General features: G+C 53.6%; 56 protein-coding genes and 1 pseudogene (1 of these 57 running past the window's edge). 39 read left to right on the forward strand and 18 right to left on the reverse strand.

Going from position 1 to position 57,671, the window contains the following annotated elements; all coding sequences use genetic code 11:
• Positions 1-156: 156 nt before the first annotated feature.
• Positions 157-1,350, reverse strand: a complete 1,194-nt coding sequence (locus tag KW828_RS04955; protein WP_072569875.1) for a zinc-dependent alcohol dehydrogenase — start codon at positions 1,348-1,350, stop codon at positions 157-159.
• Between the two features lie 59 nt (positions 1,351-1,409).
• Positions 1,410-2,315 (reverse strand): SDR family oxidoreductase, encoded by a 906-nt coding sequence (locus KW828_RS04960; RefSeq protein WP_218335376.1) that lies wholly within the window; start codon positions 2,313-2,315, stop codon positions 1,410-1,412.
• Positions 2,316-2,581: 266 nt separating this feature from the next.
• Between KW828_RS04960 and KW828_RS04965 the strand changes: the two genes are divergently transcribed.
• From KW828_RS04965 to KW828_RS04975, 3 genes are all read left to right on the forward strand, one after another.
• Complete coding sequence (locus KW828_RS04965) at positions 2,582-2,815, forward strand: hypothetical protein (protein ID WP_218335377.1); 234 nt, start codon at positions 2,582-2,584, stop codon at positions 2,813-2,815.
• A gap of 102 nt (positions 2,816-2,917) precedes the next feature.
• On the forward strand, positions 2,918-3,205 hold the full coding sequence (locus tag KW828_RS04970; protein WP_218335378.1) for a biofilm development regulator YmgB/AriR family protein: 288 nt from the start codon (positions 2,918-2,920) through the stop codon (positions 3,203-3,205).
• A 137-nt stretch (positions 3,206-3,342) separates the two neighbouring features.
• Positions 3,343-3,561, forward strand: a complete 219-nt coding sequence (locus KW828_RS04975; protein WP_218335379.1) for a hypothetical protein — start codon at positions 3,343-3,345, stop codon at positions 3,559-3,561.
• Between the two features lie 72 nt (positions 3,562-3,633).
• Here KW828_RS04975 and KW828_RS04980 read toward each other — a convergent pair whose 3' ends face one another.
• The 3 genes and pseudogenes from KW828_RS04980 to KW828_RS04990 all read right to left on the reverse strand — a co-directional run.
• Positions 3,634-3,882 (reverse strand): biofilm development regulator YmgB/AriR family protein, encoded by a 249-nt coding sequence (locus KW828_RS04980; RefSeq protein ID WP_088221392.1) that lies wholly within the window; start codon positions 3,880-3,882, stop codon positions 3,634-3,636.
• A 155-nt stretch (positions 3,883-4,037) separates the two neighbouring features.
• Entirely contained in the window at positions 4,038-5,186 is a 1,149-nt protein-coding gene (locus KW828_RS04985; RefSeq protein ID WP_218335380.1) for a PLP-dependent aspartate aminotransferase family protein, read from the reverse strand.
• Between the two features lie 20 nt (positions 5,187-5,206).
• Positions 5,207-6,172, reverse strand: a pseudogene (locus tag KW828_RS04990) (PLP-dependent cysteine synthase family protein); the annotation flags it as partial.
• A 397-nt stretch (positions 6,173-6,569) separates the two neighbouring features.
• Between KW828_RS04990 and KW828_RS04995 the strand changes: the two are divergent.
• The 5 genes from KW828_RS04995 (at position 6,570) to KW828_RS05015 (ending at position 11,882) form a co-directional block, all read left to right on the forward strand.
• On the forward strand, positions 6,570-7,592 hold the full coding sequence (locus tag KW828_RS04995; RefSeq protein ID WP_218335381.1) for a methionine ABC transporter ATP-binding protein: 1,023 nt from the start codon (positions 6,570-6,572) through the stop codon (positions 7,590-7,592).
• Positions 7,585-8,253 carry a methionine ABC transporter permease gene (locus KW828_RS05000; protein WP_218335382.1) on the forward strand — a complete coding sequence of 223 codons (669 nt, stop codon included), beginning with the start codon at positions 7,585-7,587 and terminating at the stop codon, positions 8,251-8,253. The genes KW828_RS04995 and KW828_RS05000 overlap by 8 nt, the downstream gene beginning before the upstream one ends.
• Positions 8,254-8,426: 173 nt before the next feature.
• On the forward strand, positions 8,427-9,239 hold the full coding sequence (locus KW828_RS05005) for a MetQ/NlpA family ABC transporter substrate-binding protein (RefSeq protein ID WP_088221396.1): 813 nt from the start codon (positions 8,427-8,429) through the stop codon (positions 9,237-9,239).
• A gap of 157 nt (positions 9,240-9,396) precedes the next feature.
• The gene (locus KW828_RS05010) at positions 9,397-10,575 is read left to right on the forward strand and encodes an acetyl-CoA C-acetyltransferase (protein WP_218335383.1); all 1,179 of its coding nucleotides are present in this window, start codon (positions 9,397-9,399) and stop codon (positions 10,573-10,575) included.
• A 626-nt stretch (positions 10,576-11,201) separates the two neighbouring features.
• Positions 11,202-11,882 carry an oligogalacturonate-specific porin KdgM family protein gene (locus KW828_RS05015; protein ID WP_218335384.1) on the forward strand — a complete coding sequence of 227 codons (681 nt, stop codon included), beginning with the start codon at positions 11,202-11,204 and terminating at the stop codon, positions 11,880-11,882.
• Between the two features lie 183 nt (positions 11,883-12,065).
• Here KW828_RS05015 and KW828_RS05020 read toward each other — a convergent pair whose 3' ends face one another.
• Complete coding sequence (locus KW828_RS05020) at positions 12,066-13,241, reverse strand: oligogalacturonate lyase family protein (protein WP_218335385.1); 1,176 nt, start codon at positions 13,239-13,241, stop codon at positions 12,066-12,068.
• Between the two features lie 482 nt (positions 13,242-13,723).
• Between KW828_RS05020 and kduI the strand changes: the two genes are divergently transcribed.
• From kduI to KW828_RS05090, 14 genes are all read left to right on the forward strand, one after another.
• Entirely contained in the window at positions 13,724-14,560 is an 837-nt protein-coding gene (kduI, locus tag KW828_RS05025) for a 5-dehydro-4-deoxy-D-glucuronate isomerase (RefSeq protein WP_218335386.1), read from the forward strand.
• Positions 14,561-14,622: 62 nt separating this feature from the next.
• Positions 14,623-15,384: a 2-dehydro-3-deoxy-D-gluconate 5-dehydrogenase KduD gene (kduD, locus tag KW828_RS05030; protein WP_218335387.1), complete on the forward strand. Its 762-nt coding sequence runs from the start codon at positions 14,623-14,625 to the stop codon at positions 15,382-15,384.
• Positions 15,385-15,813: 429 nt separating this feature from the next.
• On the forward strand, positions 15,814-16,557 hold the full coding sequence (locus tag KW828_RS05035) for a type IV pilus major pilin (RefSeq protein WP_218335388.1): 744 nt from the start codon (positions 15,814-15,816) through the stop codon (positions 16,555-16,557).
• Positions 16,558-16,644: 87 nt separating this feature from the next.
• Complete coding sequence (locus KW828_RS05040; RefSeq protein ID WP_218335389.1) at positions 16,645-18,879, forward strand: type II secretion system protein; 2,235 nt, start codon at positions 16,645-16,647, stop codon at positions 18,877-18,879.
• A 15-nt stretch (positions 18,880-18,894) separates the two neighbouring features.
• Positions 18,895-19,332, forward strand: a complete 438-nt coding sequence (locus tag KW828_RS05045) for a TcpQ domain-containing protein (RefSeq protein ID WP_218335390.1) — start codon at positions 18,895-18,897, stop codon at positions 19,330-19,332.
• 21 nt (positions 19,333-19,353) lie between these two features.
• The gene (locus KW828_RS05050; protein ID WP_218335391.1) at positions 19,354-20,793 is read left to right on the forward strand and encodes a type II and III secretion system protein; all 1,440 of its coding nucleotides are present in this window, start codon (positions 19,354-19,356) and stop codon (positions 20,791-20,793) included.
• Positions 20,759-21,346, forward strand: a complete 588-nt coding sequence (locus tag KW828_RS05055; protein WP_256350014.1) for a hypothetical protein — start codon at positions 20,759-20,761, stop codon at positions 21,344-21,346. Before KW828_RS05050 ends, KW828_RS05055 begins: the two co-directional genes overlap by 35 nt.
• A gap of 4 nt (positions 21,347-21,350) precedes the next feature.
• Positions 21,351-22,205, forward strand: coding sequence for a type II secretion system protein M (locus tag KW828_RS05060; RefSeq protein WP_218335392.1), 855 nt, complete (start codon positions 21,351-21,353; stop codon positions 22,203-22,205).
• The gene (locus KW828_RS05065) at positions 22,187-22,726 is read left to right on the forward strand and encodes a hypothetical protein (RefSeq protein WP_218335393.1); all 540 of its coding nucleotides are present in this window, start codon (positions 22,187-22,189) and stop codon (positions 22,724-22,726) included. Before KW828_RS05060 ends, KW828_RS05065 begins: the two co-directional genes overlap by 19 nt.
• A gap of 188 nt (positions 22,727-22,914) precedes the next feature.
• Entirely contained in the window at positions 22,915-24,252 is a 1,338-nt protein-coding gene (locus KW828_RS05070) for an ATPase, T2SS/T4P/T4SS family (RefSeq protein ID WP_371316088.1), read from the forward strand.
• Positions 24,236-25,273 (forward strand): type II secretion system F family protein, encoded by a 1,038-nt coding sequence (locus KW828_RS05075; protein WP_218335395.1) that lies wholly within the window; start codon positions 24,236-24,238, stop codon positions 25,271-25,273. The genes KW828_RS05070 and KW828_RS05075 overlap by 17 nt, the downstream gene beginning before the upstream one ends.
• Before the next feature lie 22 nt (positions 25,274-25,295).
• Positions 25,296-26,093 carry an A24 family peptidase gene (locus KW828_RS05080; protein ID WP_218335396.1) on the forward strand — a complete coding sequence of 266 codons (798 nt, stop codon included), beginning with the start codon at positions 25,296-25,298 and terminating at the stop codon, positions 26,091-26,093.
• Between the two features lie 3 nt (positions 26,094-26,096).
• Positions 26,097-26,861, forward strand: coding sequence for a M23 family metallopeptidase (locus tag KW828_RS05085; RefSeq protein ID WP_218335397.1), 765 nt, complete (start codon positions 26,097-26,099; stop codon positions 26,859-26,861).
• A gap of 14 nt (positions 26,862-26,875) precedes the next feature.
• On the forward strand, positions 26,876-28,066 hold the full coding sequence (locus tag KW828_RS05090) for a hypothetical protein (protein WP_218335398.1): 1,191 nt from the start codon (positions 26,876-26,878) through the stop codon (positions 28,064-28,066).
• 53 nt (positions 28,067-28,119) lie between these two features.
• Here the strand turns inward: KW828_RS05090 and KW828_RS05095 are convergent, their stop codons facing one another.
• The 5 genes from KW828_RS05095 to KW828_RS05115 form a co-directional block, all read right to left on the reverse strand.
• Complete coding sequence (locus KW828_RS05095) at positions 28,120-29,409, reverse strand: ABC transporter substrate-binding protein (protein WP_218335399.1); 1,290 nt, start codon at positions 29,407-29,409, stop codon at positions 28,120-28,122.
• Between the two features lie 14 nt (positions 29,410-29,423).
• Positions 29,424-30,551 carry an ABC transporter ATP-binding protein gene (locus tag KW828_RS05100; RefSeq protein ID WP_218335400.1) on the reverse strand — a complete coding sequence of 376 codons (1,128 nt, stop codon included), beginning with the start codon at positions 30,549-30,551 and terminating at the stop codon, positions 29,424-29,426.
• 12 nt (positions 30,552-30,563) lie between these two features.
• Positions 30,564-31,466 carry a carbohydrate ABC transporter permease gene (locus tag KW828_RS05105; protein WP_218335401.1) on the reverse strand — a complete coding sequence of 301 codons (903 nt, stop codon included), beginning with the start codon at positions 31,464-31,466 and terminating at the stop codon, positions 30,564-30,566.
• Positions 31,459-32,349 (reverse strand): carbohydrate ABC transporter permease, encoded by an 891-nt coding sequence (locus tag KW828_RS05110; RefSeq protein ID WP_218335402.1) that lies wholly within the window; start codon positions 32,347-32,349, stop codon positions 31,459-31,461. The genes KW828_RS05105 and KW828_RS05110 overlap by 8 nt, the downstream gene beginning before the upstream one ends.
• Positions 32,350-32,749: 400 nt before the next feature.
• Positions 32,750-33,076: a cupin domain-containing protein gene (locus KW828_RS05115; protein WP_088221403.1), complete on the reverse strand. Its 327-nt coding sequence runs from the start codon at positions 33,074-33,076 to the stop codon at positions 32,750-32,752.
• A 157-nt stretch (positions 33,077-33,233) separates the two neighbouring features.
• On the opposite strand from KW828_RS05115, the gene KW828_RS05120 reads away from it, so the two are divergent.
• The gene (locus tag KW828_RS05120) at positions 33,234-33,926 is read left to right on the forward strand and encodes an aspartate/glutamate racemase (RefSeq protein WP_218335403.1); all 693 of its coding nucleotides are present in this window, start codon (positions 33,234-33,236) and stop codon (positions 33,924-33,926) included.
• Here KW828_RS05120 and KW828_RS05125 read toward each other — a convergent pair.
• Positions 33,923-34,849, reverse strand: coding sequence for a LysR family transcriptional regulator (locus KW828_RS05125; RefSeq protein WP_218335404.1), 927 nt, complete (start codon positions 34,847-34,849; stop codon positions 33,923-33,925). The two genes, KW828_RS05120 and KW828_RS05125, sit on opposite strands and share 4 nt — an antisense overlap.
• Before the next feature lie 120 nt (positions 34,850-34,969).
• On the opposite strand from KW828_RS05125, the gene lysA reads away from it, so the two are divergent.
• On the forward strand, positions 34,970-36,232 hold the full coding sequence (gene lysA / locus KW828_RS05130; protein ID WP_218335405.1) for a diaminopimelate decarboxylase: 1,263 nt from the start codon (positions 34,970-34,972) through the stop codon (positions 36,230-36,232).
• Here the strand turns inward: lysA and KW828_RS05135 are convergent.
• Complete coding sequence (locus KW828_RS05135) at positions 36,224-37,243, reverse strand: LacI family DNA-binding transcriptional regulator (protein ID WP_218335406.1); 1,020 nt, start codon at positions 37,241-37,243, stop codon at positions 36,224-36,226. The two genes, lysA and KW828_RS05135, sit on opposite strands and share 9 nt — an antisense overlap.
• Positions 37,244-37,492: 249 nt before the next feature.
• Here KW828_RS05135 and KW828_RS05140 point away from each other — a divergent pair, with 249 nt between their 5' ends.
• Genes KW828_RS05140 through KW828_RS05155 form a run of 4 tightly spaced genes read left to right on the forward strand, consistent with a single transcriptional unit; the run spans position 37,493 to position 41,496 of the window.
• Positions 37,493-38,830, forward strand: coding sequence for a PTS sugar transporter subunit IIC (locus KW828_RS05140; RefSeq protein ID WP_218335407.1), 1,338 nt, complete (start codon positions 37,493-37,495; stop codon positions 38,828-38,830).
• A 7-nt stretch (positions 38,831-38,837) separates the two neighbouring features.
• On the forward strand, positions 38,838-40,265 hold the full coding sequence (locus tag KW828_RS05145; protein ID WP_218335408.1) for a glycoside hydrolase family 1 protein: 1,428 nt from the start codon (positions 38,838-38,840) through the stop codon (positions 40,263-40,265).
• An 11-nt stretch (positions 40,266-40,276) separates the two neighbouring features.
• On the forward strand, positions 40,277-41,050 hold the full coding sequence (locus KW828_RS05150; protein WP_218335640.1) for a GntR family transcriptional regulator: 774 nt from the start codon (positions 40,277-40,279) through the stop codon (positions 41,048-41,050).
• Positions 41,047-41,496, forward strand: a complete 450-nt coding sequence (locus KW828_RS05155) for a GNAT family N-acetyltransferase (protein WP_218335409.1) — start codon at positions 41,047-41,049, stop codon at positions 41,494-41,496. Before KW828_RS05150 ends, KW828_RS05155 begins: the two co-directional genes overlap by 4 nt.
• Here the strand turns inward: KW828_RS05155 and galR are convergent.
• Positions 41,493-42,503 (reverse strand): HTH-type transcriptional regulator GalR, encoded by a 1,011-nt coding sequence (galR, locus tag KW828_RS05160; RefSeq protein WP_218335410.1) that lies wholly within the window; start codon positions 42,501-42,503, stop codon positions 41,493-41,495. The genes KW828_RS05155 and galR overlap by 4 nt on opposite strands.
• Positions 42,504-42,936: 433 nt before the next feature.
• Here galR and aas point away from each other — a divergent pair, with 433 nt between their 5' ends.
• Positions 42,937-45,096, forward strand: a complete 2,160-nt coding sequence (aas, locus tag KW828_RS05165; RefSeq protein WP_218335411.1) for a bifunctional acyl-ACP--phospholipid O-acyltransferase/long-chain-fatty-acid--ACP ligase — start codon at positions 42,937-42,939, stop codon at positions 45,094-45,096.
• Positions 45,089-46,282, forward strand: coding sequence for a lysophospholipid transporter LplT (gene lplT, locus KW828_RS05170; RefSeq protein ID WP_218335412.1), 1,194 nt, complete (start codon positions 45,089-45,091; stop codon positions 46,280-46,282). Before aas ends, lplT begins: the two co-directional genes overlap by 8 nt.
• A gap of 96 nt (positions 46,283-46,378) precedes the next feature.
• Here lplT and KW828_RS05175 read toward each other — a convergent pair whose 3' ends face one another.
• The 4 genes from KW828_RS05175 to mutH form a co-directional block, all read right to left on the reverse strand.
• Positions 46,379-47,419, reverse strand: coding sequence for an NADP(H)-dependent aldo-keto reductase (locus tag KW828_RS05175; protein ID WP_218335413.1), 1,041 nt, complete (start codon positions 47,417-47,419; stop codon positions 46,379-46,381).
• Between the two features lie 124 nt (positions 47,420-47,543).
• Positions 47,544-47,762 carry a YgdI/YgdR family lipoprotein gene (locus KW828_RS05180; protein WP_218335414.1) on the reverse strand — a complete coding sequence of 73 codons (219 nt, stop codon included), beginning with the start codon at positions 47,760-47,762 and terminating at the stop codon, positions 47,544-47,546.
• 130 nt (positions 47,763-47,892) lie between these two features.
• Positions 47,893-48,606: a TerC family protein gene (locus tag KW828_RS05185; protein WP_218335415.1), complete on the reverse strand. Its 714-nt coding sequence runs from the start codon at positions 48,604-48,606 to the stop codon at positions 47,893-47,895.
• 63 nt (positions 48,607-48,669) lie between these two features.
• Positions 48,670-49,365: a DNA mismatch repair endonuclease MutH gene (gene mutH, locus KW828_RS05190; protein WP_218335416.1), complete on the reverse strand. Its 696-nt coding sequence runs from the start codon at positions 49,363-49,365 to the stop codon at positions 48,670-48,672.
• 681 nt (positions 49,366-50,046) lie between these two features.
• Here mutH and rppH point away from each other — a divergent pair.
• The 9 genes from rppH to recC all read left to right on the forward strand — a co-directional run.
• Positions 50,047-50,577 (forward strand): RNA pyrophosphohydrolase, encoded by a 531-nt coding sequence (rppH, locus tag KW828_RS05195; RefSeq protein ID WP_088221417.1) that lies wholly within the window; start codon positions 50,047-50,049, stop codon positions 50,575-50,577.
• Positions 50,578-50,589: 12 nt separating this feature from the next.
• Positions 50,590-52,836 carry a phosphoenolpyruvate--protein phosphotransferase gene (gene ptsP, locus KW828_RS05200; RefSeq protein WP_218335417.1) on the forward strand — a complete coding sequence of 749 codons (2,247 nt, stop codon included), beginning with the start codon at positions 50,590-50,592 and terminating at the stop codon, positions 52,834-52,836.
• A gap of 231 nt (positions 52,837-53,067) precedes the next feature.
• Positions 53,068-53,943 (forward strand): prolipoprotein diacylglyceryl transferase, encoded by an 876-nt coding sequence (gene lgt / locus KW828_RS05205; protein ID WP_218335418.1) that lies wholly within the window; start codon positions 53,068-53,070, stop codon positions 53,941-53,943.
• A gap of 6 nt (positions 53,944-53,949) precedes the next feature.
• The gene (gene thyA / locus KW828_RS05210) at positions 53,950-54,744 is read left to right on the forward strand and encodes a thymidylate synthase (RefSeq protein WP_218335419.1); all 795 of its coding nucleotides are present in this window, start codon (positions 53,950-53,952) and stop codon (positions 54,742-54,744) included.
• Positions 54,745-54,927: 183 nt separating this feature from the next.
• Positions 54,928-55,398, forward strand: a complete 471-nt coding sequence (locus KW828_RS05215; protein ID WP_218335420.1) for a prepilin peptidase-dependent protein — start codon at positions 54,928-54,930, stop codon at positions 55,396-55,398.
• Positions 55,389-55,952, forward strand: coding sequence for a prepilin peptidase-dependent protein (locus KW828_RS05220; RefSeq protein WP_218335421.1), 564 nt, complete (start codon positions 55,389-55,391; stop codon positions 55,950-55,952). The genes KW828_RS05215 and KW828_RS05220 overlap by 10 nt, the downstream gene beginning before the upstream one ends.
• A complete protein-coding gene (locus KW828_RS05225; protein ID WP_218335422.1) occupies positions 55,949-56,353 on the forward strand; it encodes a DUF2509 family protein in 405 nt (134 codons plus the stop codon). The genes KW828_RS05220 and KW828_RS05225 overlap by 4 nt, the downstream gene beginning before the upstream one ends.
• Positions 56,338-56,661 carry a prepilin-type N-terminal cleavage/methylation domain-containing protein gene (locus KW828_RS05230; RefSeq protein ID WP_218335423.1) on the forward strand — a complete coding sequence of 108 codons (324 nt, stop codon included), beginning with the start codon at positions 56,338-56,340 and terminating at the stop codon, positions 56,659-56,661. The genes KW828_RS05225 and KW828_RS05230 overlap by 16 nt, the downstream gene beginning before the upstream one ends.
• A gap of 12 nt (positions 56,662-56,673) precedes the next feature.
• Positions 56,674-57,671 carry the start of an exodeoxyribonuclease V subunit gamma gene (gene recC, locus KW828_RS05235; RefSeq protein ID WP_218335424.1) on the forward strand. The gene runs 2,371 nt beyond the window's last position, so only the first 998 of its 3,369 coding nucleotides appear in the window; it begins with the start codon at positions 56,674-56,676; its stop codon lies beyond the right edge, outside the window.

Consider the following 57,671-nt stretch of genomic DNA (forward strand, 5'->3'; position numbering starts at 1 on the left):
GGCAGTCCACTGCATAAATCTACGTCACAGGCTGCAAGCCTGAGGCCGGGTACGGCATGTGGACTGCATGGCAGAAAGAACCGGCCGGTTCTTTGTGCACGGGAAGCATAATACAAGGCCGGGTAAGCGACAGCGCCACCCGGCACAACAGTCACCTCACAAGGTCGCATTTCCGGCATGCATCCCCGGCACCAGGATCACCTTGCGGCACTCCTCCTGGCGTTTTTCGAAGATCTCATAACCGCGCGCGGCATCTTCCAGCGGCATATGGTGGGTGACGATCTCTTCCGGCGTCAGATGGCCTTTTTCAATCAGCGCCAGCAGATCCGGCAGGTACGCATGGACGTGCGTCTGACCCATTTTAAAGGTCAGGCCTTTGTCGAACGCATCGCCGAACATAAAGGCGTGAATGAAACCGGCGTAAACGCCCGGCACGCTGAGCACGCCGCCGCGACGTACCGCCGCGATACCCTGACGCAGCACTTTACCGCTGCTGCCTTCCAGCTTCAGGTTGCTCAGTACCGTTTCGGTCAGGCTGCCTTTCGCTTCAAAGCCCACGGCGTCGATCACTGCATCCACGCCACGATGACCCGCGGTATGCTCAATGATGTAGGCCGCCGGATCGTCGTTGTCGTCGAAGTTGATCGGCACGATACCGTAACGTTGTTTGGCAAACTCCAGCCGGTAGTCGTTATGGTCGATCATAAAGATCAGCTCCGCACCCATCAGGCGGGCGCAGGCCGCGCTCAGTAAACCGACCGGACCCGCGCCGAAGATCGCCACGCTGGAGCCTTGCTTGATATCCGCGTTTTTCACCGCCTGCCAGGCGGTGGGCAGAATATCTGACAGGAACAGCACTTTTTCGTCCGGCAGGGTATCCGGTACTTTGAACGGGCCGACGTTGGCTTTCGGTACGCGCACGTACTCAGCCTGACCGCCGGGAACACCGCCGTAGAGTTTACTGTAGCCAAACAGCGCGGCGGGCGGCGTAATCGACTTCCGGTTTAAGGTCGCGCCGCCGCCACTGTTGGTGTTTTCACACGCGGAATACTGGTGCATATGACAGAAAAAGCAGTCACCGCAGGCGATCACAAAGGGGATCACTACGCGATCGCCTTTCGCGACGGCGTGCACATCTTTCCCCGTCTCGACCACTTCCCCCATAAATTCATGACCGAAAATATCGCCATGATCGGTGCCGGGGATCTTCCCGCGGTAGAGGTGAAGATCCGAGCCGCAGATCGCGGTGGCGGTAACGCGCAGGATAATGTCGTCTGCCGCTTCGATACTCGGATCGGGCATGGTATCGACACTGACTTTATGCGGGCCGTGATAGGTGAGTGCTTTCATTGTGCGTAGCTCCGGTATCGTAATCGCGTGTTAAACAGAAACTCCGTCAGACCTTGCTGTTACAGCGTGCCGGTACCGCCATCGGAGCACCATACCTGACCTGAACTGTAGCTGTTTTCATTGGATGCCAGCGTCACATAGATAGTGGCGATCTCGGCAGGCTGCCCTGGGCGACCCAGTGGCGCAGAGGCACCAAACTGCTCCAGTTTTTCCTGTGGCTGACCGCCGCAGGCTTGCAGAACCGTCCAGTATGGCCCCGGTGCGACCGCGTTCACGCGGATGCCTTCTTCCGCCAGCTGTTGTGCCAGGGATTTAGTAAAGGCGGCAATGGACGCTTTGGTCTGGGCATAGTCCAGCAGCGTCGGGCTTGGCTGGTAAGCCTGTACGGACGAGGTGTTGATGATCGACGCACCGCGCGGCAGATAATCCAGCGCCGCTTTGGTGATCCAGAACATCGCATAGACGTTAGTTTTAAAGGTAGCGTCAAAATCTTCGGTGGACAGCTCGCGGATGTGATTGCGGAACTGCTGACGACCGGCGTTGTTCACCAGAAGATCCAGCCCGCCCAGCTCTTCAGCCGTCTGTTTGACCAGCTGCTGACAGAACGATTCGTCGCGAATATCGCCGGGAATCGCGACCGCTTTGCGGCCTGCGGCGCGAATAAGTTCAATCACCTCGCGGGCATCTTCCTCTTCTGCGGGCAGATAGTTGATAGCAACATCAGCGCCTTCGCGGGCATAGGCAATCGCCACCGCGCGGCCAATACCGGAGTCACCACCGGTGATCAGGGCTTTTCTGCCCTCCAGACGGCCGCTGCCTTTGTAGGAGGTTTCGCCGTGATCGGGGCGGGGATTCATTTTACAGGCCAGGCCAGGGAAGGGTTGATGCTGACGTTCAAACGGGGGTACCGGATAGCTATCTGCTGGGTTGGAGATACCTGCGGTCGTAACGTTTTTATTGCTCATACTTCGCTCCTTCTGTGTGGCTTTGGGTCTATTAAGCATAGAGCATCAGCGGGAAATGCCAGTTTTCTCGGACTTTTGCACATAAAAAGTTGCTTAAAGGGTGTTTACCGCTTCGTTTCGCCACCCTGGAAAAATCTGCAATTGACGTTTTTACCTTGCGGCATGTCGGAAGGTGCCAAATACTTGAAGCATTAACGATCGTTAGCTGTCCCTGTTTGCTGGTGTGCCCGGGCGCATCGACAAGCGATGATATAAGTGAGGATGTAGTGACAGACACTTACAACAATGCTTCTGGCAGCGACACGTCAACACCTGCGCTAACCCTCTCTACCGCAGAGGAGATGCTGGGAACGGTGGTGATGGAAATGCTGCGAACCGGGCAGGAAATCACCAGGCATGGCCTGTGTGTAAAACTGGCCGCAAAGATTGACCTTTCGACCGATCCGGCGCTTGAAGCGCAATTGACTGAATTGATTGGTCTTGTGTTAAAGAAAGGTTAATGGAACGGGGATATATCCTTCAAAACTATATCTTTCCGGCGCAGACATAGCCATACTCACCGGGTTACACCGTGCCTAACGGTAACAATAATGAGAGGCTCAATGAGCAAGAATGATAAGGAAAGACTGGTAGATACCATCATGGGAGAAGCGGTACTGCACCTTCTCGAAAATGATGACAACGTTTCCTTTGATGCGCTTATCGGCCAGTTACAGGAAAATTTACAGAGTGAAACCGACCGGGAGAAGCGGGATGCTTACCGGACTGCCATTAACGGTGTTCACCAGTTCAGGGCGTTGCAGACCAAAACCGTCAGCGCGCCAGGATCGTTAAAACAGAGTTTGCGCACCACGCTGGCGCAAAAAACGACTTCAATGACTAAGCATTAATCTGTCCCTCTGCTTAACCTTCGGGTAAGCAGAGTCGCCCTTCTAATCAGACTTGCTCTGGCATGTTCCATCGATGCTCCTGTGACTTTGATCATGGCCTGTAGGCCATAGAAGAACACATTCCTCAAGTATCGAGAGTGAAATTGAAACAAGATGAACAGATATGTCTTGAAAACATTCAAGAGGCTATCGGCGAGGCTGCGACTCATCTTATGAGTATTGGTCATGCCATCGATGCCGAAAACATCGTCATGGTATTACGTGCGCGCAGTATGATGACATCAGATCCGCACCAAAAGCAGGTTCTTGACGGGGCCTGTAAGATATTGAAGGTTCGTGTAAAAAAATCCGCGTAACCTGTGAATTCACACCGGCCCGCCACGCGCGTTTCGCGGGGGCCGGGTGGATTTCCTGCTGATAACCCAGGCTTATAAATCGTCCGGGGTTTGCTGAACGATCCTTTCCAGCGCACTGCGATAGACATCCAGTTTTACAACATCCTCTTCCGTTTCCAGCAAGCGGATCACCGCCAGAATAAGGTTCTTATTCGTCACCTCAATCTGATTGCTTCTCAGGCTCGCGGAAAGCTCATGGATGAACAGTCTTTCGGCTTCAAACGTCTGTGCGCTCTGGCCGAAATATTCATTCAACTGTTCTTCTGATGTCGCGCTGTGCATAAAAGATCCTCAAAATTCATATCGTTGCCCTCTTAATATGACGAGAGGGAATGTTTAGCCCAATAAAATTAGTCACCAATGTGATTATCCGCAATGTCAGAAATGAAAATTCTTCAAATATATTTACGCGCACATAAACTTTTTTAGGAATGAGCTTATTCCTCTGCCAGCGCCTGTTTTAAATCTGCCAGCAGATCGTTTTCATCTTCAATGCCCACTGACAGGCGGATTAATTGCGGCGTAATGCCGTTAGCGAGGCGCTGTTCCAGCGGGATCGAGGCGTGGGTCATAAAGAAAGGCTGGCTCACCAGGCTTTCGACGCCGCCGAGGCTTTCCGCCAGGGTGAAAAGTGACAGTCGGCTGATGATCTGCGCGGCACGTTGTTCATCACCTTTCACCACAATTGAGATCATCCCGCCCGGTTGCGCCATCTGTCGACGGGCCAGCTGATACTGCGGATGCGATTCCAGCCACGGGAAATAGACCTGTTCAATCTGCGGCTGCTGTTCCAGCCACTGCGCCAGACGCAGGGCGTTGCTGCTGTGTCGCTCAATGCGCAGCGCCAGCGTGCGGATGCCGCGCAGGGTGAGGAAACTGCTGAAAGGATCGAGTACGCCGCCAACGGCATTTTGCAGATAGCCTAATTGTTCGGCCAGCGCAGGACGATCGCCCACCACCGCCAGTCCTGCTACTACGTCTGAGTGACCGTTAAGGTACTTGGTGGCGGAGTGCACCACGATGTCGAAACCCAGCTCAAGCGGACGATGGATCAGCGGCGACGCAAAGGTGTTATCCGCCACGCTAATCACGTTATGACGCTTGGCGATAGCGGCAATGGCTTCCAGATCGGCCAGTTTCAGCAGCGGGTTGGTCGGCGTTTCTACCCAGATCATCCGCGTTTCCGGGCGGATCGCCGCCTCCAGACCCGCCAGGTCATCCGGTTTCACCCAGCTCACCTGCAAGCCGGTGCTGCGGCGACGCACGTTCTCAATCAGGCGGTATGTGCCACCGTAGACATCGTCGATGGCGACAATGTGGCTGTCTTTGTCCAGCAGCTCCAGTACCGTGGAAATGGCGGCAAGGCCAGAGGCAAAGGCGTAGCCCCGCGTACCGCTTTCCAGTTCGGCGATGGCTGTTTCCAGCGCGTGTCGCGTCGGGTTGCCGCTGCGGGAGTATTCGTAGCCGGTATGCTGGCCCGGCGCAGGCTGGGCAAAGGTGGAGGTGGCATAAATTGGCGGCATCACCGCGCCGTGCTGATCGTTAAACGCGCCGCTGTGCACGCTGAGGGTATTTAATGTTTTCATTTTTCTTCCTTATACACATCGTTGATCAGACCCTGCTCGCGCAGCCAGTCGTCGTTAAACATTTTTGAGAGATATTTGTTGCCGCTGTCGCAGGCAAAGGTGACGACGCGTTTCGGCGTGGTCTGGGCGGCGCAGTAGCGCAGCGCCGCGGTCAGCAGCGTGCCGGTAGACGAGCCTGCGAGTACCCCTTCACGCTGTAACAGCAGGCGCGCGGTGGCAAACGCCTCGGCGTCGCTGACGCGGTACGCCTGTCTGACGCCGTCAATAAGCGCCAGCGGCGGGACAAAGTCTTCGCCGATGCCTTCCACCCGCCAGGAGCCTGCCTCGCCATGACGTCCGGTTTCCACCTGATCGGCAAGAATGGAGCCTTCGGGGTCGGCGAGCACAAATTCGGTATGCGGCGAGTGGCGCGCAAACCAGGCCTGCAGGCCGCCGAGGGTGCCGCCGGAACCGACGCCAACGACAATGGCATCCACGCGGCCGTTAAGCTGATCAAAAATTTCTGCGGCGGTGGCGGCGTGGGCCAGCGGATTCGCCGGGTTGTTAAACTGGTCGATGTAATAGGCGCCAGGCATATCCTGCGCCAGACGCAGGGCATAATCCTGGTAATACTCAGGATGGCCTTTGGTGACGTCGGAGAGGGTGAGCACCACTTCAGCGCCGAGCGCGCGCAGGTGGAAAATCTTCTCGCGGCTCATTTTATCTGGCACCACCAGCACCACCTTGTAGCCTTTTTGCGCGGCGATCAGCGCCAGCCCCAGCCCGGTATTACCGGCGGTGGCCTCAATAATGGTGCCGCCCGGCTTGAGTAACCCCTCACGCTCGGCGGCCTCGATCATCGACAGCGCCACGCGATCTTTAATCGACCCGCCTGGGTTCTGGTTTTCCAGTTTCAGGAACAGCTCACACGGCCCGCGTTGCAGCTTATGCAGCTGGAGCAGCGGCGTATGACCAATCAATTCAGTGACAGAATGGGCAACAGACATGGTGGACGATCCGTAGTTAACATAATGTCTGGATAATAGGTCTGGGTTTTTTGGTGATTAAAGAATCTTTCTCTGCAATATAGATCGAAAAGTAATATCACATGCTGTTCAGCCATCAGGAAGTAAATCCCTGTAGACATCCGGACGTGTTGATTGCTATAAAACGGCACTTTTGCCGTAAAAACAGGCAAATGCAGGGCAAACAGGCGATGTTTTATGCTTTTTTCACCTAACCAATGCTGAAAATAGCCAATACGCAGTCAACCCTTTTGCCGCGCTGTTTATAGCGAACCGTTATAAGTAATGATGATTAAGTTATTTCAAATATAATTGCGACAGATTATTATCGTCTGGACATCCATACTGCTAAACCGCCAAAACGGATAAAAACAACAACATGATCGTCCTCAGGAATATTTCAAAGATTTTTGACCACGGAAAGGTGCCCATCACCGCCGTGGATAGCGTTAACCTGACGGTGGAGCAGGGGCAGATTTACGGCATTATCGGCTACAGCGGCGCGGGAAAAAGCACGCTGATCCGCCTGCTGAACGGTCTGGAAAAACCGACTTCCGGCGATGTCACCATCAACGGACAGAATATCTCCCGCGCTGAAGGTGAAGCGCTGCGCCAGGCGCGCCTGAAGATCAGCATGGTCTTCCAGCACTTTAATCTGCTCTGGTCGCGCACCGTCAGCGAGAACATTGCTTTCTCGATGCAAATTGCCGGGGTGCCGAAAGCGAAAATCACTGCCCGCGTGGCGGAGCTGATCGAGCTGGTGGGCCTCACCGGGCGTGAAAAAGCCTACCCGTCGCAGCTCAGCGGCGGCCAGAAGCAGCGCGTCGGCATCGCCCGTGCGCTGGCGAATAATCCGGATGTGCTGCTGTGCGACGAGGCGACCTCCGCGCTCGATCCGCAGACCACCGATCAGATCCTCGATCTGCTGCTGGACATTAACCGCCGTTTTAAGCTGACCATTGTGCTGATCACCCATGAGATGCACGTCGTGCGCAAGATTTGCGATCGCGTGGCAGTAATGGAAAACGGCAAAGTGGTTGAAGAAGGTGATGTGATTAATGTCTTCACCCATCCGCAGCAGCCGATCACCCGTCAGTTTGTGCGCCAGGTAAGCCAGTACGCGGAAGAAGAGGCGTTTAATCCGGCGCTCGCCGCGGGGCTTGACGGCAGCATCATCAAACTGACCTTTACCGGTAATAAAACCTATCAGCCGGTGGTCAGTGAGCTGACGCTGCGCTACGGCCTGTCGTTTAATATTCTGCACGGCAAAATGACGCAAACCGCACATGGCCTGTTCGGGCAGCTGTGGGTGCACGTGGTGGCAAATCAGGAACAACTGAACAATATCCTTGCCGATCTGCAACAGAGTGATATTGAAGGCGAGGTAATTAAGCATGATTGAGAATTTACTGCCCCACCTGAAAGTGGACCAGCTGTGGGCGGCGACGCTCGAAACCTTATATATGACGGCGCTGTCCGGCGTGGCGACCTTTGTGCTCGGCCTGCTGCTGGGGCTGGCGCTGTTCCTGACCGCCAAAGGCGGCCTGTTCCAGAATAAGCCGTTGTACAGCGCGATTTCGGTGGTGGTGAACGTTTTCCGCTCCATCCCGTTCATTATTTTGATTGTGTTACTGATCCCCTTCACCAAGACGATTGTCGGCACCATTCTCGGCGCGGATGCGGCACTGCCGGCGCTGATTGTCGGCGCGGCACCGTTTTATGCCCGCCTGGTGGAAATCGCGCTGCGTGAAGTGGACAAAGGTGTGATTGAAGCGACGCGTTCGATGGGCGCGCGCCTCAGCACTCTCGTATTCCGGGTATTAATCCCTGAATCCTCGCCTGCGCTGGTGTCGGGTATTACCGTCACGCTGATTGCGCTGGTGAGCTATAGCGCCATGGCGGGTGTTATCGGTGCCGGTGGCTTAGGAAATCTTGCATATCTGGAAGGATTCCAGCGTAACCATAACGACGTCACGCTGGTGGCGACAGTGACCATTCTGGTGATTGTCTTCATCATTCAGTTCTGTGGCGACGTGTTGACTTCTCTGTTAGATAAACGCTAAGACTGGCCCATCAGGCTATTTTACTTGCCAGTCCGGACCTGGGCAGTGCTCGAAATCCTCACGTACTTACGTGTACGCTCCGGTTTCTCCGCGCTGTCCGAGTCCAGACTGACTGCGACAATATACGCCTGATGGCCAGTCTATAAACATAACAATTACTGGAAACCAACATCATGAAAAAAACACTCACACTGATTGCCGCCGCCACCCTGAGCGCCCTGAGCTTTGCGTCCTGGGCTGATACCCTGACCGTGGGCGCATCCAACGTGCCGCACGCGGAAATTCTGGAGCAGGCGAAGCCGATCCTCGCGAAAGAAGGTATCGATCTGGAGATCCGTCCGTTCCAGGATTACATCCTGCCGAACACCGCGCTGGCGAGCCGCGACATCGATGCTAACTATTTCCAGCACATCCCTTACCTGAACAGCGTGCTCAAAGATCATGCGGATGACAAAACCTATGATTTCGTCAGCGCTGGCGCGATCCACATTGAGCCGATTGGTATCTACTCTAAAAAATACAAATCGCTGAAAGATCTGCCGGAAGGCGGCAAAGTCATCATGCGTGACGCTGTGGCGGAAGAGGGTCGTATCCTGTCTATCTTCGAAAAAGAGGGCGTGATCAAACTGAAGCCGGGCATCGACAAAGTGACCGCGCGCATCAGCGACATCGTGGAAAACCCGAAAAAGCTGAAGTTCCTGCCGAACGTCGAAGGTTCCCTGCTGCCGCAGATGTATAACAACGACGAAGGTGACGCGGTGGTGATCAACGCCAACTACGCCATCGACGCCGGTCTGGATCCGGTGAAAGATCCGATTGCCGTAGAAAGCGGTGAGAACAACCCATACGCCAACATCATTACCGTGCATCGCGGCGACGAGAAGAAAAAAGACATTGTAGAACTGGTAAAAGTGCTGCATTCGAAAGAAATCCAGGACTGGATCCGCACCAAATATAAAGGCGCGGTGATCCCGGTTAACAACTGATCCTGCCCCCCACACGCGCTGGCCGTTGCTGGCGCGTGTTTCCCTCATCCCCCCGTATGAAATTCCTCTGTGATAGTAGTCACCAATCCTAAACAATTAAGTAAATAATTAATAACAATCCTCTACTATTGCCGGGACAAGCTGAGCAGAGGTTGAGATGAAAGATGTCGTGATCGTAGGGGCCGTGCGCACGCCTATCGGCTGTTTTCAGGGCGCTTTATCTCGTCATTCTGCGGTGGAACTCGGCAGTCTGGTGGTCAAAGCGCTTATCGAACGCAGTGGCGTGATCCCGCAGCATATAGATGAAGTGATCCTCGGACAGGTGTTAACCGCCGGTGCCGGGCAAAACCCTGCCCGCCAGACGGCGATCAAAGGCGGGCTGCCGAATTCGGTTTCTGCCATCACCATTAATGATGTGTGTGGTTCGGGGCTGAAAGCGCTGCATCTGGCGACCCAGGCAATCCAGTGCGGCGAGGCGGATATTGTTATCGCCGGTGGCCAGGAGAACATGAGCCGGGCGCCCCACGTGCTGACCGACAGTCGCACTGGCGCGCCGCTTGGCAACAGCCAGTTGATTGACAGCCTGGTGCATGACGGCCTGTGGGATGCCTTTAATGATTATCATATGGGCGTGACGGCGGAGAACCTGGCGCGGGAGTACGGTATCAGCCGCCAGCGGCAGGATGACTACGCGCTACGCTCTCAGCAAAAAGCCCGCGCGGCCATCGATGCGGGCCGCTTTCGGGATGAGATTGTCCCGGTACTGGTGGATCGCGGCGGTGAGAGGCTACAGGTGGAATGTGACGAGCAGCCGCGCACCGATGCCAGCGCCGAAGGGCTGGCGGGGCTCAGTCCGGTGTTTGAACGCAGTGGGTCGGTGACGGCGGGCAATGCCTCCTCTATTAATGATGGCGCGGCGGCTGTGCTGATGATGAGCGAAAGCAAGGCGCTGGAGCTGAATCTGCCGATCATGGCGCGCATCCGGGCGTTTGCCAGCGTTGGGGTTGATCCGGCATTGATGGGGATCGCGCCGGTGTATGCCACGCGGCGCTGTCTTGAGCGCGCGGGGTGGCAGTTGCAGGACGTTGATCTGATCGAAGCCAACGAAGCCTTTGCCGCGCAGGCGCTGTCGGTGGGGCAAATCCTCGAATGGGACGAACGGCGGGTGAACGTCAACGGCGGGGCCATTGCGCTGGGGCATCCGATTGGCGCGTCCGGCTGCCGTATTCTGGTATCGCTGGTGCATGAGATGGTGAAACGCCGGGCGCACAAGGGTCTGGCGACGTTGTGCATCGGTGGCGGTCAGGGCGTGGCGCTGGCGATCGAGCGCGACTGAGTATGTCATCTTGCCGGGTGGCGCTGCGCTTGCCTGGCCTGCATGCTGGTTCATTGACTGTTCTGCCGGGCGGCGCTCTGCTTGCCCGGTCTACATGCTGGTCATTGACTGTTTTGCCGGGCGGCGCTGCGCTTGCCCGGCCTACGTTTGCTTTTTGTAGGCCCGGCAAGCTTGCGCCGCCGGGCGTGCCAAACCTTTCCTCTCACTTCCCTCCATAATCGCAATTAAGCTAAATCTCACTGTTTTGAATTTTTTGAAATTAAAATTTCTTCTCTCGAATTAAGTCCTCATTCCAAAAAAAATGAATGATTATAAAATTAATGGTGAATAGAAAATAAAATCACGGAGGGTATTATATGTCTGCTAATTCACTATCTTGCTGATATTTATAGTTTTTCATTTTTTATGAAATCTTTGTTGTTAGGACGTTAATAATATATTTATGTGATCTTCGTCTTTAATAAATGGGGTTATCACAAATTAATATTGATGCTCATCACGACTTTAAGCACCGCTTTTCAGTAAGCAAATAATTACGATCCGGATCACTAAAAAAACCTTTTTAAAAAAATAAAATGCAGTCTCATAAAAACGGAACGATATTTTAAATTTTTGAGGGTGTTTTCATGTTTAAAAAGTCTCTGGTCCTTGCGTCTCTCATTGGTGCCTCCTTCGCGGCCCAGGCCGTCACCGTCGATCTGCGCCACGAATATATTGACAGCGGCAGCAATGCCGACCGTGTTGCCGTATCACACCGTTTTGATAATGGCTTTGGTTTCGGCGTGGAAGCGAAGTGGAAATCAGGCGGTGATGATGCAGATAAACCATTAACTGAAATCGTTGGTAATGGTCATGAAGAATCTATTAACTGGCGCTGGAAAGCGACAGATAATTTTGCGCTGACACCAGGCTTTAATATTGAAAGTAAAGACAGCTTCTCTATTTATAAACCGTATCTGCATGCACAGTATACCTTCGACAGCGGTTTCTATGTGGCAGGTCGCTACCGTTATGAGTACACTCGTAACCCTGACTCAAATGTGGTTGATAACAAAGTAAATAAATTCGATGCGTGGGTAGGCTGGGCGATGGGTGACTGGCGTACCGAGCTGAACTACGTTTACGCCAAGAGCACCGAAGACGTGGTACGTGAAAACGGCAAAACGTATTCCAACGAATATAACGCCAAGCTGGCTTATAAATGGGATAAAAACTGGTCACCGTATGTTGAACTGGGTAACGTAGGCGTACGTAATACCGACGAACGCCAGACCCGTTATCGTGTAGGCGTGGCATACTCCTTCTGATATAAACCTTACCCTCATGAGAAGCCCTGGCGCAGTTAGCCGGGGTTTTCTCGTTTCTGATATTTGAAGGAATACACGAGGGAGTAGATAAATACTTTAGCGTAACAACGTCGGCTTATTTACAAATAAAAAAAGGCCCTCCCGAAGGAGGGCAAGGCCAGTTACAGAAAGAAACACACTCAATTACGCTTGCAACATTTCACGCTGCTCAGGAAGCTTCGCAATATAAAGGGCAGGTTTGCCATCTTTATCGGAGCTAAACAGGATCGCACTGTCGTCCGGTGTGAAGGACGGGTGCGGGTGAGTCACCTGACGACTGTTCTCGAAGGTGGCCCAGGAAGTATCGTGACGCGCCACGCGGAAATATCCGCGTTGCGCCACGTCAAAGACGTACAAATAAGGATCGTTATCGATGGTGTAACCGCCGGTATCTTTCACATCTACCGGGGTACCGGAACCGTCGCCGACCAGCAGCGTCCCGTCGAAGTTGCTCATCAGATGCGAACAGGCTGGCATTTGCATAACGTCTTCATTCACGCCGGTGTCCGGATTGAAGCGGGAAATGGTGCGGCCCTGCTGTCCTTTCAGATAGGAGACGTAGACCAGCGCGGAGCCATTCGGTACCCAGAATTCGTGGGTGCAGCTTTCGCCCTCGGCATGATCTTTCACTTTCCGCACATTGCTGCCGTCTTCGTTGACCAGCCACATACGTGCGTCGATCAGATCGTGTGGGCCTTCATGGCAGAATGCCACGGTGTTGTCGTCGAACGGACGGTAGATTGGATGGCCAAGCCAGATCTTCTCATCATGGATCACAGTGCTTTCGCCGGTCTGCAAATCGATACGCATCAGGCGGCAATGTGGGCCTTTATGGAAGAAATCGTGGAACAGTTGCCAGTCGGTCAACGGCGTCCAGTCGCTTTTAGCGATCTCAATGCCTACCAGTTTGGTGCAATCACTGTTGGCAACCCAGGTGCCGTAACCAACCCACTCGTCGGACACGCGGTAGACTTCGCGCTCGGCGTAAGTGGTGAGATCCACTTCGCGCAGGGTGCGATCGTTTTTCACGTAATAAAGGAAGCGATCGTCCGGTGACAGGAAGCCGCCAAATGTGTTGTCGCCACTGCCTTCGGTCAACTGCACCGCTTCGGCTTTTTCAATATTCAGTAAGTAATAATTCCAGTGGCCATCAAATTCACCGGCGAAAAGCAGATGACTGCCATCGTTGAAAAAACACTTCTGATAGAAGTAGTTACGATGACAGGTGACTTCCGGTGGAGTTAAGCGGGTGATTTCCGCGCCCGTGTCGGGGTCACGACTGACGTCATACTGAAGTTTTACCCGCATGCCTTTCGCCATAATGCGCTCCTTTTCCTGGTCCGGTTGTAGGGCGGTGTTCCACAGAGTAATGAGTTTAAAAGCTGGGTGTTAATTTATCAAAACGTCGTTTCAATGTGTGTGACAAGTGGCGCACTTTATGAGGAATGTCTCATTTAATTTACCGCATAAGCAGGGCATGACAACCTGCCTGGCAGGTGATCTTTGTTTTCAAACCGTAAAACGTGCGCCGCCAGACAAAATTCAAAGATTTTTTAACCATCTGTATTTTAACGATTTTATCTATTTTTAAATTAGCGGTAATAATCCTGCACTCTTGTCAACTGCGTATAATCGTGATCCTCTCTGCACTTTTACTATTAAATTACAGAAAAAGTGAAACGTTGTTTTATTTGGAATTGAAAACACGTTTTAGCCGGGATACTATGTGCCCATACTGCAGGCGGAACACTGTTTCAATGCTTCGCTGCATGACATCTCGGTCAGATTTTTTGGAGGTTAATGTGGAAGTCAGACAAAGCATCCACAGCGCGCATGCAAAAACACTGGATACCCAGGGGCTGCGCGATGAGTTTTTAGTTGAAAAAGTGTTCGTCGCGGATGAGTACACCATGGTGTACAGCCACATCGACCGTATTATCGTCGGCGGCATCATGCCGGTGGAAAAAACCGTCTCTGTTGGCGGTGAGGTAGGTAAGCAGCTCGGCGTGAGCTACTTCCTGGAGCGCCGTGAACTGGGCGTGATCAATATTGGCGGCGCGGGCAGCATTACCGTTGACGGCCAGCGGTATGAAATCGGTCATCGCGATGCGCTCTATGTCGGAAAAGGCGCCAAAGAAGTAGTGTTTGCGAGCGTTGATGCCGCGAACCCGGCGAAGTTTTACTACAACTGCGCGCCGGCCCATTCCACTTATCCAACCAAAAAAGTAACGCCAGCGGAGGTGTCGCCGGTGACGCTGGGCGATCCGCTCACCAGCAACCGCCGCACTATCAACAAATATTTCGTCCCTGATGTGCTGGAAACCTGCCAGCTCAGCATGGGTCTGACCGAGCTTGAGCCGGGCAACCTGTGGAATACCATGCCGTGTCATACCCATGAGCGCCGCATGGAAGTCTATTTCTACTTCAACATGGAAGAAGACGCTTGCGTATTCCACATGATGGGGCAGCCGCAGGAAACGCGTCACATCGTGATGCACAACGAGCAAGCGGTGATTTCACCGAGCTGGTCTATTCACTCAGGCGTTGGTACGCGCGCGTATACCTTTATCTGGGGTATGGTCGGCGAAAACCAGGTCTTTGATGATATGGACCACGTCGCCGTTAAGGATCTGCGCTAGTCGCGGACAGCATAAGTTAACTCTGCCTGTTCGTGCAGGCGCTGCAAGATTAAGGAACAAACATGATTCTGGATGCATTTTCTCTTCAAGGTAAAGTGGCCGTTGTCTCTGGCTGTGACACGGGTCTGGGCCAGGGTATGGCGCTGGGTCTGGCGGAAGCAGGCTGTGACATCGTCGGCATTAACATTGTTGAGCCGACAGAAACCATTGAGCGCGTGACCGCGCTGGGCCGTCGTTTTCTGAGCCTGACCGCCGATCTGCGTCAGATTGACGGCATTCCTGCACTGCTGGAACGCGCGGTATCAGAATTCGGCCACATCGATATTCTGGTGAACAACGCCGGTCTTATTCGTCGCGAAGATGCGATTAACTTCAGCGAAAAAGACTGGGACGACGTGATGAACCTGAACATCAAGAGCGTGTTCTTTATGTCTCAGGCGGCGGCGAAACACTTTATAGCACAGGGTAAGGGCGGCAAAATCATTAACATCGCCTCGATGCTCTCGTTCCAGGGTGGCATCCGCGTACCGTCTTACACCGCCTCAAAAAGCGCGGTGATGGGCGTGACCCGTCTGCTGGCGAACGAGTGGGCGCAGCACAACATCAATGTGAACGCGATTGCGCCGGGCTATATGGCGACCAACAACACTCAGCAACTGCGTGCCGATGAAGAGCGCAGCGCTGCGATTCTGGAGCGTATCCCGGCGGGCCGTTGGGGTCTGCCGAGCGATCTGATGGGGCCGGTAGTTTTCCTGGCCTCCAGCGCATCGGATTACATCAATGGCTACACTGTGGCGGTTGATGGCGGCTGGCTGGCGCGTTAATACCTCATTGTATTTATGAGAAAACCCTGCCCCGGCAGGGTTTTTTTTTACCGAATTAAATCGTAAAAATATTAGTGGGGCTAATATTTTTGTTTGATATTTAATTTGTGTGAAACTGCGCAAAGTACGATTCGTAAATAGTGGTTATGTTATTAATTAATTTAATAAACTGCAAAACGTATAAACAATAACCTATTGAGCTTACTCGCTATTTTGATAAATAGTCTTCCCTATGTCGCTGTTTTATTTATCATAATTTTAATTTTTAACATTTTCACTTCTCATCCGACCACCATGTCTTTTTCTTATTGTTATTCCCTCATGAGTGCTAAACTGGCATTTGAAAATTAAATATTCTTATAATGCTCTGCCCGCTTTTCAGGGGGCAGGAATTTTATAAAGGATATTTTTGAGCATAAGGATTAGGAAATGAGAACGTTAATTGACTCATGGAAGAAGAAAACAAATCAGTATCAGGAACTTAAAAAGCAGAAAGGCGTGACCTTACTGGAAATCATCATCGTTCTGGGTATTATCGGTATTATTGCCGCTGGCGTGGTAATTCTGGCGCAGCGTGCGTTTGCTTCACAGGATATGACGGATGTCGTGGATAATACCAACACCATCCGTGTATCAATGACTGAAGTTTACCGTGACGCAAATGGTTATCCGGGAAGTAGTAGCCTTGCTGGCGTAACTAAAGCACAACTGGAAGCAGATAAGGCGAAGTCTACTCCAACCTACTCGGGTCCGATTATGACTATGTTAAAAATGGGTAAATTATCTACCAGTGAAGCCTTTAATAACTTCTCCAGCGAACCATTTGAAATTGGCCCAGCATCAATTAGCGACACTGCTGACAAAGCGAAAGGCTTCTACATTGCCGTCAATGGCCTGAGTCAGGAAGAATGTCGTAACCTGATCTCCCAGACTGGCAGCGAGTGGGATTATGTTGAAACCCAGGTTCTCGCAGCGGGTAAAGACTCAGGTTATCTGGTTCTTCCGGGTGCTCAGGGTGCGGCTGTGACACCAGTACTGATAATGGGCAAGGCTCCTACCGGTTCAATCATTAAAACCCTCACGGCTGATACTATCACACCTGATGTCATTACTGGCGCTGGCGTTTGTACCGGATCTGGTTCTGATAACACGGTATTCTTAGGTAGCCGCTAATTAATTAAGATTAATTAATATTTAAAAAACTAATATTTCATGCCCTCTTTTTCTCGGAGGGCATCATTGTCAGAATGGATGCATGACATGACGAACAGGCAAAATTATAAACCGGGTCGTGCGGATGCGGGCGTCACACTATTAGAAATGATTATAGTGCTTGTCATTATTGGTGTAACCATGATGATGCTGGCCAATTATGCTCGAAAAGAAGCAAAGCAAAACCATCAGCAAGTTGTTGCTGAGATGATTGTACGTGATATTTCCGGCGTGATTAAATTTACGGCTCAGGCCAAACTCAACACGCTTGCCAGCAATGGTAATCCTTCGACAGCAAACAACCCCCTCTACGATCCAAAATATGTGGATTCTGCTGCTTACGATAATCGCGTAAAAAATAAGACATTGCAGGACGAACCTGAATCCGACAATAAACTCTTCTACTTTAGCTGGTCAACACCGATAGGTAGTGCTGGAGCAGTCTCGACTGGTAACGGTTCACGTTATCTTTTTCTTGGTACCGAATGCCAGAAAAATAGTCGCGCAGTGGGTGCTTTAAAATTCAAACTTGCTGATGTCATGCTGCCGTGTCAATTACGCGCTGGTGCTGAAAGCCTCGATCTGATGCTGGAGCGCGTGGATTTTGTTAATAACGATAACAGTGAAAAAGGCAGGGGTATTCAGCGTATTGATTTCTACCTGGTTCATCAGCCTGAAGCCGATAACGAAGGGCTCCATTTCACTGGTTTTATCAAACCCCTTGAAAAAGCGCTGCGTAATGCGGGACTGAACTACGTCCAGGCTGCTGTGGTTGAGGTTAGTCGTAGCGGTAAATTCACCCTGGTCAAAAAGAATTCAGAGGTGGTACTGGTCAGTGATGTTGCCAGCAACATGGATCTGTTCGACGTAGATAAACAGTATGGTATCCGCCTGAGTTTTGATAAAAGCAGCGAATATATTCCCGCCGACGGCTCGGTTCCCGTCGCAAAAATGTGCTGGAATGACGCCAAAGGTGAGGCAGGCCCGTGCATTTCAGCCATTGATTCGGATCGACTGGTCATTAAAACCAGTGATTCTAACAATAATGACGAGCCGGCCATGTGCTGGGACAAAGAGCAAAAACAGAGCACGTTGTGCCTGGCTGCAATGAACAGTACGGGCGTCAATCCGGGTAATGGTAATCCGGACGACCGTATTCTGCATTTACGCACCACAGTCCTCGATAAAAATGGAGATAAGATCGAGGATGATGAGCTTGAGAAAAACAAGCCCAGTTCACTGAAAGGCACGACTGGTACGCTGTACGCCAATATCGTGATGGAAAATACCTCGCGGCGGCATCCGGCGAAGTGGCGTATTGCCTATAACCAAAGTGATGCTGACAGACTGAAAGACGGTAAAGGAAGCAGTCAACTTGATACAGATGGCGGGGACGATACGAACTTAGTTTTTAATGATGCCTTCCGGGGACAGTATGAGCTGGTAACACCAGCGGTGACGTTTTATCAGTCCTTTAAAAATGATTACGCGCAGGATAAATACCCCAATGATGCAGATCCTTTGTATAAAGATAGAAACAAAGCGGCAAATTATAACTCGCTGTTATCTGAGCCTGGCGTTATCAGACTACCGCTGCAAACCTGTCCGAAAGTAGAAGGGAAGCCGTCAAACCCTGAAAGTAAATCTGCGAAAACGGATTTATTGACACGAAAAATGTATCCACGTTTGTCAGTAGCCATCTCATCGGTTGTTGCCGATGATGAGAAAAATATGAATAAAACTGGGGATGATAAAAAGGGATACACAGATTATTCCCAGTTGGGCGCAGTGCGGGCTAATTCAGAAAGAAGCGGTAACTCCGTTGGGGCTATTTCCGGGGTGGCGGTTCAGGCTAACATCGTAGTCAATAAAGATACGGCTGATCTTGCAGATCCCAATATCGAGAAAGAAGATAATACTGGGCTTTTCGACGACTGGATAGCGGATGACTGGTTTAAGAGTACCGCCAGCGATTCTGTTAACCACAATCCCTTCTGGTTAATTAGTGCTACATCAGCAATGATTAATATTGATGACGGTAAAGGCACCAACAAAATAAACCCGCAATCATTGTCGGTTGTCATCACCCAGTGGTGCAGCACCATTCCACAGGGAGGCATTATTTCCTCGGAAAGTGGGACAAAATACAATTGGAGTAAGGATGCGCTCCAGCCGCATAAGTTTTTATTACACTCCATCGTCGCGGAAGACTCTGATGTTAACTTCTATAATAACAATGGTAGTGAAATATATTTCCCTGACCATGAAAGAATGACCTATTAATCATTGGAAGAAAAAATGAAAAAAACATGGATAATTAATGCCGCATTGACTGCCCTGATAGGGGGGCAGATTGCCTGTGCCGAAGCCGCAACACCGTCTGCGCCAACCGATGCGGGCCTGCTGGTTACGACGCAGAAGCCCGCTGCACAAGCGCGTAACCCCTTCTCCGAGAGCATCGCGCCGGTTGTCCCGGCACCGGTGCAACAGGTCAGACTCACGCTGATTGAGGAGGAGTTGCTCAGTCAGCAGTTGTCTAAATGGGCGCAGCAAAACGGTTATAAATTACTGTGGAACAGTTCAACTGATTTTGTCATTTATAAAGCGATAAATATTACGGGTAAGACAAAACAGGATGTCCTAATGCAACTGGGGCGGGTTTTTACCTCTGAGAATTATGGCTTAGTGATAAAAGATTATCAGGCCAACAACGTACTGCTCATTGATGAACAGTAATAAACGCAAAGGATTGATGCTATGAATATTAAAATTTCACTTCTGGCGCTGACGCTGGCTCTTCAGGGCTGTACGTCAATTGATGCAAAGTACAATAAAGAGGATGTATTAAAAGATACGGGTAATCCAACTACGCCGGATGAAATGAAAACCACCGGCTATATGAAATACGACGCGCCTTATCTGGGTAAGAAAGTGGAGTTTAACTCCCGCAAGCAAGCGCTGTTGCGCAAGCACGTCAAAATTCAGTCCTATGAAGCGACCGATTTGGCCACCATTCTCGAAGCGGTTTCAGCGCAAACGAATGTCAGCTATCGCATAAATACCTCCGCTGGCCAAAAAGACGAAGCAGGGGAGCCTGAGTATCGCAGCGTTAACTTCGAAGGCACATTCGAGGAATTTACCCGCTATATTTCCGCACTGTTTGATGTGAATCCAGTACTGGATAATAACGGCGTACTGGTGGTGTCGTACTATCAGAACTATGTGCTGAAGCTCGATTTCTACGGTGAAGACAATAAGTTTGAAACCAGCCTCGATTTGTCCGGTAACCAGGCGACCTCCAGTGGTGGCGTAAAAGGTAAGGCGGAAACCAAATTCGAGTCCAGCTTCTGGGACGATGTCGAAGACATGGCGGAGAAATTCGTCAGTAGCGGCATGTACAGCATCTTTAAAGATGCATCGATCCTGACCATTACCGCCCGCCCGTCTGAATACCATGCCCTTAATGAGGCACTGAAAAAATTCCAGGCCGATAACACCCGTCAGTTTGTCGTCACCTACAAAATTTTTACCCTTGATAAGCGTAAAGCAAAAGAACTGGGCGGCGGCGTTACTGGCAAGTTCAATGACGGCACCTCCTCTTTTGGTATCGACAGTTCAGACATGCTGATGAAACTTTCCGGCGGCTTAACCGCAGGCTGGACCAATCAGCATCTGGACATCAGTGCACAACTCGATGCGCTGTATGAGTTAACCGGCAGCAAGGTATTGCAAAGCGGATCCTTTATTACGCGCAACAATATCCCAGTGCCGCTGAACATGACCAATTCGCAATACTATGTTTCCAGCCGGACTCGCGAAGAAGATTCGGAAACGGGGGATGTGGATATGACGGTTGAAACCACTGAGCTTATCACCGGTACCAGCTTTATTCTGACGCCGCGCGTGTTAACGGACGGTCGTATCGAAGTTGCCAGCGCCTTTACTAAGCGTTTCCTTAACTCCATCGACACCTTCGATGAAGTACAGCTGCCGTCGGTGAGCACCACTGAAACCTTTAATATCTCCACTATTACGCCGGGCAGCTTATTACTGGTTAGCAAATATGAAGCCAGAGAAGATTCGGATGGGCAAGGCATGTCTGTGCTGGCGGGTTCAGTCACCAATAGTGAACATAATGAAACCGTCGTGATGGTGGTGGGTATTGACCATTATCGCGCACCAACACAAACCCGGTGAGGCATTTATGCTTGAGCGTTTGTCAGAAAATAATGTCCTGATTGGTCTGGTGTGGAATTACGAACCGACCACCCACGAACCTTATTATCTTGACTGGATTTCACATTTGCGACGCACGCACCGGCAGTTGAAAACGGTGAATGTTGAAGGCGAAGAAAAGACGGCTTTTTGTCATAAGTTGTCAACGCTTTATGAGCCGTTTGCTTTGTGGATGCGCGAGCTGTACGGCGATGGGATCTATTTTTATGAACATCAGGATAGCTTTTATTTTCTGATTATTTCCCAGGGCCTCCCGGTTTCAGGGAGCGATATTGTCGTTTCCCGACGATTCTGGACGATCCTTAAGGAACAGCTGGCTGAAGCGCCCGAATATCAGCAACTTTCATTCAGGAAAATTACCGAAGAACATGTTTCAGCGGTAATTGAACGTTGCAATGAACATCAGGCAAAAATGAAAAAAAGGCGTCAGATCATTATTGGCTCGCTGGCGTTGGGTGGCACCGTTTTACTGTTGACAGTGATGGTACTGCTAAAAGTATTTATAAGAGGATAAGCAGGTGGCTGGATCCGATAAATTGTATTTCTGGAAGCGTCGTAATCTCAACGGTGTCGCATCAGGTAAACGTACGCCTGTACTCGTCTGGATCATCCTTGGGCTGGTACTGGTACTGTCAGGGGCGGGCGCGGCGTATTACTACCTTGTCTGGCAACCTGAGCAGGAACGTCTGGCACGGCTCGAGAGAGAAAAAGCAGCGCGGCAGCATAAGATGAACGCTATTGAGACATTCTATAAGGACTCGCTAGCGGGCGGCAGCATTGCGGATGTACATAAGCTATTTGAACAGCTGCGGCTGGTGAATCATCGTCTGGCGATGCTGGGCTTTAGCCCAACAGCCATCCGCTGTAAAAACACGGACTGCTCCCTGAGCTACCAGCTGGATGCCAAAAGAATCTTCACGCTGACCGATATTGACGTATGGGGTGAAAGCTATTCTCCGAGCTTCTCTAAAAACAGCCTCGATTATTCGGGGATACCTTCCCGGCTGAATAATCATCCGTGGCTAAACGACTGGAAAAATAAAAAACCGGTTGAGCTCCCGGTCTGCACCGACGTTTTAAGTTATTTGAGTACCTGGAACTCTCTGGGCGGTAATAATACGGAAATTGTGATGCAAGGTTTCCCTGTATCCGCAGTGGAGAATGACGAATCCGCGCTAAAAAATGCGGTCATGTCCTTTGGCATGATGTTCGCCACCTGGACCATTACCATTCCATCTGAAATGGAAATGACCCGGGTATCGGTACTTTTACAGAAACAGCAGTTTGCTGACGCATTTATTATTAAATCGATCGAATTTAAAGAAAAATCAACGCTTGTTACCGGAGGACTGGCATGCAAAAAGGGAAATTAATTATTGCGGGGGTGATGTTAACGCTGTCGCCTGCGCTCTACGCCGTCGATTCAACACAGGTCACACCTGCCGATCAGATCGTCGATGCGCAAAACGCGCCAGCGCCAGAGGTTGCCGCCTCACCAATGCAGGATCACGTTGTCCAGCTAATGGAGAAAGACTTTACTTTCGAAGGCCAGTATCGCGATCTGAGCAATCAACTGGTACTGGAGAAAATGCGTAGCGAACTGCGCAAACTTCGCGGAGAGAAAAGTGCCGGCGCTCCTGCCGCTGTGCCGCTGCCGGTATCCATGCCGGATGATAGCAGCGCCGATACGCCTGCCGAGGCGGGTGCTTCAGCCCCTGTTTTACGGGCGCTGTTGATCTCCGAAATTGCCGGGCAAAAGCGTGTTGCGATTTCAGGCGAAGGCGGTGCGGTGAAAATGGTGCCGCTGAATCAGCGCTTTAATTACGGTGGTTACAGCTATATCGCCCGCCATGCCCAGGGTAATGACGTAACGGTTGAGGCTATACATCAGTGATAGATTATATCCAGTTTACCGAGGAGAACATTCATTCTCAGGAGTGGCAATTCAAAGAGTATGACGGCGATATACTGGTTGCTGAACGTGCGGATGAAGCCTGGTTACTGGTATCGACTCCTCTGATTGATAATCTGGCCCCCATGCAGGCGGTATTTCACCGCCTGCTGGTGACACATAACCTGGCGATCAAAGGGATCGCCCAGGTTAGCGAGCGTAATTATTACCAGATCGTTGAGCAGTTACTGTCGTCGGAAAATAAACTGCTGGAACAGGAAAGCAGTAATACGCAACGCGCACTGGAGGAATTACTTAAAAGGGCCGTGGCGCTCAAGGCTAGTGACCTTCATATCACCCGTAATGATATGGTCGCGGAAATCGAACTGCGTATTAACGGCGTCTTATGCCCGTTTATACAGATGAAAGCATCACGCTGTGACGAACTGGTGTTTGTACTTTATAACGTCGAGGCCAGTACACGTGATACCACCTGGAACCGCAATATCGCCCAGAACGCCAATATCCTTTATTCGTTGGATGGTAAAAGCTATCGCTTTCGTTATGCGCATTATCCGGTGTTCGGTGAAACCAGCGACTGTTACCACGCGGTGTTACGTATTATTCCATCGGGTCTGGACAAAGCGAGCGTTGCCAGTCTGGATAAGCTGGGTATTTCAGATGAAGAAATTGTCGATCTTAAACGTATTCTGAGTAATCCCTACGGCGCATATATCATTGCCGGTACCACCGGGTCGGGGAAATCCACTACCCTGAAAAATTTGATGGAGTGGATGCAGATCCATCGTTATGACAATCGCGGCTGTTTTCTGACCGTTGAAGATCCCGTGGAATACCAGATCTACGGCGCTAAACAGAGTTCGGTGTTAAGCGGAGAATCCGGCGGTTTTCACTCTGCGATCAAATCATCTCTACGTCGCGATCCCGATGTACTGATGGTGGGGGAGATCCGCGACAATATTTCCTCCAACGCGCTGGCTGGTGCGGTAGAGAGTGGTCACTACTGTTTTACCACCGTACACGCCGGAAACATCGTGTCGTTGTTGCAGCGTCTTTCGGCGCTGGGGATCACCAGCGACAAGCTGTCGACGCCAGGTTTTATTGCCGGGCTGCAATGTCAAAAGTTAATCCCGCTGCTGTGTCCGCACTGCAAACTGCCGTTGCGTACTGAGGTAATTAAAGGTCACGAATTTCCGCTGTTTGAAAAAAATGCAGAAGGATGTCCAGCCTGCAAAAAAACCGGCATCAGCGGGCGTCAACTGGTGATGGAGTATTTATTGCCGGTCTACGACGAACTTGAAGCCATTGCGGAACAAAAATGGTTGAAGGTCTACACCATCTGGCGCGCCAAGCGCCTTAAGACCACGAGCCTGAGCGAAGGGTGTGAGATCAAAGAAAAAACCATGGCAGCGGTGCTGAACGGTCGTGTCTGCGCCACATGGTTTCAAATGGAATTTGGTGGGGTTGTTCAGGAAGAACTGGAGGTTATAGTTGAAAAAATTCGGTAAGAAGCAGCGCATTTACCTCTACCAGTTTTGTGCCGACATGATAGAGGCGGAGCTGCCGCTGTATGACTCGTTACAAAAACTGCGTGCAGAGGGTAAAAAATTACTCGGCGGCGGTTTTGCGAAACGGCTGGAAGCCCTGACCACTAAAATGGCGAATACGACGTCTATTTCCATGGTGTTCGAAGGTTACGTGCCGGATTCAGAACTGAGCGTGATCAACGCCGCCGAACGCAGTGGCAGCCTGGCGGATGGCTTCAGAACGCTGGTCAACGTCATCAATTACAACAGCGAGCTGAAACAGAAAATTGTCGGTGCAGTGATGTTCCCGCTGATCATGCTGGTGCTCTCGCTGATTGTGATTGCGGGTTATGCCTACAAAGTATTCCCCGCCTTTGAAAGCGTGGTGCCGGTGGCGAAATGGCCTGGCGTGACGCAAGTGCTTTTTACCTTCGGTATGGCGTTATGCAATGGTCTGTGGATCTACATTTTGTGTGCCGCGATCGCCGCGGCCATCACGATTAATATTGCGATGGGCAAATTAACCGGCCCGCTGCGTAATAACGTTATCGATCGCATCGTGCCTTTTTCAACGTATAAGCAGCTCGTCGCTTCTATTTTTTTGAATAACCTGGCGCTGATGCTACGAAATAAGATCCCGCTCCATGATGCATTATCGATTATCAGTATGAACGCCACAGGCTGGTTACGCTGGCACATTGCTGATATGCAGGGAAAAATGACCAAAGGCATGAGCTATGGCGAAGCCCTGAACTCCGGTCTGCTCAACGCGGAAGCGTTACTCAACATCAGCCTTTACGCCGCTCTGCCCTCGTTTAATGAGGTTTTGATGGCGGTGTCAGACAAATCCCGCGAAAGTATCCGCGTTTATATCGGGAAACTGTCTGGTTTGTTGAAAGCGCTTTCGACGCTGGTACTGGGCGGCTGCGTGATCTGGGTCTTTGCGGCGCTGTTCGCGCTGAGTGACAAACTGGCCGCGATGGGTGCCAGCGGATCGTTTTAAACAGGGTAAAGGAGCGGAAAACATGGAACTGTTGCTGCCCTGGATGCCGGGGCTGTTTTTACTGCTGGGACTGCTGTTTGGCAGCCTGGCAAATGTGATTATTTATCGACTGCCACTAATGATAGGGATGGGTGATGACGGCAATGAAACCGGGGTGAATCTCTGGTGGCCGCCCTCCCACTGCCCGGTGTGTAAAACTGATATTAAACCCTGGGATAATGTGCCCGTTGCCAGCTGGCTTTTGCTGCGCGGGAAGTGCCGCCATTGCACCACTGCCATCCCGGCGATTTACCCACTCTCTGAACTGGCGATGGGGCTGGTGTGGTGCGGGCTGGCGATTTTTGGTGGGTCATACTCCCCGTTGATCGTGCTGGCGTGGTCGCTGCTGTTTCTGCTGTTGTACACCGCTGCGGTTATCGATTTTAAACACCTGATCCTGCCGGATGCCCTGGTGTTCAGCGTGCTATGGGGCGGCCTGCTGCTCAGCGTATCGGGCTATGCCTTTATTCGCACCAAAGACGCGGTTTATGGCGTAGTGCTGGCCTGGTTGCTGCTGTGGTGCGTCATGAAACTCTGGTGCGTGGTGTGCAAATACGACGGCCTGGGCAATGGCGATGTGAAACTGTTCGCTGCCTGTGGCGCCTGGCTTGGCTGGCAGCGTCTGCCTGAACTGCTGCTGTACTCTGCGCTACTGGGTTTGCTCTGTTATGTGGCCATTCATTTCTTCATTAAGGGCGATGACGATAAACAGCGCGTTTATATTCCGTTTGGCCCGGCCATTGCCCTTACCGCCTTTGTACTCGTGATAACAAGGGGATAGCGGATGCCATGTTTAATCTGGAGTTTATGGCTGGCCATTACCCCGCTATCACCGGGCAGTTGCGATCAACTCTCTGCCAGCGCGTTTGCGCCGCTGCCACAGCAGGCGATACCGCAGGCGGAAGCGATCACGCTTCCCGAAATAGTAATCTCGGACAGCGTGCGTTTTGTGAAACCTATCGAGGAAAATGTGCCGATAAGTTCCGGTTTTGGCCTGCGCCGCCACCCGATACTGGGCCGCTATATCGAACATAAAGGCATGGATTTACCTGTACCGATCGGCAGTCCGGTGATGTCGGTGGCCGATGGCACAGTTGTGGAGCGCGGTCACGATCGCCGCGCCGGGAATTTTCTCACCGTGCGCCACAACGACGGTTGGTATAGCCGTTATTTTCATCTCAATACCGTTGCGGTGCACAAAGGCGAACGACTGACGGCAGGGGAAACCATCGCCACATCGGGTAACAGCGGGTTGACCACCGGGCCGCATCTGCATCTGGAAATTGGGTATCGGGGCGTGCCGTTGGATCCCGCGCCGCTGCTCAGCGGCAGTCCGTTGCTGGCAAGCCGCCGCCAGCCAGAACAGTCTGTCGAGGCGGAACCTGTTCCACCGAGGGTGGTGATGATTTCACAGGGTGATAGCGGAACCCGCATTACCGTTCGTTTTAACAAGCAGACCCGCACCGTGTCGCCCGGCAGTAAGGTGTTCGGTGGATACCGGGTTGTCAAACAGCATAATGGCAAATATCAGATTATTTCTGCTGCCTGATTAAGGAGTGATTGATGAAAAGGATACTGTTACTGGTGGGGACACTTACCGCCACCCTGTTCTCCGCAAATATGATGGCGGGTGATAAGGAGCCAAACTCGGGCCGTTTTGATTTTCAGGTGCGTAAGCCTAAGACGAATTTTGATGATCGTTTGATCCCTCTGGTCATTAGAATAGGGGACAATATCCCAGAAGGGCAAGGGGTTGGGCTGAATGTTTACTGGAAAACAAAGTATAAAAATCAGGCTCAGGGACGTAGCTATCATCCTTCACCGTTATTACCAAATTTACCGGCAGCAAGGAAGAACTTTGAAGAGCTCAATTATCACATCGACACCGACCCTAGCACACCTGTAGCCTGGGGAAACTCTGAACATATTGAATGGAAAGTTTGGGAGGCATGGGGGCCAAAACGACTCTTCAATAATAGTTGCGCACCGACCTTGGGCGTAACCAAAACTCGTTTTTATAACCATCGATACCCTAAAGGATACGTTCTACATCGGGCACCAAATGACCCTTGTAATCTGCAAACCCGATTTGGTCAGGACACTCTAGATGGTACTGACCCCAGCATTCCTCCTTTTCAGGATTCTGAAGATAAAGACGTCGCGATGACCTCCGTTGCGTTTGTCGCACCTGATACCAAGGGAAAAACGTGTGTAAATTTGGGTGAATATTGCGGGGGGGCGGGACACGGAAGTGAACGCGTTATTTTTATCCCGTCCAACCAACTGGAGTTTTTAGTCATTGAAATCATTGGCTTCCGGTACTATACGGGGGCGCTACTTAATGTTGATGATACTTATTTCTATACTTTCCCTCAGAGTGTATTAACCTTTATTCCTGCTGTTCCTAAGAATGCTAAACCAAATACGATTTACATGAGCGTGACTGACGCGACGGGTAAAAAGGTAGAGACGATCTCAAATACAGATTCAGAGCCAGATGCCGGTGATTTTACGGATTTCGAATCATCACCGGAGTTTCCATCTCACGGAGAAATTAAAACTATCGATCCTAGTGGACAGTATAATTTTACCGAGATGGATTACATGGACCTGTCGCTTCGTTTTTATATGTCTGGTGTGGGATATAAGGGTGGTAAAGGGGTAAGTTATACTCTTACCCCCCACAATCTTAAGCCAGAATGTATTAACGGAAACCCAAAGGTATGTGAGTACGCTACTCCCGCCAATCCTTAAGCATAATAAAAACCGGGCAGCCTTCAGGCTGCCCGGTTTTTTTTCATCAGCCCTTAGCGGGTTGCACGTTTCAGAATACGTTCAGCCTGACGCTGGAAGTCAGCAGCCGTTTCTTCCACGGTTTTCTGGCCGTAGTCGATGTACTGCAACGCGGTGCCGAACTGCGCCACGATCTGCGGATCGTCAAAGTATGGCGATACAGTTAATTTCGCGGGCAGCGACTGCGCCAGACGCAGACCCGCAACTGCCGGATCTTCCTCTTTGATTGCGCCGCTGGCGGTCAGGGTTTCCACCGCCGCTTTGCTCAGCGGTACGCCGCGCTCAAGGCCCAGCGTTTCCGCACCTTCTTTGCTGTTCAGCAGGAAGTTAATCAGTTCGGCTGCTTCTTTCGGATGCTTCGTGGATTTACCGATAGACAACATTTGCGCCGGTTTGAAGAACAGGCCCGCATCGGTAGCACCTGGCAGCATCGGGTAGTTACCCAGTTCCAGTTTCGCCGGTGGCTTCAGGTTGTCGGAATACTTGGTAATGGTAGAGTTCCACATATAGGTGCCGCCCCATTCCCCTTCGATCCACGGCTTCATCTCATACATGTTGCTCTTACCGAACGAGGCATAGTACTTGGTGTCCGGCATCACATGGCTGTCGACCAGGCTCTTATAGGTCTGGAAGAACTCCACCCACTGCTCTTTGCTGTAGGTGAATTTTTTGGTTTTCTCATCCACGGCCGGAATGTTGTACTTCTGGATCATGTAGGAGTTCAGCAACGCCAGCGTATCCTGGTGCTCCAGCACCACCGGGTAATACTGTTTGCCCAGCTTACTTTCGAAGGTTTTACCCGCCGCTTTCAGCTCGTCCCAGGTTTTCGGATAGTCAACGCCCGCTTTTTTCCACGTTTCGTTGTTCAGATAGAACACGCGCGCGGTTACCGAAATCGGAATGCCGTTCAGCTTGCCATTCACGGTAGTGGATTGCAGCTCCTTCGGATCGAACTGGCTTAAGTCGATAACGTCTTTCACCTGATTCAGATCGTAGAAGCCATCGCCAGCTTTCGAGAAGATCGGCAACCAGTTCCAGTTGGTCTGCATCACGTCAGGCTCAGTGCCGCCGGCGATCTGCGTGGTCAGGCGGGAGAGGTGACCATCCCAGCCGGTATATTCGGATTTAACGTTAATGTTCGGGTGCAGCTTGTGGAACTCTTCAATCGCTTTCAATGTGACCTGGTGACGGCCATTACCGCCCCACCAGGACATACGCAGATCCACATTGTCTGCCGCGAGTGAAGGTAAGGCACAGAGTCCCAGAGTGGCGGAGATTGCTGCGCTTAAAAGCACTTTTTTCATTTTTATGCTCCAGTTTAGAGAGAGATGTTCTGTTCGGTTTTCGCGTCAAAAATATGACACTTATCCATGTCAAACTTGAAGTACACCTTCCGATGTAAACCTTTCGCTATCATCGGCTTAGCTACATCAGAAGGAATGCGGGCGGTCAGTTCATAGTTACCCACTTTCAGGTAAACAAAGAATTCATGACCCATGTTTTCCACGCGCACCAGATCGCCTGCGCCGTAGCCTTCCGCGAAAGGCTCGTCAGAGACGGAAACAAATTCCGGGCGCACACCAAAGAAGACGTCCTGATCCTGATAGGTTGCCACTTTCTCGCGCTGTTTCGCGTTCAATGGCAGCGTTTCATCGCCCACGGTGATGTGTAAGTCCTCACCTTTTCTGACGATTTTGCCCGGTTTGATGTTCATTTCTGGCGCACCGATAAAGCCCGCCACGAACATGTTTTTCGGGAAGTGATAAAGATTATCTGGCGTATCCACCTGCATGATGTGACCAAGCTTCATCACGCAAATACGGTCACCCATGGTCATCGCTTCGGTCTGATCGTGGGTCACGTACACCGTGGTGGCCGGTTTGCCGGACTTTTTCAGTTGCTTGTGCAGATCCGAAATACGGATACGCATCGAGGCGCGCAGTTTGGCATCAAGGTTAGAAAGCGGTTCGTCGAACAGGAAAACGTCCGGCTTTTTCACAATCGCACGGCCTACCGCCACACGCTGCGCCTGGCCGCCGGAAAGCTGACGTGGCAACCGATCCAGCAGTTCATCCAGCTCAAGGATTTTTGCCGCTTCATCCACCTGCTTATCAATCTGATCTTTCGGGATTTTGCTCAGCTTCAGGCCAAAGGCCAGGTTCTCGCGCACCGTCATATGCGGGTAAAGCGCATAGTTCTGGAACACCATGGCGATACCGCGCGCTTTCGGCGCGAGGTTGTTCACCACGCGCTCGCCAATGCGCACTTCGCCGCCGCTGATGGTTTCAAGGCCAGCCAGCATACGCAGGGTAGTGGACTTGGCGCAGCCGGATGGCCCGACGATCACCATAAATTCCCCGTCAGCGATTTTCAGGTCGATACCATGTACCGCTTTGAAGCCGTTGGAGTACACTTTTTCCAGTTTGTTGAAAATAACTTCAGCCATGATATTTCCCTCTTAACCTTTAATTCCGCTGCTGGTAACGCCCTGCACGAAGTAGCGCTGAGCCAGGAAGAACACAATGATGGACGGCAGAATGGAGATACTCGCCATTGCCAGAATTTCGTTCCACGGCGCACCTTCGGTGACATCAATGGACATTTTCAGCGCCAGAGCAATCGGATACTTGTCCACGCTATAGACGTAAATCAGCGGCCCGATAAAGTCGTTCATCGACCACATGAACTGGAACAGCGCCACCGAGATAATTGCCGGTTTGAGGATCGGCACGACCACATACCACAGCACCTGCGCCGAGTTACAGCCGTCGATTTGCGCCGCTTCTTCCATGTCACGCGGCACACCGCGCAGGAACTGGATCAGCATGAAGACGAAGAACCCTTGCGTAGCGAACGCGGTCGGCAGATACAGCGGCAGATAGCTGTTCAGCATGCCCATTTCACGGAACATCAGGTACTGCGGGATCAGCAGAACGGTGCTTGGCAGCAGCATGGTGGCGATCAGCGTCGCGAACCAGAACTTCTTCCACGGAATTTCAAAACGCGCAAAACCGTAGGCGACAATGGTTGACGAGATAATGGTCAGGATCACTTTCGGGATCACATACTTGAACGTGTTCCACATGTAATGGCCGAAGGTATATTCCGTACCGGTTTTCCAGCCGTTGACAAAGCCATCGCTGGTCGGATTGGAAGGCCACAGGCCGAGCGTGGTGAAGATCTCGTGGTTCGGTTTGAACGACGCCGAGAACATCCACGCCAGCGGGTAGAGCATTAACAGGCCGACAAACAGCAGGATCACGTAGCGGATCGCTGCGCTGATCTTCTCTTTACGCTGCGTCTGCGCCACTTCGCGCTCAGCATCGGTCATTGCAGGCGTAATTTGTTGAACGTCAGCCATTTTTGCCTCCCTTATCGGCGGAGTAGAACACCCAGTATTTTGAAGATTTAAAGGCAATGGAGGCGAAGAGCGCCACGACCAGGAACAGTATCCACGCCAGCGCTGCGCCATAGCCCATATCAAAGTACTTGAAGGCGGTGTCGTAGATATAGAGCGAGAACAGGTAGGTGTAGTAGGTCGGCCCGCCGCCCGTGATCACGTAAGGTCCGGTAAATTCCTGGAACGCCTGCGTGGTCTGCATAATGAAGTTAAAGAAAATGACCGGTGTGATCAGCGGCACTGTCACTTTCATGAACATCTGCCATTTAGAAGCGCCGTCGATCATCGCGGCTTCATACTGCGACTGCGGTACGTTTTGCAGTGCGGCCAGGAAGATCACCATTGCGGAGCCGAACTGCCAGACGCGCAGCAGGGTGACGGACATCAGCGCCAGCGATGGCTCGCCCAGCCAGTTAATGGGATCCAGCCCGAACACGCCGATAAAGCTGTTGAGCAGACCATCAATGGCAAACAGCGCACGCCACAGTACAGCGATGGCTACCGAGCTGCCGAGGATCGACGGAATGTAATAAGCGGTACGGAAAAAGCCGATGCCGCGCAGTTTAAAGTTCAGCACAAACGCGATACCGAGCGCGAACGCCAGTTTGAGCGGAATGGTTAAAAACACGTAAGCAAAGGTCACGCCCATGGATTTCCAGAAGAGGGAATCTTCGGTCAGCATGTAGCGATAGTTTTCTATGCCGTTAAAGACCGGCGGGCTCATCAAATCGTACTCGGTAAAGCTGAGTACAAAAGATGAAACGAAGGGAAAAGCCGTAAAGATAATTAACCCTATGATATAGGGCGAAATCCAGGCCAATCCCAGTGCTCTGTTTTCATTCATACATACCTACCTGGCGATTAATGGTTTAATGCGGATCTGGCGATGCGTGCGGCCCTTTTCCATGGGCGGTGTGAATGAGTTTTAAAATCTTGTGAACTCGCGTCCTTGATTTGTAAAACATCGTTTTAATTTATTTTATTGTGATTTGTTACGCCGTCATTCGATTAATCATGGAAATGTGATCGAAGTCGAAACGACGTTTCAATAAGGTGAGGTGTGTGTCATTTCTGCGAAAAAAAAATGAACCATACACAGGGTGAATGCCATCAGCAGGTGATAAAAAGAATGACCCGCGTGATATAGATCACCGCTAAAATCATTTACAGACTAAGTATTTAAGGGTTGCGCGGAAATAAAAACGCCCTCTATAAAGAGGGCGATGAAAAGGGGCTTGAGGCGATCAGCTTTTAAGGAAATCTTCCCGTACCGGGGTGAAGGTATCCAGCAACGTACCGGCCTTCAGGCACACGCAGCCGTGCATAACGTGCGGTTTCTTGTAAAGTGTATCCCCTTTGCTGACGATATGTTTCTCATCACCGATGGTAAATTCGAACTCACCGGAGAGCACATAGGTCAGTTGTTCATGCGGATGGTTATGAAGCGGGCCGACAGCGCCTTCTTCGAAATTGACTTCTACTGCCATCATTTTACCGTCATGAGCAAGGATGCGACGGGTGACGCCGTTGCCCAAATCGTCAAGCTGAGTCTCTTTATGGAAAATAAACATCGGATCGTCCTGTAGTCAGTAAATTGCATGAAATAAAACATTGTTTCATTAAATTTATATCACCCAGAACTAAAAAGAAACGTCAGACCCATTGAAGTGGAAAGTTGATCACAAGTTTGCGCCATAGTTGCGATGATAACGATTAAGGGGAAAAAAGATGAAAACGATAGGCTTGCTTGGCGGGATGAGCTGGGAATCCACCATTCCTTATTACCGCTTAATTAACGAAGGCGTAAAAGCGCGTTTAGGGGGGCTGCACTCGGCGAGTCTGCTGCTGCACAGCGTCGACTTTCATGAGATAGAAGCCTGTCAGGCCAACGGTGAATGGCACAAAGCGGGCGTGATGCTGGCGGAGGCGGCGGCGGGGCTTGAGCGCGCGGGCGCACAGGGCATTGTGCTCTGTACCAACACCATGCACAAAGTGGCGGGCCAGATCGAAGACCGCTGCCAGGTGCCGTTTTTACACATCGCCGATGCCACCGCGCGGGCGATCCAGCGTGCCGGGCTGAAGTCAGTGGCGCTGCTGGGTACCCGCTACACCATGGAGCAGGAGTTTTACCGTGGTCGACTGGCGCACAACTTTGGCATTGAAACCACGGTGCCGGATCCCGACGATCGCGAGCGGGTGAATCAGATCATCTTTGATGAGCTTTGTCTGGGCACCTTCAGCGAGCCGTCCCGCAACTATTTTCTCGGCCTGATCGCGCGGATGGCGGCGGAAGGGGCGCAGGGGGTCATTTTTGGCTGCACCGAAATCGACCTGCTGGTGCCGGCCAGCCAGTGCCCGATCCCGGTGTTTGATACTGCCGCGCTGCATGCCGCCGATGCGGTAGAATTTATGCTCTCTTAAGGCCGTGCCAGCACTGCTTCAAGCGGTCTGGTAATGCGCGGCATCGAGGATTGCAGATGCCGCGCAAAGGTTTCCACCAGCGCCGAGGCGGGGCGGTGTAAGGGGCGGATCAGGCTGACGGTAAAAGGCACATCAATACTAAAACGCCTGACTACCACGCCGCTGGCGGCGTAATCCAGCGCCGTCAGTGGATTCACCACCGACACCCCTGCGCCTGCCCGCACCATCGCGCATACCGATGCCGCGCTGTGCGTTTCCACCACCATCCGCCGTTTCACCTGATGCTCAGCGAAAAGCGCGTCCAGCAACTGACGATAGCTGTCGGTACGCGACAGGCTAATGTAGTTTTCCCCCTGGAAATCCTCCGGCGTCAGCACCGTTTTATGCGCCAGCGGGTGATCCTGCGGCAGCACGCAAACTTCATTAAGTGTCAGCAGCGGCGTGCGCTCGGTGCCAGCAGGCGTGCTCAGTGTCTCTGTCAGACCCAGATCGTGACGCTGGGCCGATAGCCACTCCTCCAGCAGCGGCGACTCCTGCGGCACGATATTCAGGCTGACCTCCGGGTAACGCGCCAGAAAAGGTTGCAGCAGCAGCGGCAAAAACGACTGGGAAAACACCGGCAGGCACACTACCGACAGCTCCCCCTGACGAAATTCACGCAGGCTTTCGGCGGCGCTGACGATGCGGTCCAGCCCGTACCACGAGCGCTGCACTTCCTCGAACAAGCGTAGCCCCTGCACCGTGGGATGCAGGCGGCCCCGCGTACGTTCGAACAGCGTCAGGCCAATCACCTTTTCAAAGCGCGCCAGTTCACGACTGACGGTGGGCTGCGAGGTCTGCAACAGCCGCGCGGCTTCGGTCAGGTTACCGGCGGTCATCACGGCATGAAAAATTTCGATATGGCGCAGGTTAACGGCGGGCATAAGAGAGTCCTTGAAGAAAGCTAATCCATATCATAAATGAATAGACTGTGGATAAAACGATATTTTTTATCAGGTTCACACTGTGGCGTAATAGATAAAAATCATTCACCGGAGTCTTTCATGCCACGCTCATTACACCGCACCGACACCGCCCTGAACGCCGCCAATTTACTGGCGCTGCCCGCGCAATATGGCTGCCCGGTCTGGGTCTACGATGCGCAGATCATCCGCGAAAAGATCGCTCAACTTAGCCAGTTCGATGTGGTGCGTTTTGCGCAGAAAGCCTGCTCCAACGTGCACATTCTGCGTCTGATGCGCGAGCTGGGCGTGAAAGTGGATTCCGTGTCGCTGGGTGAAATCGAGCGTGCGCTGGTGGCGGGTTACGAGCCGCAAACGCAGCCCGATGACGTGGTGTTTACCGCTGATGTGATCGACGGCCCGACGCTGGCCCGCGTGCATGAATTGCAGATCCCGGTGAACGCCGGATCGGTGGATATGCTGCGCCAGCTGGGGGAAGTCTCTCCAGGGCATCGCGTCTGGCTGCGGGTGAATCCCGGCTTCGGGCACGGCCACAGCCAGAAAACCAACACCGGCGGCGAAAACAGCAAGCACGGTATCTGGTACAGCGATCTGCCCGCAGCGCTGGAAGTGATCCAGCGTTATCAGCTGAAACTGGTCGGTCTGCATATGCATATCGGTTCCGGCGTGGACTATGCGCATCTGGAGCAGGTATGCGGCGCGATGGTGCGTCAGGTGATTGAATTCGGGCAGGATCTGGAGGCGATTTCCGCGGGAGGCGGTTTATCGATCCCGTATCGTGAAGGGGAAGAGGCCATTGATACCAGCCACTATTACGCGCTGTGGAACCGCGCCCGGGAGCAGATCGCCGCCCATCTCGGACACCCGGTGAAGCTTGAGATCGAACCGGGGCGTTTTCTGGTGGCGGAATCCGGCGTGCTGGTGGCGCAGGTGCGCAGCGTGAAAGCGATGGGCAACCGTCACTTTGTGTTGATCGACGCTGGCTTTAACGATCTGATGCGGCCGTCCATGTACGGCAGCTATCACCACATTACTGCGCTTGCCGCAGATGGCCGCGATTTAACCCACGCGCCGTTAATCGATACCGTGGTGGCCGGGCCGCTGTGCGAATCCGGCGATGTATTCACCCAGCAGGAAGGCGGCAAAGTGGAAACCCGCGCGCTGCCCGCCGTCGTGCCAGGGGATTATCTGGTGCTGCACGATACCGGCGCGTACGGGGCCTCGATGTCTTCTAACTACAACAGCCGTCCACTGCTGCCGGAAGTGCTGTTCGATGGCGGCGAGTCGCGACTGATCCGCCGCCGTCAGACCATCGATGAACTGCTGGCGCTGGAATTACTTTAAGGCTTTAAAATGCGGGCCGGGTGCGACTGAATCGCGGAGCACCAGCGTGCCGGTGAAGGGGGGGATGGTTTCAATGGGCTGTTCCGCCGCCAGCCGCATCGCCTGATCAATGGCGGTGGTGATCATGATGTCGATAGGCAGACAGACCGTCGACAGCCCCGGCTCCAGCCATCTGGCGCTGGGGGCATCATCAAAGCCGAACAGCGAAATATCCTGTGGAATACGCAGTCCGGCCTGGTGGATCGCCTTCGAGGCGCCCAGCGCCATATCATCGTTACAGGCAAAGAGCGCGCTGAACGTGACGCCTTCTTGTAACAGCGCCTGGCACTGCTCATAGCCGCTGGTCATACCCGCATCGCCATACCTGACTTTCGCCGCATCCCAGCGGATACCGTGTTTTTCCAGTGCCTTGCGATAGCCCATTAGCCGCGCTTTGCCGGTCGGGGTATGAATGGGCACCGTGATACAGCCGATAGCACGATGGCCTTGTGAAATCAGATACTCCACTGCCTTAAACGCCGCGTCCTGCTGCTCGAAGAACACGCATTTATCCCGCGCCTGGCTGACGTCGCGGTTGATGACAATCAGCGGCATCGGGATGCGATCGATCAGCGCCATAATGGCTTTTTCGCGCATAAAGCGGGTGTAGAGAACAATGGCGTCGCAGCGACGATCCGCCAGCATCTGCACCGCTTCTTCTTCCCGCTCTGGCGTGTCGTGCCCGTCGGTGACAATCAGTTGCTTGCCGTGCGTTTCCGTCTGGCGGGAGGCCTGCTGTAACAGGCGACCAAAATAGAAGCCGTCAAAGGTCGATACCACCAGACCGATGCTGTTGCTGGTGCGGTTCGCCAGCGACTGAGCAAGAAAGTTAGGCCGGTAGCCCAGTTCTTCCATCGCCTTAAACACCTGTTGCCGGGTACTGTCTTTTACCTGACCGGTACCGTTGAGCACGCGTGAAACCGTCGCCTTTGAGACGCCCGCGCGCAGTGAAACATCCAGCATTGTTGCCATGACGACGTCCTTTTTCCTGAGTTGAGCGGAAGTTTATCACAAAGGGGGATCCCCTTAATGGCGTCAGCGGTATAGTCCTGAAGGGTGGAATACCAATCTTCGCCTGATCACATAATCTGGAATACCACATCCCATCCTGAGAGCTTTATCACAGAACTTTTCCCCCACGCTGTCTACTTTTGGTATGCCAGTTGGTATTCGGCTGTAACCCTGGACAATAAAAAAGCCCTTTTACTGAGGTACCATCGTATGGCTTTACAGGATAAGCTCATTGATTCTCTGGGTAGTTTCGCGACAACCTTTAACAGTTATCGCTATATTATGGCGATTAAATCCGCCTTTATTACCCTGATGCCGGTCATTATTGTCGGTGCGTTTTCAGTTCTGATTTCCAATATGGTGCTGGATCCGAAAAACGGTCTTGCCAGTTTTCAGGCGCTGTCATTTCTGGCGGCGTTAAAGCCCATTACCAGCGCGATTAATTACGCCACGCTCAATTTCTTAAATATTGGCGCGGTCTTTTTAATTGGTCTTGAATTAGGGCGGATCAACGGTATCAAATCCCTTTTCCCCGGCCTGCTGGCGGTAATTTGTTTTATTTGCGTGACGCCAACTACCGTAGAAATGCTGGTGGATGGCGAAATGCACGTGGTGAAAGACGTGCTGCTGCGCCAGTTCTCGGACACCCGCAGTCTGTTCCTCGGTATGTTTATCGCCATTCTGTCAGTGGAAATTTACTGCTGGCTGGAAGGGCGCAAGGGGCTGAAGATCAAAATGCCCGATACCGTGCCGCCTAACGTCGCGGCGTCGTTCTCGGCGCTGATCCCGGCGATCATTACCACCACCGCCATTGCCACCTTTGGTTTTGTCTTTCACCAGATCACCGGCATGTACCTCTACGACGCCATCTATCAGGTGGTGCAGCAGCCGCTGGAGCGCGTGGTGCAGAGCCTGCCGGGGATCCTGCTGCTGATGTTCGTGGCGCAGCTGTTCTGGGTGATCGGTATTCATGGCAACCAGATGATCAAGCCGATCCGCGAGCCGCTGCTGCTGGGGGCGATCACCGTCAACATGAGCGCGTTTGAGCAGGGCAAAGAAGTGCCGAATATCATCACCATGCCGTTCTGGGATGTGTATATGAGCATCGGCGGTTCCGGGCTGACCATCGGCCTGCTGATTGCCGTGATGATCGCCACCAAACGCAAAGAGATGCGCGAGATCGCCAAGCTCTCCATCGGCCCCGGCCTGTTTAACATCAACGAGCCGGTGATTTTCGGTATGCCGATCATGCTCAACCCGATCCTCGCTATTCCGTTCATCATCACACCGCTGGTTACCGGCTCGATTGGCTATTTCGCCACCGTTACCGGTTTCGCCGGTAAAGCCGTGGTGATGGTGCCCTGGACCACGCCACCGCTGATCAACGCCTGGCTGTCGACCGCCGGATCGATGGGCGCTGTGATCACCCAGCTTATCTGCATCATTACCGCGGTGATTATCTATCTGCCCTTTGTGAAGATCGCCTCGCGCCGCGCGGAACAGGCGCAGCTGAAGGCGGAAGCAACGGAAATGGCGAAAAACACCTGAGGACAGCATGAGTACAAAAACCCTTTCTATCCCGCCGTCATTTATCCTCGGGGCGGCGGCCTCCGCCTGGCAAACCGAAGGCTGGAGCGGCAAAAAAGCCGGGCAGGACTCCTGGCCGGATCTCTGGTACAAAAACGACCGCCACGTCTGGCACGAGGGCTACGGCCCGGCGGTCGCCACCGATTTTCATCACCGCTTCCGTGAAGACGTGCAGCTGATGAAAGCGGCGGGGCTGACCCATTACCGCACCTCGATCAACTGGTCGCGCTTTTTCACCGACTATGAAAAGGGCGTGGTGGATGAAGAGTACGCCGCCTGGTACGACGAACTGTTTGCTGAAATGCACCGTAACGGCATTGAGCCGATGATCTGCCTTGAGCATTACGAGCTGCCCGGTTATTTGCTGGAAAACTACGGCGGCTGGGCGTCCAAAAAAGTCGTGGAGTTTTTCCTGCTGTATGCGGAAAAGGTTTTTGCCCGCTATCACACACAGGTCACGCGCTGGTTCACTTTTAATGAGCCGATTGTGGTGCAGACGCGCGTCTATCTGGATGCGCTGCGCTGGCCCTATGAGCAGAACACCGGCACCTGGATGCAGTGGAACCACCACAAAAACCTCGCCACTGCGAAAGTGGTAAAGCTGTTTCGTGAGCAGGGTTATAAGGGCAGCGTCGGCTGTATTCTTAATCCGGAAGTGACCTATCCACGTTCTTGCGCACCGCACGATGTGCGGGCCGCTGACATGTACGATCTGTTCTACAACCGGGTGTTTCTGGATCCGTTAGTGAAGGGTCACTATCCGCCGGAGCTGTTCGGCCTGCTGGAACAGCATCAGGTGGCGTGGGAGTACAGCGAGGAAGAACTGGCGATCATCCGCGATAATACCGTCGATGAACTGGGGATTAACCTCTATTACCCGCATCGCGTCAAAGCGCCGTCCCGCGCCTGGCATCCGGACACCCCGTTCCATCCCGCCTTCTATTACGAGCCCTTTGAATTACCGGGACGGCGGATGAATAAATCCCGTGGCTGGGAAATTTACCCGCAAATTATTTATGACATGGCAATGCGCATTAAAAACGAGTACGGCAATATTCCGTGGTTCGTTGCCGAAAGCGGCATGGGCATTGAAAACGAAGGGCAGTTCCGCAATGCCGATGGGGTGATAGAAGACGACTATCGCATCGCCTTCATCAGCGAACATCTTTACCAGACGTTGCGCGCCAGGGAAGATGGCGCTAACTGTCAGGGCTATATGCTGTGGGCCTTCACCGATAACGTCTCGCCAATGAACGCCTTTAAAAATCGCTATGGTTTAATTGAGATCGATCTGCAAAATAACCGCAACCGGCGCGCCAAAAAATCCGCCTCATGGTACCGTCGGTTACGCGAGGAGCGCACGCTCACGCTGACTCTCGACGATGAATGGAAATAGCAGGTGATATGGTGGAAAAAGCAGTCGTAGTGACGGAGAAAAAACAGTACCAGGAGATAGGTGACGATCTGCGTACGCAGATTATCCAGGGACACTACCCGGTTGGCTCACGTCTGCCGCCGGAGCGAAATATTGCCGAAACCTACGGCGTCAGCCGCACCATTGTGCGTGAGGCGCTGTTAATGCTGGAGCTGCAGGGCACGGTGGACATCCGCCAGGGATCCGGCGTGTACGTGATGCGCATCCCGCAGGAGCACGAAAACGAGGAAGAGCGCTTTCTAAGCAGCGATGTCGGCCCCTTTGAGATCCTCCAGGCGCGGCAACTGCTGGAGAGCAACATTGCCGCTTTTGCCGCGAAAATGGCCACCCGTGCGGACATCGACAACCTGCGACGCATCCTGGAGCAGGAGCAGCGCGCCATCGCCATGAATGACAACACGCAGGACAACAGCAAAATGTTCCACCTCGTGCTGGCGGGGGCTTCACAAAATCAGATGCTGCTGGGTACGGTGGAAAGCATCTGGCATCACATGGACAGTAGCCCGCTGTGGCAGCAGTTTAATGTGCATATCGCCAGCCGGGCCTATCGTCTGAAATGGCTGGGCGATCGGCAAACCCTGCTGGCGGCGCTGCGGCGTCGCGATGTGATGGGGGCGTGGCAGGCCATGTGGCAGCATCTGGAAAATGTCAAAACAAGCCTGCTGGAGCTGTCGGACGAAGACGCGCCGGACTTTGACGGCTATCTGTTCGAATCCGTACCGCTTTTCCAGGGAAAACTGATGTGAAGATCCAGCCGCTTTACGAGGTACCGCAGTTTGCCGGACAGGTGATCGACTGGCAGTGGCGCGCCTTTGGCGACGGGCTGCCGCGGGCATTTTTTGCCAGCATCGTGGAGCACAGCCAGCAGCCGGGCGCACTGCCGCTGACGTTTGTGGCGACGGACGGCGACCGATTACTGGGCACGGTGGGATTATGGCGCTGCGATTTGATCAGCCGTCAGGATCTGTGGCCGTGGCTGGCGGCGCTCTATGTAGATGAGGAAACGCGCGGGCAGGGGCTGGCAGGCGCGCTGCAACAGCAGGTCATAGATTACGCCCGCGCGCAGGGCTATCCGCAACTGTATCTCTGGTCGGCCTGCCGGGATTTCTACGAACGCTACGGCTGGCAGTACATCGGTGACGGCCTGGAATACCCGGATAAAACCGTGCACCTGTACCGCTATTCGCTTTAGTTTTCCTGCTGCAACATGCCGACCGAGTGGCGACGCACCAAAGTCGGGTTAAAGACGTGGGTGATGTCCGGCAACGGACGGTTTTCCGCCAGCGCCAGCGCCAGTTCGGCAGCCTGAGTTGCCATGGTGACAATCGGGTAGCGCACCGTGGTCAGGCGCGGGCGCACGTAGCGGGAAATCAGAATGTCATCAAAGCCGATCAGCGAAATCTCGCCTGGCACTTCAATGCCGTTATCGTTTAACACGCCCATCGCGCCCGCGGCCATGGAGTCGTTATAACAGGCCACGGCGGTAAAGTTTTTGCCGCGTCCCAGCAGTTCGGTCATCGCCTGCTCGCCGCCGCTTTCGTCCGGCGCAGCCCAGGTGACTAAACGATCGTTGCACGGCAGACCATTTTCCCGTAGCGCGTCGTAATAGCCCTGAAGGCGATCTTCCGCATCCGAAATAGCGTGATTGGAGCACAGATAGCCGATTTTCGTGTGCCCCTGCTGGATGAGATGGCGGGTCGCCAGCCAGGCACCGTAGCGGTCATCCAGCGCCACGCAGCGCGTTTCAAAGCCTGGCACGATACGGTTGATGAGCACCATGCCCGGCATCTGTTCCATCAGCGCGGCCAGATCGGCATCGGGGATCATTTTGGCGTGTACCACCAGCGCTGCACAGCGATGGCGGATCAGCTGTTCAATAGCCTGACGTTCTTTATGTTCGTTATGGTAGCCGTTGCCGATCAGCAAAAAATTGCCGGTGTTATAGGCCACCTGTTCGACGGCTTTCACCATGGATCCAAAGAAGGGATCTGACACATCACCCACCACCAGACCGACGGTTTCCGTTGACTGCTGCGCCAGCGCGCGCGCATTGGCATTGGGATGATAATTGAGGGATTCCATAGCGCTCTGCACCGCGAGGCGCGACGATTCACTGGCTTTCGGGGAGTGGTTGATCACGCGCGATACCGTGGCAACAGAAACACCTGCAAGCCGGGCTACATCCTTAATCGTCGCCATACAGAACCTTCTTTTAGGGTAAGCGTTTACACAGCGTTAAGTGTTACGGAAAAGCGCCGTCTGTTCAAGGCGATTGCGGGTTTCAACGCCGTAAACGTGATCGACAACGAAAAGCGACGGGTGAAAACGTTACACGGGCGTAAACCCAGGCAAATAAGACAAAAAAAGCGAATTCAAACCTTTAGTTACACTTTGCGAAGGGCTGTTGCGATTGATTGCTGTAGCGAACGAAAGGCTATTGCTACATTTGATGTCCCAGAGGTATTGATTGGTGAGATTTCAGTACGTTTTGAGTACTCACGTTTTGCACCAACCTGCGCGGATGCGCAGGTTTTTTTTCGCCTCGATTTTACCTTCGCCCCTGCGGCACTTCTCGTGTAATCTGCCACAATTCATAGACATCCTTTCACATTAACAGACACAGGAAGTTGCCATGTTACTGGACTTTTTCCGTTTTTTATTCCGCTTATTGTTCAGGGTTGAACTGACCGGCGATACCCAGTCACTGCGCGGTGAACGTGTGTTGATCACGCCAAATCACGTCTCGTTTCTCGACGGGGTATTACTGGCGCTCTTTTTGCCTGGCCGCCCGGTATTTGCGGTGTACACCTCCATCAGCCAGCAGTGGTACATGCGCGCCCTCCGAAATCTGATTGATTTTGTGCCGCTCGATCCCACGAAGCCGATGTCCGTCAAGCATCTGGTGCGTCTTATTGGCCAGGGCCGTCCGGTGGTGATCTTCCCGGAAGGGCGCATTTCGGTGTCCGGCTCGCTGATGAAAATTTATGACGGCGCGGCTTTTGTCGCCGCCAAATCCGGCGCGACCGTGGTGCCGGTGCGCATTGAAGGCGCAGAGCTGACTTTTTTCAGCCGCCTGAAAGGGCTGGTAAAACAGCGCCTGTTCCCGCGTATTCATATTCGCATTCTGCCGCCCACCCTGCTGCCGATGCCAGATGCGCCGCGCGCCCGCGATCGCCGCAAAATCGCCGGCGAAATGCTGCATCAGATCATGATGGAAGCGCGTATGGCTGTGCGCCCGCGTGAAACCCTTTTCGAAGCGCTGCTCTCGGCGCAATACCGTTATGGCGCGAACAAGCCCTGTATTGAAGACATCAACTTCAAACCGGACTCTTACCGTAAGCTGTTAACCAAAACGCTGTTCGTGGCGCGCATTCTGGAGAAATACACCACCCAGGGCGAAAAGATTGGCCTGATGCTGCCGAACGCGGCGATCAGCGCGGCGGTCATTTTCGGCGCGGTCGCCAGAGGGCGCGTCCCGGCGATGATGAACTACACCGCAGGCGTGAAGGGACTGAGCAGTGCCATCACCGCCGCCCAAATCAAAACCATTTTTACCTCTCGCACCTTTATGGATAAAGGCAAACTCTGGCATCTGCCGGAGCAGTTGACCCAGGTGCGCTGGGTGTATCTCGAAGATCTGAAGGACGACGTGACCCTCGTCGATAAGCTATGGATCTTCGCCCACGTACTGGTGCCGCATCTGGCGCAGGTCCCGCAGCAGCCGGAAGATGCCGCGCTGGTGCTGTTCACCTCTGGCTCAGAAGGCAACCCGAAAGGCGTGGTGCACAGCCATAAGAGCCTGCTGGCCAACGTCGAGCAGATCCGCACTATCGCTGACTTTACGGCTAACGACCGCTTTATGTCGGCGCTGCCGCTGTTCCACTCCTTTGGTTTAACCGTCGGGCTGTTGACGCCGCTGCTGACCGGCGCGGAAGTGTTCCTCTACCCCAGTCCGCTGCATTACCGCATCGTGCCGGAGCTGGTGTACGACCGAAACTGCACCGTGTTGTTCGGCACATCCACCTTCCTCGGACACTACGCCCGCTTCGCCAATCCCTATGATTTCTACCGGCTGCGTTACGTGGTAGCCGGGGCGGAAAAACTTCAGGAGAGCACGCGGCAGATCTGGCAGGACAAATTTGGTCTGCGCATTCTGGAAGGCTACGGCGTGACCGAGTGCGCGCCGGTGGTCTCCATTAACGTGCCGATGGCGGCCCGTCCGGGCACCGTCGGCCGTATTCTGCCGGGCATGGACGCGCGTCTGCTGGCGGTGCCGGGTATTGAAGACGGCGGTCGCCTGCAACTGAAAGGGCCGAACGTGATGAATGGCTATCTGCGGGTGGAAAACCCCGGCGTGCTGGAAGCGCCGACAGCAGAAAACGAGCGCGGCGAGATCGAACAGGGCTGGTACGACACCGGTGACATCGTGCGCTTTGATGAGAGCGGCTTTGTGCAGATCCAGGGGCGTGCAAAACGCTTCGCCAAAATTGCGGGCGAAATGGTGTCGCTGGAGATGGTCGAGCAGCTGGCGCTGGCAGTATCGCCGGAGAAAATGCACGGCACGGTCATTAAAAGCGATGCCAGCAAAGGTGAAGCGCTGGTCATGTTTACCACCGATAGTGAGCTAACGCGCGACAAGCTGCTCCAGCATGCCCGTTCGCAGGGCATCCCTGAACTGGCCGTCCCGCGTGATATTCGCTATCTGAAGCAACTCCCGGTATTGGGCAGCGGCAAGCCTGATTTTGTGACACTCAAAGGTCTGCTTGACGACCCGGAATCTCAACATGCGTGAGTCAGTACACACTAACAATTCACTGTGGTCGAAAGGCATGCTGGCGGTGACCGCCGCGCAGTTCCTGTCTGCCTTTGGGGATAACGCGCTGCTGTTCGCCACCCTGGCCCTGCTGAAAGAGCAGTACTATCCGGACTGGAGTCAGCCGATCCTGCAAATGGTGTTTGTAGGCGCTTACATACTGTTTGCACCTTTTGTGGGCCAGGTTGCCGACAGCTTCCCCAAAGGGCGCGTGATGATGATGGCCAACAGCCTGAAGCTGCTCGGCGCGGCGAGCATCTGCCTCGGCATTAATCCCTTTATTGGCTATACGCTGGTGGGGATTGGCGCTGCCGCCTATTCGCCAGCCAAGTACGGCATCCTGGGCGAGCTGACCACCGGCGATAAGCTGGTGAAGGCTAACGGCCTGATGGAGTCCTCCACCATCGCCGCCATTTTGCTTGGCTCGGTGGCAGGTGGCGTGCTGGCAGACTGGCATGTGCTGGCAGCGCTCGGCGTGTGCGCGCTGGTCTACGCGGGCGCGGTGGTGGCAAACCTGCTGATCCCGGTGCTGCCTGTCGCCCGTCCCGGCCAGTCATGGCGCTTCGGGCCGATGACCAACAGCTTTTTCAGCGCCTGCCGTACCTTATGGCAAAACGGCGAAACTCGCTTCTCGCTGGTGGGCACCAGTCTGTTCTGGGGCGCAGGCGTTACGCTGCGCTTCCTGCTGGTGCTGTGGGTGCCGGAGGCGCTGGGCATTACCGATAACGCCACGCCGACCTATCTGAACGCGATGGTGGCGGTGGGGATCGTAGTGGGCGCGGGTGTGGCAGCAAAACTTGTCACCCTGGAAACGGTATCGCGTTGCATGCCTGCGGGGATTTTAATCGGTGTCGGCGTGCTGTTCTTCTCTCTACAACACGCACTGTTGCCTGCCTATGGGCTGTTAATTCTGATCGGTCTGCTGGGCGGCTTCTTCGTGGTGCCGCTGAATGCGCTGTTACAGGAGCGCGGTAAACGTTCGGTCGGGGCGGGGAATGCCATTGCGGTACAGAATCTCGGCGAGAACGCCGCCATGCTGATTATGTTAGGGCTTTATTCACTGGCGATAAAAGTGGGGGTGCCGGTGGTGGGCGTTGGTGTGGGCTTCGGGACGTTGTTTGCGCTGGCAATCGCCGTGCTGTGGATCTGGCAGCGCCGTCGCTGAGATCGTTGTCAGTCTGCCCGGCGGCGCAAGCTTGCCGGGCCTACACTGCTGCAATACACAGGCCGGGTCAGCGCAAGCGCCACCCGGCTTTTTACGTTATGGCGCCGGGTAGGTATATACCCGATGCACCGCTTCAATCTCCGCTAACACCGCTTCACTGAGATCAAGCTGGAAACTTTCCACATTGGTCTTCAGCTGCTCCAGTGTGGTCGCCCCCAGCAGAGTGCTGGCGACAAACGGCTGGCGACGCACAAAGGCCAGCGCCATCTGCGCCGGATCCAGATTATGCCGCTTCGCGATGTCCACATAGGCGGCGACCGCTTTTTGCGACTGCTCGCCGCTGTAGCGGGTAAAACGGCTGAACAGCGTATTACGCGCACCTGCTGGTTTCGCGCCGTTGAGGTATTTCCCGGTCAGCGTACCAAAGGCCAGGCAAGAGTAGGCCAGCAGTTCCACGCCTTCAAACTGACTCACTTCCGCCAGCGCCACCTCATAGCTGCGGTTCAGCAGGCTGTACGGGTTCTGGATGGTAACAATACGCGGCAGATCGTGCTTATCCGCCAGATGCAGATAGCGCATCACGCCAAAGGCCGTTTCGTTGGAAACCCCGATGTAACGGATCTTCCCGGCACGCTGGTATTCGGTCAGCGCTTCCAGCGTTTCAAGGATGGTCACCCCCGGCGCCGTGTCGGCCCACTCGTAGCCGAGCTTGCCGAAGCAGTTGGTCGGACGCTGCGGCCAGTGAACCTGATAGAGATCGAGATAATCGGTCTGCAGACGTTTTAAGCTGGCATCCAGCGCCTGGCGAATATTTTTACGATCCAGCGCCTGATCCGGGCGGATACCGCTGTCGCTATTGCGGCTCGGACCGCTGACTTTTGAGGCGATAACCAGTTTTTCGCGGTTACCGCGTTTCGCCAGCCAGTTACCGACGTAAGTTTCGGTTAACCCCTGGGTTTCCGGGCGCGGCGGGACAGGGTACATCTCCGCAACATCAATAAAATTTATTCCCTGGCTTACGGCATAATCGAGCTGTGCATGGGCGTCGGCTTCGCTATTTTGTTCACCAAACGTCATAGTGCCCAGCCCCAGCGTGCTTATCTCAAGGGAGCTGTGAGGGATACGGTGATAGTGCATTTGCCGGCTTCCTTTTGTTAACAACGTCAGTCGCTTCCTGACAAAGGAATATAAACATGGCAGAGGGGAGACAAAAGGGGAAGTGAAAAATCAAAAGGTCAGCAGGGTACTGACCCTTCAGGGATTAACGTTCGATAATCTGTGAAACGTCGTCGCGGTTGATCTGCATGTCGTTGCCTTGCTGATCGCGATAGCTAACCAGTCCGGTGTCATCATCAATTTGTGGTTTACCATCTGTCAGGATCATTTTGCCATCTTTGGTCGCCATAACGTAATCGCTGCTGCATCCTGAAACCGCAAAAGCCAGGCCTACTGCAGAGATCACTACTGCCCATTTTTTCATCGTTTTATTCCTCGCGTGACGGTTAACTGAATGTAGTCTAGTAATAACGCAGAATAATGTGATGAAAAAGCAGCAAATTCTGAAAGCGGAAGACAAAATGTACACTCCCCGCAAACGGGGGAGTGGCAGATCAGAGCGGGCGTTTCTTGTTGCGCAACAGATTAAGCGTCTCTACGGCGATGGAGAAGAACATCGCAAAATAGATGTACCCTTTCGGTATGTGGATGCCGAAACTTTCCAGCATCAGCGTAAACCCGACCAGGATCAGGAAGGACAGCGCCAGCATTTTCACCGACGGGTGACGATCAACAAACTCCCCAATCGGGCGTGCGGCGAACATCATCACGCCAACGGCAATGACCACCGCCGCCATCATAATGAACAGATGGTCAGACAGCCCCACTGCGGTGATCACTGAGTCGAGGCTGAAAATAATGTCCAGCAGCATGATCTGCACAATCGCGCCCATAAACGAATGGACGTTGGTTTGCAGCCCTTCCTCTTCGCCCTCAATGGACTCGTGGATCTCTTTGCTCGCTTTCCAGATCAGGAACAACCCGCCCAGCAGCAAAATCAGATCGCGCGCCGACACCGCATGACCCATCACCTCAAACAGCGGTGTGGTCAGGCGTATCACCCAGGCAATGGAGGCGAGCAGCGCCAGGCGCATGATCATCGCCCCTGCCAGGCCGAGGCGACGAGCGCGGTTACGTTGTGCGGGAGGCAGTTTCGCCACGACCAGAGAGAGGAAAATAATATTGTCGATCCCAAGTACTATCTCCAGCAGCGTCAGTGTTCCGAGCGCCAGCCAGGCATTGGGATCGGTGATCCATGCAAATAACATCGTAAAAGTCCTGCCAAATAAAGAAGCGCTGATTATAAGCGCAAGCCCGGCAACGGCAAAAAATTAATAACCCTGTAACAGGAAATGGCGCGCCAGCAGCGCACGGGTAAAATTCTTTTTCAGATAAAAGCCCCTGGGCAGCGTCAGGATGCGCTGGCCCTCGGTGCCGATGGCTTCGGTAAGCGCTTTGCTGTTGGCCGCTTTCGGACGCAGTTGCAGCACCTCGCCATGACGGGCGGTAATACTTTCGACACGACCCAGCACAATCAAATCCATCAACTCTTCCCAGTCCATGCGCAACTGGTGTTCTTCGTCTTCACTGGGACTCCATAGCAGCGGCGATCCCACGCGGCGCACGGCAAGCGGGATCTCCCGCGAACCTTCCACCGGGATCCACAGCACGCGCTTTAACTTATGGCGCACATGGCTGGTTTCCCATACCACGCCGCTGTTACCGGTCAGCGGGGCCACGCACACAAAGGTGGTTTCCAGCGGCCGCCCGGCGTTATCCACAGGGATGGTTTTCAACTCCACCCCCAGCGCGGCAAAATCCTGTTCGGGCTTGCTGCCCGCGCTCGCCCCCAGCCAGCGCTCAAGCAAAAGCCCGGTCCAGCCCTTATCGCGCTTCAGATCTGGCGGCACCGGTAGGCCGGCCATCTGCCCCAGCTCCCCTAAAGTGAAGCCCGCCAGGTGCTGAGCCTGTGCAAAAAGTTGTGCTTCGGAATCGGGTGGCGAGCTAAGCGGACGTGGAGGAAACATGGTTCAAACCTTTGGTTAAAAAACGAACAACAATTATGCACTGAACTTATCAGTGGCGTTTATTTCTGTGGGCAACACTCAATACCATGATTTGAATACTCTTTTTTAAGAGAAAAGGTCGTGTTGCGCAACCGCTATAACGGTTTTCCAATTCTGGTCACTGGCAATGAACAGGATCTTACACCATGTTATCCACAGAAAAGTGGGATAACTGGGAAAAACCTTCACTACTGTTTCCATTTACAGCCTTGACGTGGGAGCAAAATCTAATTTTCGCACAAAATGTGTTTAAGTTAGTGGCACAATCTGTGGATAAATACGGCGCTGTGCGATCTTTCATCAATGACGGGATCATGCCCGTGATGATCGTCACATAACCGCCTTTTCTTGCGCGTATAACTGCTTTAACATACTGACGAATAGCGTTTTATTTTTTTGTGGTTTTGGGGCGGATTTAGGACAACTCCGGGTTTTCCCCGCTTAATTCCATACTTCTGCACAACTATATCCACAGAAAAAGTGAATAAAATGGCCTTCGTTGACCCCAATCTGTTTATAACTCGGCAGATAACTGTGAGTTATTCAATTGTTATTAGGTTATGCACCCTTAACAGAGTGGTTTACCGTTTACCACGAGTGTGAAACAATCGTTTAAATTCAGATTTTTTTTGAGGTAGTCCGGTGATTGATGACGATGGCTACCGCCCTAATGTTGGGATCGTAATTTGTAACCGACAGGGCCAGGTGATGTGGGCCAGGCGCTTTGGTCAGCACTCATGGCAGTTTCCTCAGGGGGGAATTAACCCCGGAGAATCCCCGGAGCAGGCTATGTACCGGGAGCTGTTCGAAGAGGTTGGGTTAAGTCGTAAAGATGTGCGTATCCTTGCTTCTACTCGCAACTGGTTGCGTTACAAGTTACCGAAACGTTTGGTGCGTTGGGACACAAAGCCGGTGTGTATCGGCCAGAAACAGAGATGGTTTCTACTGCAATTAGTCAGCAGCGATGCTGATATTAATATGCAAACCAGCAGTACCCCCGAGTTTGATGGCTGGCGTTGGGTGAGTTACTGGTATCCCGTACGTCAGGTCGTCTCCTTTAAACGCGATGTCTATCGCCGGGTGATGAAAGAGTTTGCAAGCGTAGTGATGGCGCTTTCTGAAGCGACGCCCAAGCCGCAAAGTCCCCCCGCCTGGCGACGTAAAAGAGGTTAAGCCATACACAACATGCTCACCCGGTTGCGAGAAATCGTCGAGAAAGTGGCAAGTGCTCCGCGCCTCAACGAGGCGCTGGATGTGCTGGTTACTGAAATTTGTCAGGCGATGGATACCGAGGTCTGCTCGGTTTATCTCGCCGATCACGACAGACGCTGCTATTACCTGATGGCGACGCGCGGTTTGAAAAAGCCGCGCGGTCGTACTGTCACCCTCGCCTTCGATCAGGGGATTGTGGGGCTGGTCGGCAGACTTGCCGAACCCATCAACCTCGCCGATGCGCAAAAACACCCCAGCTTCAAATTCATACCTGCGGTAAAAGAAGAGCGCTTCCGCGCCTTTCTCGGCGTGCCTATCATTCAGCGCCGCCAGCTGCTTGGCGTGCTGGTGGTGCAACAGCGTGAATTACGTCAGTTTGACGAGAGCGAAGAATCCTTCCTCGTGACGCTGGCCACGCAGATGGCCGCTATTCTTTCCCAGTCACAGCTGGCGGCACTCTTTGGTCAGTACCGTCAGACCCGCATTCGCGCGCTGCCTGCGTCGCCGGGCGTGGCCATCGCCGAAGGCTGGATGGATGCCACGCTGCCGCTGATGGAGCAGGTGTACGAAGCCTCCACGCTCGACACGTCGCTGGAGCGCGAACGGCTGACCGGCGCGCTGGAAGAGGCGTCCAACGAATTCCGTCGCTACAGCAAGCGCTTCTCTGCCGGAGCGCAGAAAGAGACGGCCGCCATATTCGATCTCTACTCGCATCTGATTTCTGACGCGCGTCTGCGCCGCGAGCTGTTTGAAGAAGTGGATCAGGGCTACGTTGCTGAATGGGCGGTGAAAAAGGTCATTGAGCGCTTTGCTGAACAGTTTGCGTCTCTCAGCGACGGCTATCTGAAAGAGCGTGCCGGAGATTTGCGCATGCTCGGCCAGCGTCTGCTTTTCCACCTCGACGACACGCTACAAGGCCCTAACGCCTGGCCTGCGCGCTTTGTGCTGGTCGCCGATGAACTCTCCGCCACCACGCTTGCTGAACTGCCGCACGATCGGCTGGCCGGGGTGGTGGTACGCGATGGCGCGGCGAACTCTCATGCGGCGATTATGGTTCGCGCCCTTGGTATTCCGACGGTGATGGGGGCCGACATTCAGCCGTCGATCCTGCACCAGCGCACGCTGGTCGTTGACGGCTATCGCGGCGAACTGCTGGTGGATCCTGAGCCGATCCTGATGCAGGAATACCAGCGTCTTATCAGCGAAGAAAATGAATTAAGCCGTCTGGCTGAAGACGACGTTAATCTGCCCGCCCACCTCAAAAGCGGCGAGCGGGTAAAAGTGATGCTCAACGCCGGTTTAAGTCCGGCGCATGAAGAAAAGCTCGGTAGCCGCATTGATGGTATCGGTCTTTACCGCACCGAAATCCCCTTTATGCTGCAAAGCGGTTTCCCCTCGGAAGAGGAGCAGGTGGCGCAGTATCAGGGCATGATGCAGATGTTTATCGACAAGCCCGTTACGCTGCGAACACTGGACGTCGGGGCCGATAAACAGCTGCCCTACATGCCAATCAGCGAAGAGAACCCCTGCCTTGGCTGGCGCGGGATCCGCATTACGCTCGATCAGCCGGAGATCTTTTTGATCCAGGTACGCGCCATGCTGCGTGCCAATGCCGCCACCGGTAACCTGAACATACTGCTGCCGATGGTCACCAGCATCGATGAAATTGACGAAGCGCGGCGGCTGATTGAACGCGCCGGTCGCGAAGTGGAAGAGATGATCGGCTACGCCATTCCAAAGCCGCGCATTGGCGTGATGCTGGAAGTGCCATCGATGGTGTTTATGATTGCCCATCTGGTTAAGCGCGTCGATTTTATCTCCGTCGGCACCAACGATCTGACGCAGTACATTCTGGCGGTTGATCGTAACAATACCCGCGTGGCGAACATGTACGACAGTTTGCATCCGGGCGTGCTGCGCGCGCTGGCGATGATCGCTGAGGAAGCCGAACGGCATGACGTCGATCTGCGTCTGTGCGGTGAAATGGCCGGCGATCCGATGTGTGTCGCTATTCTCATTGGCCTTGGCTACCGCCATTTGTCGATGAATGGCCGCTCGGTGGCGCGTATTAAATACTTATTGCGACATATCGATCATGAAGATGCGCAGACGCTTGCCAGACGCGCGCTTGATGCGCAACTGGCTGCTGAGGTTCGTCATCAGGTCGCGGCATTCATGGAACGGCGCAGTATGGGCGGGTTAATTCGCGGCGGACGCTAAGGGCACTCCTGGGCATAGAAAGTTATACCCTAGATAATTCGAGTTGCAGGAAGGCAGCCAACGCACATGCAACTTGAAGGATGACGGGTATATACAGATCTTTTACAACTTCAGCGCAATCAGCATGTCAGCCTTATGCTATGATTCGCAACTTTGGCGCGCCTGTAGACGCGGGTGTACATCTTTGCCGCTGTCCACTTTCGGCGGAATAACAACAAGTTGTGGTGACAGATGAATAGTGGTTATCTGCGTTTCCCGGACATCGATCCGGTGATTTTTTCCATAGGGCCGGTTGCCCTGCACTGGTACGGCATGATGTATCTTGTCGGCTTTATCTTTGCGATGTGGCTGGCAACTCGCCGCGCTAATCGTCCCGGCAGCGGCTGGACGAAAAACGAAGTCGAAAACCTGCTGTACGCCGGATTCCTGGGCGTGTTCCTTGGCGGGCGTATTGGCTACGTGCTGTTCTATAACTTCCCGGTATTCATAAACGATCCGCTGTATCTGTTCCGTGTCTGGGACGGCGGCATGTCGTTCCACGGCGGTCTGATCGGTGTGATCCTGGTGATGGTTATCTTTGCCCGTCGCACCAAACGTCACTTCTTCCAGGTTGCCGACTTCATCGCGCCGCTGATCCCGTTCGGACTGGGCGCTGGCCGTCTGGGTAACTTTATTAATGGCGAACTCTGGGGCCGTGTCGATCCGGGCTTCCCGTTTGCCATGCTGTTCCCGGCCTCCCGCAGCGAAGATATGGCGCTGCTGCCAGCGCACCCGGAATGGCAGTCTATTTTCGATACCTACGGCGTACTGCCGCGTCATCCGTCCCAGCTCTATGAACTGGTGCTGGAAGGCATTGTGCTGTTCATCATTCTTAACTTGTTTATTCGTAAGCCGCGCCCGATGGGAGCCGTCTCCGGGTTGTTCCTGATTGGTTACGGCGCGTTCCGTATCATCGTGGAGTTCTTCCGCCAGCCGGATGCGCAGTTTACCGGCGAATGGGTGCAGTACATCAGCATGGGGCAAATCCTCTCGATCCCGATGATTATCGCCGGTGTGCTGATGATGGTCTGGGCGTACCGCCGTCGCCCGCAGCTACACGTTTCCTGAGGAACCATGAAACAGTATTTAGAACTGATGCAAAAGGTGCTCGATGAGGGCACCCAGAAAAACGATCGTACCGGCACCGGCACGCTGTCTATTTTTGGCCATCAGATGCGCTTTAACCTGCGCGACGGCTTCCCGCTGGTGACCACCAAACGCTGTCACCTGCGCTCGATCATCCACGAACTGTTGTGGTTCCTGCAGGGCGACACTAACGTTGCCTATCTGCATGAAAACAACGTGTCTATCTGGGATGAGTGGGCGGACGAGCAGGGCGATCTCGGGCCGGTATACGGCAAACAGTGGCGCGCCTGGCCAACACCAGATGGCCGCCATATCGACCAGATTTCCGGTGTGCTTGAGCAGTTAAAAAACGACCCGGACTCGCGCCGTATTATCGTTTCTGCCTGGAACGTGGGTGAGCTGGACAAAATGGCGCTTGCGCCGTGTCATGCGTTTTTCCAGTTCTACGTAGCTGACGGCAAGCTCTCCTGCCAGCTTTATCAGCGTTCCTGCGATGTGTTCCTCGGCCTACCGTTCAACATCGCCAGTTACGCATTGCTGGTGCACATGGTGGCGCAGCAGTGCGATCTCGAAGTGGGCGACTTCGTGTGGACAGGCGGCGACACGCACCTGTACAGCAACCACATGGAGCAGACACACCTGCAACTGAGTCGTGAGCCACGCGCGCTGCCTAAGCTGATTATCAAGCGTAAGCCAGCCTCGCTGTTTGACTACCGCTTCGAAGATTTCGAAATCGAAGGGTACGATCCGCATCCTGCCATCAAAGCACCTGTTGCCATCTGATGCGCAAAGCGTGACATAACCGGTGCCTTAGCGCGCCGGTTTTTTTTATCCAAAATTCCACTTTTCGGCGCGGCTTCCGGAATAAATGCAAACGCCTGCAAAAGCATGTAAACCTCTGGAAACGCCTCGTAAAACCTCGTTTTCCCGTTCGATCTTTTGACTTGTCTTCGGCACACTGCCGCCATGAAAAAACAACAAGGCTTTACCTTGATCGAGATCCTGGTCGCGGTGGTGCTGGTCATCATTCTGAGCGGCGCAGGTCTGTACGGCTGGCAGAGTTTCCGCCTGCACCAGCGGCTATGGCAAACCGCCTGGCAGGTACGCACTTATCTGGAGCTGCTGCGTGATGACGCTAACTGGCAGAACCGCGACCATGCGATCAGCGCCAGCACAACGGACGACAACTGGTGTCTGTTAAGTTCAGTGAACGAACAGGCAGGCTGCAGCGCTGAAAATCCGTTTGCACTGCTGCCGTTGTCGCCAGGCATAACGCTGGTAGACCTCACGCCGTCGCTGCGCTTTTTCGGGGTGCGTAATACCGCCTGGGCGGGGCATATCGTGCTGCGCAATCCGGCAGGCGAATGGCAGATCATAGTTTCAGGGGGAGGGCGAATAAGAATGTGTCAATCCGGAGCGGCCACACCATGCACCTGACTACCCGCGGCTTTACCCTGCTGGAAGTGCTGATCGCAATGGCCATCGGCAGTGTGCTGTTACTTTGCGCAGCACGCTTCCTGCCAGGGCTTCAGATGGCTATGCTCCGGCAGACCCGCCAACAGGCGCTGGAAGATGAAGTCTGGCAGCGGCTGTATACCGTGGCAAAGCATGTGCAGCGGGCCGGTTACTGCCGGGGCGTATGCAGCGGTAAACCCCTGATGATCAGTCCACAGGCATCCTGCATCATCGTCCAGTGGGACGCCAACAGTAACGGCGTGTGGGACACCACACCTGCCAAAGAGGCCGATCAAATTGGCTTTCGGCTTCAGGATGGCGCCCTGGAAACCCGGCGCGGGGCGACATCCTGTCAGGATAAAGGCTGGGATAAAATGACGGAGCCAGAGACGATCGTGGTGGAACAGTTTAGCGTGACGCGGCAGCGGCATAATGGCTTCCACAGCGACGTGACGATCACCCTTGAGGCCAGCGTGACCGGCCATTCCGATGAGCGCGTTGCCGCCCGCCACAGCGTAACGGGTTACAACCTGTGAACCGCCAACGGGGGATGTCATCGCTGGCGCTGGTACTGCTGATCATGCTGCTGGGAAGCCTGATGCTGGGCGGATTAAACCAGCGCCAGCATACGCATCATCTGCGGGTCGCCAGTGAAAGCCGGGGGCTGCGGGCCATGGCGGAGGTGCAATCGGCAATGGAGTGGGGAAGGGTACAAGCCTGGCAACATCAGCCCGCGGTGCAGTGCCGACAGGAGTCTGACCACGGCTGGCGCGTTTGTCTGCGGATCCTGGATAACCAGACGCTGCTGATAGCCGCCAGCGGCAGTGAGACATTGTGGCGTCTGGGCGCGATAGAAAACGAGGGCGTGGTCTTCTCCCGACACGGCTGGAGTGATTTTTGCCCGTTAAGTGAGGTGGCGCTATGCCAGCTTCCCTGAAACGGCAGGCGGGATTCAGCCTGCCCGAAGTCCTGCTGGCAATGGTGCTGCTGGTGATGGTGATCACGGCGCTTGCGGGAACGCATCGTGCCCTGATGACGGGTTTTATGCATGACAGCCTGTACCGTAATATCTGGCGTAATGCCTGGCAGCATATACAGTGGTATCCTGTTGACCCGCCTGCGGGGTGGCAGGTAAAGCGAATGCAGACAAGCACGGCGGGATGTGTCAGCATCAGCGTTATAATCACCTCTCCCGTGGGTCGGCAGGGTCAGATGTCGCGGCTATATTGCCCAATCAGTCAGTAGTCAGGAGCATGTATGTTAAGGGTTTATCACTCCAATCGCCTGGATGTGCTGGAAGCATTGATGGAGTTTATTGTTGAGCGTGAACGCCTCGACGATCCCTTTGAAGCGGAAATGGTGCTGGTGCAAAGTACCGGCATGGCGCAATGGCTCCAGATGACGCTGTCGCAAAAATTTGGCATTGCCGCCAATATCGATTTCCCCCTGCCCGCGAGTTTTATCTGGGACATGTTCGTGCGTGTTCTGCCCGACATTCCCAAAGAGAGCGCGTTCAATAAACAGAGCATGAGCTGGAAGTTAATGGCGCTGCTGCCCGGTATGCTGGAGCAGGATGCCTTCGCCATGCTCGGCAACTACCTTCAAGACGATGACGACAAGCGCAAACTCTTCCAGCTCGCCTCACGCATTGCCGATCTCTACGATCAGTATTTGGTCTATCGCCCGGAGTGGCTGACCCGCTGGGAAGCCGGTGAGTGGGTGGAGGGCCTTGGCGAGGCGCAGCTCTGGCAGGCGCCGTTGTGGCGGGGGCTGGTGGAACATACTGCGGCCCTCGGACACCCACACTGGCACCGTGCCAACCTCTATCAGCGTTTTATCGAGACGCTGGAAAAGGCCGATGCGCCCCCGCCGGGGCTGCCGTCCCGCGTCTTTATCTGCGGCATTTCGGCGCTGCCGCCGGTCTATTTACAGGCGTTACAGGCGCTGGGGAAACATGTTGATGTGCATCTCCTGTTCACCAACCCATGCCGTTACTACTGGGGCGATATTAAAGATCCGGCGTTTCTCGCGAAGCTCATTACCCGCCGTCGCAAACATCACCGCGACGCGCTGGAAACACCACTGTTCCAGGAAGGTCTGGAGGTGCAAAGCCTGTTTAACGATGACGGCGAGCAGGACGTCGGCAACCCGCTGCTGGCTTCCTGGGGCAAACTAGGGCGAGACTATATCTATCTGCTGGCGGGGCTGGATCGCTATGACGAACTGGACGCCTTTGTGGACATCACCCCCGGCAC

The organism is Enterobacter sp. ENT03 (assembly GCF_019218745.1).
GTDB lineage: Bacteria > Pseudomonadota > Gammaproteobacteria > Enterobacterales > Enterobacteriaceae > Enterobacter_D.

Coding starts and splice junctions, on each gene's coding strand:
- KW828_RS05005 (WP_088221396.1), top strand. CDS start 8,427: ATGAAAAAAACACTCACACTGATTGCCGCCGCCACCCTGAGCGCCCTG.
- KW828_RS05110 (WP_218335402.1), bottom strand. CDS start 32,349: ATGAATGAAAACAGAGCACTGGGATTGGCCTGGATTTCGCCCTATATC.
- KW828_RS05090 (WP_218335398.1), top strand. CDS start 26,876: ATGAAAAGGATACTGTTACTGGTGGGGACACTTACCGCCACCCTGTTC.
- KW828_RS05175 (WP_218335413.1), bottom strand. CDS start 47,419: ATGCACTATCACCGTATCCCTCACAGCTCCCTTGAGATAAGCACGCTG.
- KW828_RS05140 (WP_218335407.1), top strand. CDS start 37,493: ATGGCTTTACAGGATAAGCTCATTGATTCTCTGGGTAGTTTCGCGACA.
- KW828_RS05065 (WP_218335393.1), top strand. CDS start 22,187: ATGCAAAAAGGGAAATTAATTATTGCGGGGGTGATGTTAACGCTGTCG.
- KW828_RS05035 (WP_218335388.1), top strand. CDS start 15,814: ATGAGAACGTTAATTGACTCATGGAAGAAGAAAACAAATCAGTATCAG.
- KW828_RS05010 (WP_218335383.1), top strand. CDS start 9,397: ATGAAAGATGTCGTGATCGTAGGGGCCGTGCGCACGCCTATCGGCTGT.
- KW828_RS05020 (WP_218335385.1), bottom strand. CDS start 13,241: ATGGCGAAAGGCATGCGGGTAAAACTTCAGTATGACGTCAGTCGTGAC.
- KW828_RS05180 (WP_218335414.1), bottom strand. CDS start 47,762: ATGAAAAAATGGGCAGTAGTGATCTCTGCAGTAGGCCTGGCTTTTGCG.
- KW828_RS05045 (WP_218335390.1), top strand. CDS start 18,895: ATGAAAAAAACATGGATAATTAATGCCGCATTGACTGCCCTGATAGGG.
- KW828_RS05095 (WP_218335399.1), bottom strand. CDS start 29,409: ATGAAAAAAGTGCTTTTAAGCGCAGCAATCTCCGCCACTCTGGGACTC.
- lysA (WP_218335405.1), top strand. CDS start 34,970: ATGCCACGCTCATTACACCGCACCGACACCGCCCTGAACGCCGCCAAT.
- KW828_RS05145 (WP_218335408.1), top strand. CDS start 38,838: ATGAGTACAAAAACCCTTTCTATCCCGCCGTCATTTATCCTCGGGGCG.
- KW828_RS05015 (WP_218335384.1), top strand. CDS start 11,202: ATGTTTAAAAAGTCTCTGGTCCTTGCGTCTCTCATTGGTGCCTCCTTC.
- KW828_RS04955 (WP_072569875.1), bottom strand. CDS start 1,350: ATGAAAGCACTCACCTATCACGGCCCGCATAAAGTCAGTGTCGATACC.
- mutH (WP_218335416.1), bottom strand. CDS start 49,365: ATGTTTCCTCCACGTCCGCTTAGCTCGCCACCCGATTCCGAAGCACAA.
- KW828_RS05080 (WP_218335396.1), top strand. CDS start 25,296: ATGGAACTGTTGCTGCCCTGGATGCCGGGGCTGTTTTTACTGCTGGGA.
- KW828_RS05040 (WP_218335389.1), top strand. CDS start 16,645: ATGACGAACAGGCAAAATTATAAACCGGGTCGTGCGGATGCGGGCGTC.
- KW828_RS05120 (WP_218335403.1), top strand. CDS start 33,234: ATGAAAACGATAGGCTTGCTTGGCGGGATGAGCTGGGAATCCACCATT.
- KW828_RS05105 (WP_218335401.1), bottom strand. CDS start 31,466: ATGGCTGACGTTCAACAAATTACGCCTGCAATGACCGATGCTGAGCGC.
- KW828_RS04995 (WP_218335381.1), top strand. CDS start 6,570: ATGATCGTCCTCAGGAATATTTCAAAGATTTTTGACCACGGAAAGGTG.
- KW828_RS05230 (WP_218335423.1), top strand. CDS start 56,338: ATGCCAGCTTCCCTGAAACGGCAGGCGGGATTCAGCCTGCCCGAAGTC.
- KW828_RS05135 (WP_218335406.1), bottom strand. CDS start 37,243: ATGGCAACAATGCTGGATGTTTCACTGCGCGCGGGCGTCTCAAAGGCG.
- lgt (WP_218335418.1), top strand. CDS start 53,068: ATGAATAGTGGTTATCTGCGTTTCCCGGACATCGATCCGGTGATTTTT.
- thyA (WP_218335419.1), top strand. CDS start 53,950: ATGAAACAGTATTTAGAACTGATGCAAAAGGTGCTCGATGAGGGCACC.
- KW828_RS05000 (WP_218335382.1), top strand. CDS start 7,585: ATGATTGAGAATTTACTGCCCCACCTGAAAGTGGACCAGCTGTGGGCG.
- KW828_RS05125 (WP_218335404.1), bottom strand. CDS start 34,849: ATGCCCGCCGTTAACCTGCGCCATATCGAAATTTTTCATGCCGTGATG.
- aas (WP_218335411.1), top strand. CDS start 42,937: ATGTTACTGGACTTTTTCCGTTTTTTATTCCGCTTATTGTTCAGGGTT.
- lplT (WP_218335412.1), top strand. CDS start 45,089: ATGCGTGAGTCAGTACACACTAACAATTCACTGTGGTCGAAAGGCATG.
- KW828_RS05100 (WP_218335400.1), bottom strand. CDS start 30,551: ATGGCTGAAGTTATTTTCAACAAACTGGAAAAAGTGTACTCCAACGGC.
- KW828_RS05085 (WP_218335397.1), top strand. CDS start 26,097: ATGCCATGTTTAATCTGGAGTTTATGGCTGGCCATTACCCCGCTATCA.
- KW828_RS05215 (WP_218335420.1), top strand. CDS start 54,928: ATGAAAAAACAACAAGGCTTTACCTTGATCGAGATCCTGGTCGCGGTG.
- KW828_RS05185 (WP_218335415.1), bottom strand. CDS start 48,606: ATGTTATTTGCATGGATCACCGATCCCAATGCCTGGCTGGCGCTCGGA.
- kduD (WP_218335387.1), top strand. CDS start 14,623: ATGATTCTGGATGCATTTTCTCTTCAAGGTAAAGTGGCCGTTGTCTCT.
- galR (WP_218335410.1), bottom strand. CDS start 42,503: ATGGCGACGATTAAGGATGTAGCCCGGCTTGCAGGTGTTTCTGTTGCC.
- KW828_RS04970 (WP_218335378.1), top strand. CDS start 2,918: ATGAGCAAGAATGATAAGGAAAGACTGGTAGATACCATCATGGGAGAA.
- KW828_RS04980 (WP_088221392.1), bottom strand. CDS start 3,882: ATGCACAGCGCGACATCAGAAGAACAGTTGAATGAATATTTCGGCCAG.
- KW828_RS04985 (WP_218335380.1), bottom strand. CDS start 5,186: ATGAAAACATTAAATACCCTCAGCGTGCACAGCGGCGCGTTTAACGAT.
- KW828_RS05050 (WP_218335391.1), top strand. CDS start 19,354: ATGAATATTAAAATTTCACTTCTGGCGCTGACGCTGGCTCTTCAGGGC.
- KW828_RS05115 (WP_088221403.1), bottom strand. CDS start 33,076: ATGTTTATTTTCCATAAAGAGACTCAGCTTGACGATTTGGGCAACGGC.
- KW828_RS04960 (WP_218335376.1), bottom strand. CDS start 2,315: ATGAGCAATAAAAACGTTACGACCGCAGGTATCTCCAACCCAGCAGAT.
- ptsP (WP_218335417.1), top strand. CDS start 50,590: ATGCTCACCCGGTTGCGAGAAATCGTCGAGAAAGTGGCAAGTGCTCCG.
- KW828_RS05220 (WP_218335421.1), top strand. CDS start 55,389: ATGCACCTGACTACCCGCGGCTTTACCCTGCTGGAAGTGCTGATCGCA.